Consider the following 54,783-nt stretch of genomic DNA (forward strand, 5'->3'; position numbering starts at 1 on the left):
CCGCCGATTCGGCCGCAGCCGGCGCGGTCACCTGGGTGCTCGACCCCATCGACGGCACGGTGAACTTCGTCTACGGCATCCCGGCCTATGCGGTGTCGGTGGCGGCGCAGATCGACGGCGTGTCGGTGGCGGGCGCCGTCGCCGACGTCATGGCCGAGCGGGTGTATTCGGCGGCGACGGGCCTCGGCGCGCAGCTGGCCGACGAGAGCGGAACCCGCCGGCTGCGGTGCAGTGCGGTCGACGATTTGTCGATGGCGCTTCTGGGTACCGGATTCGCATACTCGCGGCGGCGACGCACCGCGCAGGCGGCGCTGGTGGCCAAGATGCTGCCGGTGGTCCGCGACGTGCGCCGCATCGGTTCTGCCGCACTGGATTTGTGCATGGTCGCGGCCGGTCGGCTCGATGCCTACTACGAGCACGGCCTGCACGTGTGGGATTCCGCGGCCGGGGCGCTGATCGCCGCCGAGGCCGGGGCGCGGGTGGTGTTGCCCCCGGATTCAGATGGCAGCGCCGGGCTGGTGGTGGCCGCGGCGCCCGGGATCGCCGACGAATTGCTCGGCGCCCTCGAACGATTCGACGGACTGGGCCCGATTCCGGACTGACCTCAGCAGCTGCTGGAGTGGACCTTGGACAGCAGCGCCGGATCGGCCGGCTCGGCGCCCGGGCGCAACCCGGCGAGCACGGCGTCGATGTCGTCGCTGTGCGCCAGCGCGGTGAAGTCGGTGCCCAGGGCGAGATCGACGGAGTCGTCGGCGCGGTCGTCGCGGAACAGCTCGGTGCACGGCGCCACCAGCCACACCGCCGCGGCGGCGGCCTGACCGGCCTCGCCGAACCGGATCTGGCCCTGACAGGTCAACCGGGTGCCCTCGTAGAGAGGATCGTTGGCGGCCGTCGGCTGGGCGAAGCCGAGGTCGTGCAGCGCGTTGGCGACATCGCCGGCCTGACCGCCGCGGCCGCTGGCGTTGAGGACACGGATCTTGGTGTCGGCCAGCCTGGCCGGGGCGACGTTCGTCATCGTGCTGCGGGACACCGGCTCACCCAACTGTGGCTTCGCCGGATCCCCCTGGCCGGGCGGCGGATTGCACACGGCGGCCTCGTGGACTTCGGGCGGGCGGGTCAGCGCGATCGTCCACACCACGGCGGTTGCCACAAGCAGAACGATCAGCAGGCCGATCGCGGGCCGGGCGTTGCGGCGCCGAAAGGGGCGACCGTGTTTGTCGAAGGCGGTGCCCTCGGTGATTAGCGCGACCACACGAGCACTCTAAACGTGATGTTTAGCGCCGGACACCGCGGTTAAATTATCTGTGTGACGCAAATCACACTTGAAGACGGCGGGATACGGGCACGAATCGTTTGGCGGATGCGTTCGACGCTGGTACAAAGCGTTGCTTGCACAGTTTTCAAGGGGGAGCGAGGGAGAGGCCGATGGCTACCGACTATGACGCCCCACGGCGAACCGAGACCGATGACGTTTCGGAGGATTCGCTGGAGGAGCTCAAAGCGCGGCGTAACGAGGCGGCATCGGCCGTGGTCGACGTCGACGAGTCCGAGTCCGCCGAGTCGTTCGAACTGCCTGGCGCCGACTTGTCCGGCGAGGAGTTGTCCGTCCGCGTTGTTCCGAAGCAGGCTGACGAGTTCACTTGCTCGAGTTGCTTTCTGGTGCAACACCGCAGCCGGCTCGCCAGCGAGAAGAACGGCGTGATGATCTGTACCGACTGCGCGGCCTGACGGGATCAGCTGCGCAATGCCGATAGCACCCGCTCCGGGTGGCGGCAGCTCACCAGCCAGTACGGTGTCGGGTCGTCGGGGTCGTCGAGCACGACGAGCACCATGGGACCGACCCACGCCCGGTGCATCACGTAGGCCGCGGGATCGAGCTGACGCCCCAGCGCCGCCGACTTGGCCGAGCGGGGGATTTCCGCGGAGCGGGCGATCACAGTGACCGGCAGATGCGCGTCGGCGGCCCACAGTTCGACGCCCTCGTCCCCAGTGGTGACCCGTATCTCCATTCGCCCCAACCACAGCAGCGCACCGCTCGCCACCGCGAACAGCACCGCGAACGGCACCCAGTTCGGCAGCGCGGGCACACCCTGGTTCACCTCTAAGGCCACGATCGCCGCGAGCGCGAAACCCGGCGGCCACCACCACCATGGCACCCACAAACGCTCGCGATACCGCACGCTTTGCGGCGCGACACGCGTACCCGACACGCGGTCAAGGGTAGTCTGTGCCCCCGTGTCGACCAGTCTGGCAGTTGTCCGTCTCGACCCCGGGCTTCCGCTGCCCAGCCGCGCCCACGACGGTGATGCCGGCGTCGACCTCTACAGCGCCGAAGACGTCGAAATCGCGCCGGGGCACCGCGCCCTGGTGCGCACGGGCGTCGCGGTGGCCATCCCGTACGGGATGGTTGGGTTGGTCCATCCGCGCTCGGGATTGGCTGCGCGAGTTGGGCTTTCGATTGTCAACAGTCCCGGCACCATCGACGCCGGCTACCGCGGCGAGATCAAGGTGGCGCTGATCAACCTCGATCCGGCCACGCCGATCGCCGTGCACCGGGGTGATCGCATCGCCCAGCTGCTCGTGCAACGGGTCGAGTTGGTCGACCTGGTCGAAGTGGCGTCATTCGACGAGGCCGGGCTCGCCGAAACCTCGCGGGGCGACGGCGGTCACGGCTCCTCCGGCGGACATGCGAGCTTGTAATGGCATTCGGTAGAGGCAAACCCAAAAACGACGACGCACGCGGCGCGGAAGTGGCGGCGGCGCAGCCGGAGCCGCCGGCTGAGCCCGAACCCGAGATCGAGCTCGACGGGCCGTTCGACATCGAGGATTTCGACGATCCCGCGGATGCCGAGGTGGCCCGGCTGGACCTGGGTTCGGTGCTGATCCCGATGCCGGCGGAGGGCCAGCTGCAAGTCGAGCTCACCGAGACGGGCATTCCCAGCGCGGTCTGGATCGTGACACCGAACGGCCGTTACACCATCGCCGCGTATGCGGCGCCGAAAAGCGCCGGCCTGTGGCGCGAGGTGGCCGGCGAGCTTGCCGACTCGCTGCGCAAGGACGGGGCCCAGGTGAGCATCCAGGACGGCCCGTGGGGTCGTGAAGTGGTGGGCACGGGGGCCGGCGTGGTGCGGTTCATCGGGGTCGACGGCTACCGCTGGATGATCCGCTGCGTGGTCAACGGCGCAGCGGAGGCCATCGACGCGCTGACCAGCGAAGCACGAGAAGCCTTGGCGGACACCGTGGTTCGTCGCGGCGATACGCCGCTGCCGGTGCGCACACCGTTGGCGGTGCAGTTGCCCGAGCCGATGGCGGCCCAGCTTCGGGAGGCCGCCGCGCAGCAGGCGGCCGCGCAGCAGGAGCAGCAGGATGCGTCCGCGCCCGCCGAGCGCCGCAGCGCCGCAGGGTCGGCGATGCAGCAGCTGCGCAGCAGCACAACCGGAGGCTAAGCGGCGTCGCGCAGTGCGGCCAGGCACGCGGCGCCCAGCGCGGCCGGGTCGGCGCCGATCTCGTCGAGCGTCACGGTCCGCAACGCCGCCCGCGGCGCGGCGGCCGCCCATTCGACACCGACCTCTAAGGGATGGATCGGGTCGTCGGTCGCGGCGGCGACGCCCAGCGGCGCGGCCAACCGGGCCAGCTCCGCGCGGCTCGGCGCCACGTACGCCGCCGCTGCGTCCATCGCGTCGGGCAGATCCGGCCACAGGCGCCGCCATGACCGGGCCAGCTCGTCGCCCAGCCATTGCGGGCTGGACGCCCGCATCTGCGCCGTCGTCGCGGCCAGCCCCTCGCGGCGCAGCTGCTGCGCCGAATGGTGGGCCGCCAGGGCGGCCGGGGCACCGTCGGGTGCGCCGGTCCAGGCGGGCAGCGCGGCCAGCACCGCCACCGCGCGGTCGGGATGCCGCAGCGCCCACCCGGCGGCCACCGCGGCACCGATCGAGACACCGCCGACGGCGATCGCGCCGCGCTGTGCGGCGGCGTCCAGCGCCGCCAGGTAACCCTCGACCAGGCGGCCCGGCTGCGGCGGGGGTGCCACGACCAGCGCACCCGCGTCGCGCAGCGGACTCCCGAACGCGCGGTCGATGTAGTCGTCGTCGGAGCCCGTTCCGGGCAGCATGACCGTCGTCACACCGTGCAAGTCGAGGGGCACAGACTTGATACTGCCCGGTCTTTACGGGTACTCCATCGGGACCCCGAGGGGGCCGCATGGCGCCCGGGAACTAACCGGTCTACGGTGTCCGTTGGCATAACAGGATTCGGCTCGGCCGAATTGTTGAAAAAGAAGGTGATGGCGACGGCCGAAGGGTATCTGCGCCGGCTCACCCGTCGACTGACGGAGGACCCCGAACAGCGCGACGTCGAAGAGCTGTCCGACGAGGTGCTCAACACCGGCGCGCAGCGGGCGATCGACTGCCAGCGCGGGCAAGAGGTCACGATGGTCGGCACGCTGCGCAGCGTGGAAGCCAACGCCAAGGGTTGCGCCGGCGGTGTTCGCGCCGAGTTGTTCGACGGCACCGACACCGTCGCGCTGGTCTGGTTGGGCCAGCGGCGGATTCCCGGAATCGACTCCGGTCGCACGCTGCGGGTGCGGGGCCGGCTGGGCAAGCTGGACAACGGCACCAAAGCGATTTACAACCCGCACTACGAAATTCAGCGGTGACCGACCGTCCTGACCGATCGACGATTCTGACCCAGCTGGGCGGTGTCAGCGGGCTCGTCTACTCCTCGCTGCCGGTGGTTGTCTTTGTGGCCGTCTCCGCCGCCGTCGGCCTGATAGCCGCGATCAGCGCGGCGGTCGGGGTGGCCGCAATTGTCCTGCTGTGGCGGCTGATTCGGCGCGACTCCATCCAGCCCGCGGTGTCCGGGTTCGTCGGCGTCGCCATCTGCGCGGTGATCGCGTATGCGGTCGGCCAGTCCAAAGGCTATTTCCTGCTGGGCATCTGGATGTCGTTGCTGTGGGCGGTGGTCTTCGCGGTGTCGGTGCTGATCCGCCGGCCCATCGTCGGCTACATGTGGAGCTGGTTCGGCGGACACGATCGCGGCTGGCGCGACGTGCGAGCTGCGGTCTACGCCTTCGATATCGCCACGCTGACGTGGGTGCTCGTGTTCGCGGCGCGGTTCGTGGTGCAGCGGTTGCTCTACAACGCCGACCACACCGGCTGGCTGGCAGTGGCGAGGATCACGATGGGCTGGCCGTTGACCGCCGCCGCAGCCGTCGTGACGTACATGGCGATCAAAGTCGTGCAACGATCGCTTGGCGCTAGCCCTGAGCCCCCTGGTGCGTCGGCAGAAGCAGCTGGCGCAGCTCCGCCTCCACCTCAGTAACGGCGACGAACAGCAACTCGTCGCCGCCTTCCAGCGGTTCGTCGGCCTGCGGAACGATCACCCGGGGCCCGCGCAGGATCGTCACCAGCGCCGCGTCGCGGGGCAGCTGTAGTTTGCGCACCGGCTTGCCGCCCCAGGGGGTGTCGTCGGGCAGCGTGATCTCGACCAGGTTGGCCTGCCCCTTGCGAAACTCCATCAGCCGCACCAGATCTCCGACTGCGACGGCCTCTTCGACCAGCGACGCCAGCATCCGCGGCGTGGACACCGCCACGTCGACGCCCCACGCGTCGGTGAAGAGCCATTCGTTGCGCGGATCGTTGACCCGCGCCACCACCCGCGGCACCGCGAACTCGGTCTTGGCCAGAAGGCTCAGCACCACGTTGGCTTTGTCGTCGCCGGTGGCGGCGATCACCACGTCGAACTCCTCGAGGTGTACCGATTCCAGCAAGCTGAGCTCGCAGGCGTCGCCCAGCCGCCAGTGCGCGGCCGGGATGGCGTCGACGTCGAGATGTTCGGGGTTGCGCTCGATCAGGCTGACCTCGTGGCCGCTTTCGAGGAGTTCGCGGGCTATCGAGCGGCCGACCGCGCCGGCGCCGGCGATTGCGACCTTCATTGGCGCCGCTCCTCATCCCCGGCTACGCGGGCGATTGCGTCCTTCACGATTCCAAGTCCTCGCTCGGCGGCAGTGCTGCAATGGCCATCGCCTCGGCGGCACGGCCCGATATCGCGGCGATGTAGACCTGGTCGCCGGCCTGGATGACGGTCTTCGGTTCGGGCAGTAGCCCGCTGCCGAACCGGATCAGGAACGCGACGCGCGCGTCGGTGGCCGCCTCCAGGTCGGTGAGCCGATGCCCCACCCAGTCCTCGTGCAACACCACCTCGACGACGGCGACGGTGCCGGTGGGGTCGCGCCATTTGGTTGTTTCGCTCTCCCGGAGCAGGGCGTTGAGCAGCCGGTCGGTGGTCCACGGCACGGTGGCGATGGTGGGGATGCCGAGGCGCTCGTAGACCGCCGCGCGTTTGGCGTCGTAGATGCGCGCCACCACGCGCTGCACGCCGAAGGTCTCCCGGGCCAGTCGCGCCGAAATGATGTTGGAGTTGTCGCCGGACGACACCGCGGCAAAAGCCTCGGCCTCCTCGATCCCGGCCCGCAGCAACACGTCGCGGTCGAAGCCCAGGCCCAGCACCCGCTCACCGGCGAAATCCGGGCTCAGCCGGTTGAAGGCAGTGCCGTCACGGTCGATGACCGCGACGTCGTGGCCGATCCGGGACAGGCCGTCGGCCACCGAGGACCCCACCCGGCCGCACCCCATCACTACTACCCGCACCTGAGGTCCTCTCGGCTTCCCCTGCTCGTCGGGCTCCGGCGGCAACCGCGTTGGCCAGCCGATTTGCGCCCGGGACATTCTCGTCTAGGGAACGCTACCGCCAGCGCCCGGTGGGCTTACTCTTGGCTCTCGTGTCCAAACTTTCGACGGCGGCGCGCCGCTTGGTGCTGGGTCGGCCGTTTCGCAGCGATCGGCTGAGTCATACCCTGCTGCCCAAGCGGATCGCGCTGCCCGTGTTCGCCTCGGATGCACTGTCGTCGGTGGCCTACGCGCCCGAGGAAGTTTTCCTGATGCTGTCGGTGGCCGGGCTGGCCGCCTACTCGCTGACACCGTGGATCGGGCTGGCGGTGGCCGCGGTCATGCTGGTGGTGGTGGCCAGCTACCGCCAGAACGTGCACGCCTACCCGTCGGGCGGCGGCGACTACGAGGTGGTCACCACCAACCTCGGCGCCAACGCCGGCTTGACCGTGGCCAGCGCGCTGATGGTGGATTACGTTCTGACCGTGGCCGTTTCGACGGCGTCGGCCATGTCTAACATCGGCTCGGCCATCCCGTTCGTGGCCGACCACAAGGTGCTGTTCTCCGTCAGCGCCATCCTGCTGGTGATGGCGATGAACCTGCGCGGAGTCCGCGAATCCGGTGTGGCATTTGCCATCCCGACCTACGCGTTCATCGTCGGAGTCGGCATCATGCTGGTCTGGGGGCTGTTTCGAATCTACGTGCTCGGCGACCCGCTGCGCGCCGAATCCGCCGGATTCCAGATGCATGCCGAGCAGGGCAAGATCGTCGGTGTCGCATTGGCGTTCCTGGTGGCCCGCTCGTTTTCGTCCGGATGCGCGGCGCTGACCGGTGTCGAGGCGATCAGCAACGGGGTGCCGGCATTTCGTAAACCCAAGTCCCGCAACGCCGCCACCACGCTGCTGATGTTGGGCGTCATCGCGGTGAGCCTGCTGATGGGCATCATCGTGCTGGCCGAGAAAACCGGGGTGCAGATCGTCGACGATCCGGCCAAGCAGTTGGCCGGCGCGCCGCCGGACTACAACCAGAAGACTCTGGTCGCGCAGTTGGCGCAGGCGGTGTTCGGCAGCTTTCACATCGGTTTCCTGTTGATCGCCGCGGTCACCGCTTTGATCCTGGTGCTGGCCGCCAACACCGCGTTCAACGGCTTCCCGGTACTGGGCTCGGTACTCGCCCAGCACAGCTACCTGCCTCGCCAGCTGCACACCCGCGGCGACCGACTGGCATTCTCCAACGGCATCGTATTCCTTTCCGTGGCAGCACTTTCGGCGATCATCGCCTTCCGCGCCCAAGTCACCGCGCTGATCCAGCTCTACATCGTCGGGGTGTTCATCTCGTTCACGCTGAGCCAGATCGGGATGGTCAAGCACTGGACCCGGTTGCTGCGCAGCGAAACCGACCCGAGCGCCCGCCGCAAGATGAAGCGCTCGCGGGTGGTCAACACCGTCGGCTTCGTGTCCACCGGCACGGTGCTGCTCGTCGTGCTGGTCACCAAATTCCTTGCCGGAGCGTGGATTGCGGTGGTGGCCATGACGGCGTTGTTCATCATGATGAAGGCGATCCGCAGGCACTACGACTCGGTCAGCCGCGAACTGCAGCAGCAGGCCGCCCAAGACGAGGGCGTGGTGCTGCCCAGCCGCAACCACGCCCTGGTGCTGGTGTCGAAGTTGCACCTGCCGACATTGCGGGCGCTGGCCTATGCCCGCGCGACCCGTCCCGACGTGCTGGAGGCCGTCACGGTCAGCGTCGACGACGCGGAAACCCGCGAGCTGGTGCGCCAGTGGGAAGACAGCGATATCTCCGTGCCGCTCAAGGTGATTGCCTCGCCGTATCGAGAGGTGACCCGACCGGTGCTCGACTACGTCAAACGGGTCAGCAAGGAGTCGCCGCGAACCGTGGTGACGGTGTTCATCCCGGAGTACGTGGTGGGGCACTGGTGGGAACAGGTGCTGCACAACCAGAGCGCGTTGCGGCTCAAGGGCCGGCTGCTGTTCATGCCGGGCGTGATGGTGACGTCGGTCCCGTGGCAGCTGACGTCGTCGGAGCGGCTCAAGACGCTGCAGCCGCACATTGCTCCGGGCGACGCCCGGCGGGGAATCTTCGATTGACCGAACTCACCCTGGCCGCCGGCCCACCGGCGAACGGAGGAAGCTGCGTGGCCCGCCACGACGGCCGGGTGGTCTTCGTCCGCTATGCGCTGCCCGGCGAACGGGTGCGGGCGCGGGTCACGGCGGATCGGGGTTCCTACTGGCACGCCGAGACCGTAGAGGTGATCGAGCCGTCGGACGACCGGGTGGAATCGTTGTGTCCGATCGCCGGTGTGGACGGTGCGGGCTGTTGCGACCTGGCTTTCGCCGAGCCGGCGGCGGCGCGAGCGCTCAAGGCCGAGGTGGTGGCCAATCAGCTTGCGCGCCTTGGTGATCACCGCTGGGAGGGTGCCGCCGAAGCCCTGGCTCCGACCGGTCCGACCGGCTGGCGCACCCGGGTGCGGCTGGACGTGGGGCCCGACGGTCGTGCCGGCTTCCACCGCTATCACAGCGACGAACTGGTCACCGATTTGAACTGCGCTCAGCTGCACACCGGGATGACCGAGGGTCTGGATGCGCACGCCTGGACGCCCGGTGTGCACTTGCATGTTGCCGTCGACGACGACGCTGCGCGCCATGTGGTGTGCAGCACGCGACAGGGCCGGCGCACCTCGACCGAGGTGGTCGAGGGCAGCTACCAGGCTGTGCAGCGGGTGGGCCGGCGCAGCTGGCGGGTGCCGGTGACGGCCTTTTGGCAGGCGCATCGCGACGCGGCGCGGTTTTACAGCAGCTTGGTCACCGACTGGGCGCAGCCCGGCCCCGGCATGACGGCCTGGGACCTTTACGGCGGGGCCGGGGTGTTCGCCGCGGTGCTGGGCGATGCGGTGGGGGAGCCCGGGCGGGTGGTGAGCGTCGACACGTCGCGGGCGGCGGGGCGGGCCGCTCGTGCCGCACTGTCGGACCTCCCTCAGGTGGCGGTGGTCAACGATTCGGTACGCCGGGCCCTGGCCGCAGAGGATGCCCGCGCCGACGTGGCCGTCCTGGATCCGCCGCGCTCAGGCGCGGGCCGCGAGGTCATCGATCTGCTGGCCGCCGCCGAGGTGCCCCGGATTGTGCATATCGGTTGCGAGGCAGCGTCTTTCGCGCGTGACATCGGCTTGTACCGTAGCCGCGGCTACGTCGTCGAGAAGATCCGGGTGTTCGACTCGTTCCCATTGACCCACCACGTCGAGTGCGTGGCCCTGCTCTGCCGTTAACGCGACGACTGCTCGCGCCAGCGTTCCAATAACGCCGGGATCTCGGCGAGCAGGAAGGCATAGAAGTCGTGCATCTGCGTAAGTCGTTGCCCGGCAATAGTGTTCGGACCGGTCGCCGCAATGCCGGCCTGGGCCGCCGCCTGCATGGCTGCGATCACTACATTTTGGTTCGTAAACAACACTGCCCAGGCGTCGTCGCGGAGTCGGTAGTGGTCGCGTCGGCTGCCCGGGGCGGGCACCCGCTCGGCCAGGCCGACCGACGTGAGCATCTTGATGGCGCCCGAGATCGCACCCGAGCTGGCTTGCAACCGTTCCGCCAACTCACCCGAGGTCATACTGGTCTGTTCGGTGAACAGCAGAGCGGCCAGCACCCGGGCCGTCATCCGCTGCAACCCGTGATTGGTGAGCACCAGCGCGAGCTGCTCCGCGGCGTGCTGTGGTCCAAGGCTGTCGGCCATACACGATGCCTTCGCTCATAGAAGCTTCAGTAATTTCTGAAACTTCAGTATAGTAGGCCGCGGCGCTCCGGGAAGTCTGGTCGGAACTAGGTATTGGAATGCAGCCGCTGACCCGGAAGGACAACACACGTCCATGCAGGAAGTCCAGACTTCAACGACATCATCGAGTGCCATGACCGACGTGATCCGCGTCCGCGGGCTCACCTTCACCTACCCGAAGGCTTCCGATCCCGCGATTCGGGGGATGGACTTCACAGTCGGCCGCGGCGAGATCTTCGGATTTCTCGGTCCCAGCGGCGCAGGGAAGTCGACGACGCAGAAGCTGCTCATCGGCTTGCTCCGCGGCCACGGCGGTGAGGCCGCGGTGTGGGGCAGGGATCCGCTGGCTTGGGGTCCCGGCTACTACGAGCGCATCGGCGTCTCGTTCGAGTTGCCCAACCACTACCAAAAGCTCACCGGCCTGGAGAACCTGCGGTTCTTTGCATCGCTCTATGCCGGCGCGACCGTCGACCCGATGCAGTTGCTGGATGCTGTCGGGTTGGCGGACGACGCCCACACGCGGGTCGGCAAGTATTCCAAGGGAATGCAGATGCGACTGACCTTCGCCAGGTCGCTGCTCAATGAGCCGGAGCTACTCTTCCTCGACGAGCCCACCTCCGGCCTGGATCCGGTGAACGCCCGCAAGATAAAAAACATGATCCTGGACCTGAAAGCCCGCGGCCGCACCATCTTTCTCACCACTCATGACATGGCGACTGCCGACGAGCTTTGCAATCGCGTTGCCTTCGTGGTCGATGGCACGATCGTGGCCCTGGACAAGCCCACCGAGCTGAAGATCGCCCGCGGCCGGCGATCGGTACGTGTGGAGTACCGCGCCGACAACGGCCGTCTGGAGACCGCTGAGTTCAGCATGGACAGCTTGGCCGACGATCCGGAGTTCAACGCGGTCTTGCGCAACCACCATGTGGAGACCATTCACAGCAGGGAGGCCAGCCTCGATGACGTGTTCGTCGAGACCACCGGCAGGCGGCTGGAATGACCAGGCTGACAAGCGCGCTGCGGCTCGAGCTGACGCTTCAGCTCAGGCAGAAGTTCCTGCACGCGGCGGTCTTCTCCGGACTGATCTGGCTCGCGGTGCTGTTGCCGATGCCGGCCAGGCTGCGCCCGGTCGCCGAGCCGTATGTCCTAGTGGGTGACATCGCGATCATCTGCTTCTTCTTCATAGGGGGCAGCGTCTTCTTCGAGAAGCAAGAACGCACGATCGGCGCGATCGTTTCTACGCCGCTGCGGTTCTGGGAGTACCTGGCCGCCAAACTATCTGTGCTGCTGATGATCTCGCTGTTCGTTGCGGTGATCGTAGCCACAGTCGTTCACGGGTTCGATTACTACCTGATGCCGCTGGTGCTCGGCGTCGTGCTCGGCACGCTGCTGATGCTGCTGATCGGCTTCATCTCTTCGCTGCCATTCGCTTCGGTGACCGACTGGTTCCTGACAGCGACCATCCCACTCGCGGTCATGCTCGTGCCGCCAATCCTGCATTACTCCGACGTGTGGCCGAACCCGGTGCTTTACCTATTCCCCACGCAGGGAACGCTATTGCTGTTCGGTGCGGCGTTCGACCAAGTGAGCCCGGCGCCGTGGCAAGGGATGTATGCACTGGTCTACCCGGCCGTGTGCCTGGTGGCGTTGTGCCGGGCGGCCAAGGTAATGTTCGACCGCTACGTCATCGAAAGGTCTGGTCTACTCTGATGACGGCGTCAGGCCTCGCTGGCGCGCGGCCATTACTTGCATTCGGGCGCAACGACATTCGCGGCACCTACCGTGATCCACTGCTTTGGATGATTGTGGTCGCCCCGGTCATCTGGACCACCGGCGTTGCACTCCTCACGCCGTTGTTCACCAAGATGCTCGCCGATCGCTACCAGTTCGACCTGGTTCCGTACTACCCACTAGTCCTTACCGCATTCCTCTTGCTCACCAGCATCATCATTACTGGCGCGATCGCCGCGTTCTTAGTTCTGGATGAGGTCGACGCCGGCACATTGACCGCGCTGCGGGTCACCCCTGTGCCGCTGTGGGTCTTCTTCGGGTACCGGGCGTGCACAGTCATGACCGTCACGACGGTCTATGTGGTCGTAACGACGTCGCTCAGCGGAATACTGGAGCCTGGCCTGGTGGGCGTGCTGGTCCCGATCGGATTGCTCGCAGGGCTGTCGGCCGTGGTGACCCTCTTGCTGATAGTCGCCATGGCGAACAACAAGATTCAGGGTCTGGGTATGGTCCGCGCCTTGGGAATGCTTATCGCCGGGTTGCCGTGCCTGCCGTGGTTCATTCACTCAAGCTGGAACCTGGCCTTCGGGGTATTGCCGCCGTATTGGGCCGCCAAGGCGTTCTGGGTCGCCAGCGACCACGGCATCTGGTGGCCATACCTGCTCGCTGGCGTCGGGTATAACTTGGCGATTGCCTGGCCGCTATTCCGTCGCTTCCAAGCCAAGAACATGTAATCCTCGAAAGGGAGGCTGCCGACGGCGCCCGACTGCTCGTCGCACCGGCCTTCAACGAGTACGTGGCATTGAGGCATGGTTTTTCGCTGCATAGCATCGCTCGCGTGGATTTTGTCGATGTCTTGGTGGTGGGCGCGGGACCGACCGGCCTGACGCTTGCGTGCGGCTTGTTATTGCAAGGCGTCTCGGTGCGTGTGATTGACCGCGCGTCGGGTCCAGCAGTGACGTCGCGCGCAAACTTCCTGCATGCGCGCGGCTCAGAGGTGCTCGACCGGCTGGGCGCGTTGGGAACACTGCCTGACGAGTCGTTACGGGCGATGCGAATTACGACGTATCTGGGCGACAAGCCGATCATGAATCTGCAGTTCGGTGATCCTGGGCTACGCACGGCCGCCCCGCCGATGCTGGTGTCGCAAGCCAAGGTTGAAAGAGCACTGCGTGATCGGATGGCTGAGCTGGGCGGCGTGCCGGAATGGAATCGGATGCTTACCGCTGTCACGCCGGACGGCGACGGGGTGACCGCAGTGCTAAGCGGCAATCTGATCGTGCGGGCGCAATGGGTAGTGGGCTGCGACGGCACTGGCAGCACCGCACGCGCGTTGGCGGGCATTGGTTTTCCGGGTGTGAAGCTAAGCGAACGTTTCTTGCTGGCGGACGTCCACCTTGATTGGGATGTAGACCGTGCTGGGACAACGGGTTGGATTCACCCGAAAGGGTTGATCGGCGTAATGCCGATGCCCGATCCGCACGGGCGCGATGATTTGTGGCGGGTAATCGCGTATGACCCGGGAGGCGACGAAAAGCTCAGCGAACACGCGGTTCTCGACCGTCTCCGCCAGATCCTGCCCGAACGGACCCAGCGCAGCGTGCGCATCGGCGATGCGGTGTGGCTTTCGCAGTTTTCGGTACACCGGCGGCTTGCCGACGCATACCGCCACGGCCGAATTCTGCTCGCCGGTGATGCGGCCCATGCTCATGCTCCGTTCGGCGGGCAGGGAATGCTCACCGGCGTCGGGGATGCAGAAAACCTGGCGTGGAAGCTTGCACTGGTCGTCGGTGGTCACGCGACTGATCGACTGCTCAATAGCTACGAGGCCGAGCGGCGTCCGTTGGCCACCGAGGTGCTCCGCGGCACCAGCGCGATGACGCGGGTGAACGTGTTGAGTAACCCGCTTGGCCGGTTTGTGCGAGATCGAATCGTAGTCCGGCTGATCGGTTTGGCGGCGGTGCAGCGCTGGGCGACTTACTCCGCGTCGCAGCTGTGGGTCAGTTACCGCAAGGGACCGCTTGGTGGGCGGGGCCGTAATCCTCGTCCGGGTGATCGGATCGGTGATTTGCCTTGTACCCGAGAGGACGGCTCAGTGTCACGGTTGCATGCCGAGCTGGGCGGTAGTTGGGGATTGCTTGCGCCGCGCGATGCCGATCTGGTGGGCGCCAAGGCTGTTGGGAAGCGGCTCGGCGGGCATCTCAGTGTGCTGCGCTACCACGGTAAGGACATGATGCTTGTCCGACCCGACGGGCACCTGGGTTGGCGAGGTGATCCCGAGGACGTGCTCGGCCTTGACCGATGGCTGGCCAACGCGTTACACGCCGGGCGAGCCCGATAACCCGTGGCGTCGGTTTCGCGCAGCGTGAAATCCGCCTCGCATTACTTCGGTCGTGTCGTTGCCGGACTCGTCGTCGGTCCGGAACCTGGCGTTGGTTTGGGTGTCGATGTGGGAGTTGCAACGACCAGCAGTCCGCCGGATACCCATTGAATGGTGATGGTGGCTTGCGGAAGTGCGGTCTGAAGGTCGGCTTGCAGGCTAGCGACGTCCGGCTGGGTCTGCCCGATCAAGGTGACGGTGACTGCGGTGGCGGAGCCGTCGACACTCAAGACTGCGGTGCCCGGTTTGGATGATGCCCATTTGTCGGCGGTGTCGCGTGCGGTGGCGAGTGCTGTCTGGGCGCCGTTGGATCCGACGGTCCCGGGAGTTCGGGTCCAGGCCAGGCTGACCGGAATGCGGTGGTGGTAGCGCGCGTTGAGCAACGCTGCCAGGTTCTCGGAACTCTTGGGTGGGTGCGGCCCGGCGGTGGAGACAACCAACGTCCCGGCCTCATAGCTGAGGCCTTTCAAGCTCAATGATTGTGCGGCTAGCCACTTTTCGACCAGGGGACTCAGGTCGTTCAGCGGCAGCTGCGGCGTGTCCGGCTGGTCGTGTTCCGGGTCGCGCATCGGTATCCATCCCAACTGCACCGTAATTGGATGGCCCAGTGCGCGGCTGAGCGTTGCCGCCACCTCCTGTATCGGTGGGGGAGCCGTGGGGCCCGTGATGTCGGCTCGAATCGTGTTGTCGGAGGTGGTGATACGGCTGAGTCTGCTGCCGGAGTCGAGGAGATCCGTGATTGCTTGCGTGGCGACCTTGAGTTCGTGGGCCTGCCGGGTGACGGCGATAAAGCGCGGCGTGAGGATCAACGCGACAGCCAATGCGCAGACGGCGGCGATAGCCAGAGAGGTAAGAATCTGGCCGCGCCGGGTGCGGAACATCTCGCTGGGGACCAAGCCGGTCAGCAGGAACACCACCGCTGCCATCAGCACAATGCCGACCAGGTTTGTCAGAAACAGCAGTGCCGCACCACGAGCCAACTCGGGTTGGCCGCGCCCCAGCAGGACGCCAATTGCCGCCAGTGGTGGGACTATTGCAACGGCGACTGCGACGCCGGGCAACGCGACGGAGATCTGTTTGTGCACGGTGGCGATTGCTCCAGCGGCGCCGGCGCCCAGCGCAACAAGCAGGTCTCGAATGTCGGGGCTGGATCGCGCGACAACTTGGGCGGGCAGCCCGGTTCCCGCGGGTGGCAACAAAATCGCGATCAACCATCCGACCGCGATGGCGCCAGCCACGGAAACTGATACCAGCGCCAAGCCGCGCAGCAGCCGGGGGCCCCAGCCCATGATCAGACACGTTGCGATGCCCATGATCGGTGACATCAGCGGCGCGATCATCATCGCGCCGATCACAACCGCCGCAGAATTCTGCAACAGCCCGATGGCCGCAACAAGGCTGGACAGAAACATCAGGACTGCGAATCGCCATATCGCTGCGCTTGACGGCGCGACCATGAGCGCGTCCATGACCGAATTGCGGTCTTCGTCCGTTAGCCGATATACCGGCCACGACACTTTCGACACCATCCGGCCCGCCAACCCGGTCACTGCGCGCGTTCCCACAGCCCCCTCGATTTCGGTCAACGTTGGCATCGGCTGCCCGCTGATACCACCCATCAAACCGCTGTCAGGAGATGAAGGCCGTGCATCGACACACCTCCGGAGGGGCGCGGTTAGTGACCGAGAAGGCGCCGCTTCTGCTCGGTGAATTCTTCCTCGGTCAGAATCCCTGAATCCCGTAGTTCAGCGAGTTCGCGGAGCTCGGCGGCGATTCCGGTCACGGGTCCGTTTGGCGATGGGTTGGCGCTTGCACGAGTCGGCGCGGAGCGCTCTCTGCGGCCGAGTCCGGCGGTGCCGCCGAGGGCGCGGCCGGCCATGCTCGCCAGGGCCATCTCGCTGAAAAGCTGCCCCGAGCCTGCTGACGCAATCTCCGGGGCCGCAGCGGCGGTGGTCATCGGCAGTGCTGCGGCGACTTGACGGAATGCCGGGGCCGCTGCTGCCCATGACTGCGGGACCGACAACGCGCCGACCGAGCCGGCCTGACCCATGCCTGCCGACACCGGTGGCCAGCCCCAGCCAGGAAACGGGGTAAAACCTGGGAAGACGCCTCCGGTGTCTATCTGCGCGGCCTGCAGAGCAACAGCAACGCCGGCCGAATCCACACCAAACGAGCCGGCCGAATCTATCCCGAATGAGCCGGCCGAATCGATAACAAGCGCACCGAAGAGGTCGGCACCGAGGCCGGCCGCGGCCAGAGTCAACGCGGGGCTGGCATCAAGGGCGGGTGCCGCCAGCGGCGCGAGCGCATCGCCCGGAGTCGATGCCGCGGGCGACGCCAGGCTCTGCAGTGCTTGGGGCGCTGCAGAGATTGACGAGACAGCGGCCGGCACTCGGGTACCAGTGGCGGTGGCGCTGGCTTGGGCCACCGCGGCGGCCTGACCGGCCGTGCCGCCCCGGTTGGTGGCTTGATCCGGCGGGGTGAACGGCGTCAGCTGCGAGGCGGCGGCCGCGCTGCCGGCATAGCCATACATGGCCGCGGCATCTTGGGCCCACATTTCGGCGTAGTGCGCCTCGGTGGCCGCGATCGCCGGAGTGTTTTGGCCAAGGAAGTTCGTCGCCACGAGCGCGGCCAACTGCGCCCGGTTGGCGGCGACGGCCGGTGGCGGCACGGTCATCGCGAACGCGGTCTCGTAAGCGGCGGCGGCGGCCTTGGCCTGGGTGGCGGTCTGCTCGGCCTGGGTTGCGGCGGTGTGCATCCACGCCGCGTACGGGGCGGCCGCGCCGGCCATAGCCGTAGATGCAGGCCCGAACCATCCCCCGGCCAGCTGGGAGATCACCGCTTCATATGAGGCGGCTGCCGAGCCCAGCTCCGCAGCGAGCGCGTCCCAGGCCGCGGCGGCGGCCAGCATCGGTCCCGACCCGGGACCGGCATAGATCCTGGCGGAGTTGACCTCAGGCGGCAACATCGCGAATTCCATTGCTGTCCAAGCCCTTAACTGGCAGCAATGGCGTTGGCGGCTTCGGTGGCCGCATACGAGCCGGCGCTGGTGCTCATGGTGGCCACGAACTGTTCGTGGATCGCCGCCGCCTGGGCGCCGATCGCCTGATACAGCTGAGCCTGGGCGGCGAATCGCGCCGCGGTCAGCGCCGACACCTCATCAGCGGCAGCAGGGAGCACTCCCGTTGTCGGCGCAGCCGCGGTCGCGTTTGCGGCGCTCACTGCCGAGCCGATGCCCTGTAAGTCGCCGGCCGCCGCCGCCAGCATCTCCGGCTGCGTGGTCACGAACGACATTTGTTCCTCCTAACGTGACGAAATAGCGTTCCCCCAACGCAAATGGCGCCGAAACGGCTCGCCGAGCGGGCGGTCGAGGGCATCCATCACACCGATGTGCCCACAGCGGGCTCCCGCGGATAGGCCGGTCGTGCGCTGCGAGGCCAACAGACATGACCAGCTGCGGTCCCGGGTACCGATGTGATGCAAGATGCAACTGCCGGACCTCTGTTCGATCCAGCCGTGTCCGCACCCTTTGCACCTGACCTCCAGTTTCCGTCGCGCACCGACCCATCGGCCATCGGGTCTGACACCCATTCGGTGGGGGACCAGACCCGTATGGACAAACCTCTACCGCCCGGATCACCCTGGTGGCATGACGCGTCGAGCAGCGGTCATCAACGCGATGCGACGACGAGCGAGGATCCCGGCAGGTGGCCTGTTCCGCTGGGTCGTGTTGATCAACGGCCTGATCTTTACGCTCGGCACGCTGGTGCTCGTCATGTCGCCGGCAACCGTGTCGTGGCCCGTCAAGCTCACGGAGATCCCGGTTCTTGGTGTGGGGTTGGCGATCATGCTGACCGCCAACGCGCTGTTGCTGCGGTCTAGGCTTGCGCCCCTGGATCGGCTCGCCGCATCCATGTGGCGGGTTGATCCGCCCCAGCGCAGCGCCCGCCTGCACGACCGCGGTGACCTACAGCACCTGATCACATCGTTTAATGCCATGCTGGATCGGCTCGAATCAGAGCGCACGTCCGCGAGCGCAGCGGCGCTCGCCGCACAGGAGACCGAACGTCAGCGGATTGCGCGGGAGTTGCACGACGAGATCGGCCAGACCCTCACCGTGGCGCTGCTCACCCTCAAGCGGGCGGTTGACGGTGCACCCGCGGGGATACGCCGCGAACTGGCGGACACTCAGGAAATTTTGCGAGCCAGCCTCGATGAGATGCGTCGCATCGCTCGGCGGCTGCGCCCGGATGCGCTCGAAGATCTCGGTTTGCCGAGCGCGTTGCACGCGCTGTGCAACGAGTTCACTCAGGCGAGCGGCGTCGGTGTGGTCAAACACATCGCGCCGCAAGCTGATCGGCTCAGGGCCGACGTCGAATTGGTCTGCTATCGGGTCGCTCAGGAAAGCTTGACCAACATCGCCCGCCATGCCGGCGCCGACAAGGTCTGGTTGGACTTGCACACCACCGCAGACGATCTCATGCTGCGCATCGCCGACAACGGAAAGGGCGGGGTGGTCTCGGAGGGTGCAGGGATCCGCGGAATGCGCGAGCGCGCCCTGCTCGCCGATGCGACCTTGGCAATCACCTCACCGAGCAACGAAGGGACGGAAGTCAGACTCGTGGTGCCGCTAACGACCGGTCATGGCCAGTGATGGTGTCCGCTCCGGTGCGCATCCTGCTCGCCGACGATCACGCGCTGGTGCGGAGCGGCTTGCGGATGATCCTGGATGCCGAACCTGACCTGCGTGTCGTCGCCGAGGCCGCCGACGGGTGCGAGGCCCTTGCGGCCCTCGACGGCACCCCCGTCGACCTAGCCATCCTTGACATCGCGATGCCGCGGATGACCGGACTGCAGGCCGCGCGGGAGATCAATCGCAAGTACCCCCTCGTGCGGATGCTGATTCTGTCCATGCACGACAACGAGCAGTATTTCTTCGAAGCGCTCAAGGCGGGCGCCTCCGGCTATGTTCTCAAATCGGTGGCCGACCGCGACTTGCTCGAGGCCTGCCGGGCGACCATGCGCGGTGAACCGTTCCTATATGCCGGGGCGGTGACAGCGCTGATCCGCGAGTATCTCCGGCTGGCACAGCACGGAGACACGCTGCCCAACACCATTCTCACGTCACGCGAAGAGGAAGTGCTCAAACTGATCGCCGAGGGCTACTCGGCCCGCGAAATCGCGAATACCCTTGGCATTAGCGCCAAAACGGTGGACCGGCACCGAACCAATACCCTGCAAAAGCTTGGCCTGCGCGACCGCTTGGCACTCACCCGATACGCGATCAGGACCGGCCTGATCGAACCCTGATGGGCGTTGATTGCAACTACCGGCAACTGCGTTCGGAGGCGACAGCCTTCGCAATGCTCCCGGCTCCGGCGCAGACTCCTCCAATGTAGGCCTTGACCACGTCACGTGCGGACACCTCAGTGCCTTTCGGTAGCGCAGCCAGCCATGCGAGAGCATCATCCCGTTCGTTGTTGGCATACACCCGGACTGGAAACGGCAGCCAGGCGCCAATGCCGTGGGTTGAAGTCCGAATCCAGCCGATGTCGCTCGCAACCGCGCAGCCGTCGAGCAGCTGCACGTAAGCGAATCCCAGCCGGGCGTCCGCCCACAGTGCACCTGGCGTGATGCGCTGGAAGCTCGGGCCGAACTGGTAGAGCAGGCGCAACCGGCTGCCCGTTCGTCGTGCCCGATCGACTATCGGCGCAAAGGTCCGCCGGTAATCCTCGGCGGTCACCGTCCCGACGGCCTGCAGGGCCTGGATGCCAGCGGGCATGTCCGTAAGTTCCTTCAGCACAACGGCTCTTCTTTCAATGTGGATTAATGCGGAGACACAGCTTACTAGTGCAACTATTGCATAGTGCTACTATAGCGGATGACTCCATCCTTGGAGAGGTTCGCTTATGAGGGTCGCCATTGTCGGCGCTGGCATCGCCGGGCCGACGCTCGCGTACTGGCTATGGCGTTATGGCCACGAGCCGACGCTGATCGAGAAGGCGCCGCGGCTCCGCACGGGCGGGTATGCCGTCGACTTCTGGGGTGGCGGATACGCCGTCGCCGAACGTATGGGGCTCACCGCCGAATTGCATAGCACCGGATATGCGGTTCAGGACGTGCGGCTGGTGGACCGGAACTCGCGGGAGGTGGGGGGCTTCTCGGTGGATGCATTTCGGCGCAACGTCGATGGCCGGTTTGTCACTGTGCCGCGTGGTGATCTTGCGGCCATGATCTACCGCTGCATCGACGGTCATGTCGAAACCCTCTTCGGTGAATCGGTCTCGGCCGTCACTCAAGGTGACTCGGGCGTACGGCTCACATTCGAACGAGGCCGGCCACGGATATTTGACTTGGTCGTTGGCGCCGGTGGCATCCATTCGCCGGTGCGCGATTTGGTGTTCGGGGCCGAAGCAGCATTCGAGGTCGATCTCGGTTATCGAGTCGCCGCGTTCGAAGCCGAGGGTTACCGGCCGCGTGACGAACTTGTCTACCTCGCCTACAACGCACCGGGGCGGATGCTGGGGCGGTTCGCGATGCGCGAAGACCGGACGCTGTTTCTGTTCGTTTTCACCGCCGACCACATGAGCGGGCGTGATCCGCAAAACTTGGCTGAGGTCAACAACACGCTGCGTGACGTCTTCGGTGACGCCGGCTGGGAGTGCCCCGAGATCTTGCGCGAGCTGGACGGTGCCGCCGAGGTGTATTTCGACCGGGTTAGCCAGATCGTCATGGACCGCTGGTCGCAGGGGCGGGTGGCCCTCATCGGCGATGCGGCGGCCGCGGTCTCGTTGCTTGCGGGTGAGGGCGCGGGGCTTGCGATGGTGCAGGCCTACGTATTGGCGGGCGAGCTCAATCTCGCAGGCACAGATCACCAGGATGCATTTCGCCGCTATGAACGCCGGCTCCGGCCGATAGTTGAGGCCCGGCAGCGGTCGGCTCGGGGCTTCGCTTCGATGTTCGCGCCGAAGACGTCGATGGGCTTATGGGTCCGCAATCAGGTGTCCAAACTGCTGAACGTTCCGCAGGTGGCCGACTGGGCCGTCCGACGCGAGTTTCGCGACGACATCGAGTTGCCCGAATATGCCGTCTAGATGCCCACGACGGCATTGGCGCGTCCAGGATGGGCGGTTTATCCGGATAACTCGGTGGGTACGTCATCGCCCTAGCACTGTGCGGGTACCGGTAAGGCATGGAGGCGGGCAGTGTGCGGAGTAGCAGCCGAAGTACGGCGCGCAAGCACGTCGGGATATCGCTGCCTGCGCCTGCCGGAAAACATGACGATCATGGCGCGCACGCGCTGCCCTGGCATTGAGGCGTATCTGCAACGCCGACGACACCGGCAATGGCGCAGCCGAGGCTCCTGACGCAAAACAATCTAGCGCCCGTGCATACCGGCTGCGGTCACTGAAGCAGTCGGATATCCGTTAGCCGCTGCTGACCAGTCATGCGCTGGCATGTAAGTGAAATCCCCTGTGGTAGATCAGTCTCTCGCGGAGGCGGGCCGCCCTTGACCGTTCAGGCTGTCCCAAGAGGCGGAGGTGACAAACAGCAAGCTGACCCTGAAAAGCCCGGAGCGCCAAAGCCGTAACTGATACTCGCTCGACAGCACACGGTTTTCGTCCGCAGGCCGAACCCAAAGCCGCATTAGATACCAAAGACTTGGAAAGGCGACTTCAGTTGCCGCCCAACGAGTTAGGGTTCCGTCGCACCGCTGGTGACGACGTCGATCAAATGCGCTTGCCAGCGCTTGTGTATGACCAAAGCGGCACCCAAACATCTTGAAACCCAACAATATTCATGTTTCGATAACAGCGGGGACGGGTAGGTCGCGAAGGCCGAAGTTGACAAGATCACATGCTGTCCTGACGAGGGGGTGTGGTGTTGGATTACGGGGCGTTACCGCCGGAGATCAACTCTGGTCGGATGTATGTCGGTGCCGGGCCGGGGCCGTTGTTGGCTGCGGCGGCAGCCTGGGATGGGTTGGCGGTCGAGTTGCATTCCACCGCAGCGTCTTACACCTCGGTGATCTCGGGGTTGACTGCTGGCTGGCAGGGTCCGTCGTCGGCGGCCATGGCGGCGGCGGGCGCACCGTATGTGGGATGGATGAGCGCTACTGCGGCGCAGGCTGAGCAGACTGCTAACCAGGCCAGGGCAGCGGTGGCCGCCTATGAGGCGGCGTTCGCCGCCACAGTGCCGCCGCCGGTGATTGCGGCCAATCGCAGCCTGCTGATGTCGCTGATCGCGACCAACATATTCGGGCAGAACACGCCGGCGATCGCGGCCACCGAGTTCCATTACGCGGAAATGTGGGCCCAGGATGCGGCCGCGATGTATGGCTATGCCGCCGGTTCGGCAACTGCGTCGCAGGTGACGCCTTTCACGCCGCCGCCGCAGACCACCAACCCAGGCGGAGTGGGTGCTCAATCAGCAGCGGTCGCTCAGGCCAGTGCGACGGCGGCCGGCACGCATGCACACAGCTTGCCGCAAATGATCTCTGCGATGCCTCACGCGCTGCAAAGCATGGCAACACCGGTGTCTGCGGCGGCGCCCGCGGCGGCGGCGGAACCGCCAGCGCCAACTCAGGTTTTGGATGTGCTGAAGAACCTCACCATCGGGTCGCTATCGCCGCTCTCCCTTTATGGCACTCCGGGTACCAGCTTCCTTCTGGGCATACAGAGCTATCTGCTACCCCAGGCCGCGGCGAATTTGACGTCGGCGAACGAACGGCTTCATCGAGATCAGACCAAATTAGGGCTCATTGCGTCCGAGCCGGGTTCGGGGGTGCGGGTGATTAACGCACCTGGAAGCGCGGTTTCGGCGGGCGTGGGGCGCGCCGGTGCGGTCGGCGGCTTGTCGGTGCCCCAGGGTTGGGCGGCGGCTGCTCCAGCGATCAAGGAGGTTGCCGCAGCCCTGCCGCAGTCGAGTCTGTCCGCTGTACCTGCCGCGTTGGCCGCAGAGGGTCAGGGGACGGTGTTCAGCAATATGGCCCTGTCGAGTTTGGCCGGGGGTGCGCTGGTTGGTACCGGCGGCGGTGCTGCGCGTCCGGTCAGCGTAGCCGGCGCAGCGGGTGGGGCGGCTGCAACAGCGACGACGGCCAACATCTTCGTGATACAGGAGGCAGCCGAATGATGGCGCACCGACGGGGCTGGTATCCGGAAAAGCCCTGTGGTCGCGGGCTTTTAGCTCAGTTGCGACTCCGTCTCGATCCACCGCGGATTGGCCCCGAACCGTACTGTGGTCGACCCACTATCCATCAGCCAAGGCACGGCAACGTTTGAGATCCACACCAAGGAAACGGAGGAGAAATGTCTTTTGTCACCACACAGCCCGAGCTATTAGTGGCGGCCGCCGGCGATTTGACCGGTGCCGGCTCGGCGATGAGTGCACAAAACGCCGCTGCGGCGGCTCCTACCACAGGGATTCTTCCCGCTGCGGCAGATGAGGTTTCGGCGCTGACCGCGGCTCAATTTTCCGCGCACGCCCAGATGTATCAGGCCGTCAGCGCTCAGGCCGCGGCGGTTCATGAGATGTTTGTGAACGCGTTGGGCACCAGTGCCGGATCCTATGCGGCCACCGAGGTCGCCAATGCGGTGGCGACCGGTTAAGGGGCGCTGCAATGGATTTCGGGTTGCAGCCGCCGGAGATCAACTCCGGTCGCATGTACGCCGGTCCCGGATCGGGCTCGATGATGGCTGCTGCGGCCGGCTGGGACGGGTTGGCCGCCCAATTGCGGTCGACCGCAGCGGCCTACTCCTCGGTGATCTCGGGTCTGACCGCAGCATGGCAGGGCCCCTCCGCGGCGGCGATGGCGGCCGCGGTTGCACCATACGCGGCGTGGATGAATACCACCGCAACGCAGGCCGAGCGGGCGGCGACGCAGGCCAGGGCGGCGGTGGCCGCCTATGAGACCGCATTTGCCGCGACGGTGCCCCCTCCAGTGGTCGCCGCGAACCGCAGCCAGTTGATGTCGCTGGTCTCGACCAACGTCTTTGGGCAAAACACCGCGGCGATCGCGACCACCGAAGCCCAATACGCCGACATGTGGGCCCAAGATGCCGCCGCGATGTATGCCTACGCCGGTCAGTCCGCGGCCGCCAGTCGGGTGACACCGTTCACCCCGCCGCCGAAAACCACCGACCCGAGCGGGTTCGCCCGTCAGGCCGCAGCGGTGGGACAAGCCACCGCCACCGCGACCGGCACGAACACCCAATCGACATTGTCGCAGGCGATAACGGCCACCCCGCAGGCCTTGACGAGCCTCGCGGCGCCGGCCGCCGCTCCCGCCGCAGTTGACCCACCGTCGCCCATTTCAACGCTACTGAGCCTGTTGAGCTCGTCGTCGCCATTGTCAACGGGCGCATTGCTTTTCGAGGCGGTAGGCAAAGGTATGTTGCCGGCTACCAACACCATCATCAGCATCATCATGGGCCTGACAATCGGCGCCCGAACGCTCAACGACACCGCGGTCGCATTAGAGCCGGCGCTGCTGTCGGGGGCCGGCTGTGGGGAGTCCCTGACAGGACTCAGCGCCGCCGCCAATGGCCTGGGCGCAGCCTCCCCAGTATCAGCAGGTGTGGGCCGTGCCGGCTTGGTGGGGGCCTTGGCGGTACCGCCAAGCTGGGCTGCGGCCACGCCGACGGTCAGGTTGGCCGCCGCCGCGTTGCAGGGCACCAGTGCTGCCGCCGCACCGGCTGTCAGTGCACAGGCCGCCGGAGCCCTCGGTAGCCAGCTGGCCCTGGCGAGTTTGGCTGGCGGTGCCCTGGGCGGTGCCGCTCCTCGTTTCATCAGCAAAACGACCACGCGGATAGGCCGCACCGTCTCAGACAAGGACTGCGATAGCCAGACGCCGGACAAATTCAAACGTGCTCTTGCCGAAGCCGCGCAAAAGCCAGAGTCGGTGCAGCACTGGCACACCGACAAAGAACACCTCGACGACCTCTTGGATCAACTGTCGAAGAAGCCCGGCCTTCATGCCGTACACGTAGCAGGCAAACCCAAGACCACAGCGCTCAAAGCAAAGTGGGGCTAAACATGGTTGGTTGGGCCGCCGAGGTTGGCTCGGACCGGATAACTCAAGGATAAGGAGAGTCAAGAATGCCTACCCGGTTTATGACCGATCCGCACGCGATGCGGGACATGGCGGGCCGTTTTGACGTGCACGCCCAGACCGTCGAAGACGAAGCCCGCAAGATGTGGGCCTCAAGCCAAAACATCGCCGGAGCCGGCTGGAGCGGAACCGCCCAGGCCACCTCCTACGACACCATGGGCCAGATGAACACCGCGTTTCGCAACATCGTCAACATGCTCCACGGTGTGCGCGACGGGCTGATCCGCGACGCGGGCAACTACGAGGCCCAAGAACAAGCCTCCCAGCAGATCCTGTCCAGCTAGGAGAACCAGAAATGACGATCAACTACCAGTTCGGCGATGTCGACGCGCACGGTGCACTGATCCGCGCCCAAGCCGCCTCCCTGGAGGCCGAGCACCAGGCCATCATCCGCGATGTGCTTGCCGCCGGCGACTTTTGGGGCGGCGCGGGCTCGACGGCCTGCCAGGAGTTCATCACCGCGTTGGGCCGCAACTTTCAGGTCATCTACGAACAAGCCAACGCGCATGGCCAAAAGGTGCAAACCGCCGGCTCCAACATGGCGTCCACCGACTCCGCCGTCGGCTCCAGCTGGGCCTAACCGCAGGGGTTTTACACCATATCGTTTGGGCTTCGCTGTTCTGCGTGGTCCACGAGGGGTCGATATGGGCGATCCAGTGTTGCGCCTTGTGACTTACGAGTGTGTCGGCTCAGCGAGTTCTTGCAGCACAACACAATCCGCACCGGAACCACCGCGGCAGGTACGGCGGCAGGAGGCCCAAATCCTCGTAGTAGTGAATAGTGGACGCGGTCGGTGGCACGCGCCAGTTCGCCAATCTTCAGGTCCATGAATGCTGCTCTCACTTACGCTCTTGAACTTCAAGCGACTTGAAGGGGCACTCTGGAAGCGTGAGGCCTGGCCTGCAGGGATGTCAATTGGCTGGAAGCGATTAAGGAGCCAAGATCGCGATGGACATCGACTCGACTGCGGTTGCCTGCACGCTGGCAGCAACCGAACGCAAAAGTAGGTTGGCATGGATCAACGAGCTCAACGCGGCCGTGCTACGTGACCACCGTCGCGATGGCTCACGGATCGAACTCGCCTACGACCCTTCGGCGGCATCCCGAGTACGCGAGCTCGTTGATCGCGAGAAGGAATGCTGCCCGTTCCTGAACTTCACCATCCGGGAGGAAGACGAGGCATGCATCCTCGTAATCGAGGCGCCTGGCGACACGGGTACTGCCGCCGATGAACTACTCGCGGCCTACGTCGATAGAGGGCCCACCGGTGGACCCTAGCCCGCAGGACCTTTGGAGTGGCTGGTTGGCGTGATCGAGGTCATGAACGAAAGTTCCGGCAATGTTCTCGGCATACGGGGAAGTGGAAAGCTGAGCCGGGCAGACTACCGCGACGTGCTCGCGCCGCGTGTCCGATTGTTGCTCCGCCAATTTCGGAAGCTGCGGGTGTTGCTTCTGATGGACGAGGCTTTTGAAGGTTGGAGCTTGGGGGCCGCCTGGGCCAACACCGTCTTCGACGTGAAGCACCGGCGAAATTTTGAGAAGATCGCGATCGTCGGCGCCCCGAAATGGGAGGAATGGTGCGCGAAAACGGCCGCGACAGTGTTGATCCGCGGCGATTTGCAGACCTTTGATAAAGATCAATTGATCCCGGCTTGGGAGTGGCTGCGGGTGTAAATGCACAATCCGACGGGCCTCGGACTAGCCTACTTCATTGGCGGGTAAGGCATTTGCGCCTCGGCGATCACGAATAGTGTTGGTTATGCGAGCCGCCTCGGTCTGATCGCCACAGTGTGCGACGAATAGGCTTGCCGCTGTCGTCGGTCAGCGTGTGGACCCTTACTTGGGGTTGCTCCTCGTTGGCGGATGACAGGTGTCGCGGTTCTCGCGTGCTGAGGGTGCGGAGGGCGCCCGGGATTCTCAGCAGTCCGGCGACGGCCACGCTAACCCACGCCAGTAACGCATTCCAAAAGACCACCAGCGCAACCGTTTGCAGTGCCCGCTGGTGGATATTGGTGGCCATCATGTAGGTGGCGGCCGAGTACATACCGAGTGGGAATACGAGCGTCCACCACGCTCCAGTGAACTGCAAGAGCTTGGGCCGCTGTTCGATGCGGTGGAGCCCGAAGTAAATCAGCGGCGGTATCCATAACGTCGCCACGATCCAGCACACCATGGTCGCGGTATGCATGCCCTCAGCCAACCGGCCGCCTGCTTGCTGGTGAACGTAGTGACCGGCGACGACCGCAATCGCCATGGATCCCATCAGGATCCAGGCATCTGGCTCGAAGCCGTCGCGGTCGAGTCGCTCTGCGACCGCACGCCACGCCATCAGTGCAACCATCATGATGTAGAGGGCCAACGCCAATGCCCAGACCGCAACGGCAGCGATCAGCCACTGGGTATTCCCGGTGGTACTCGCCAGCTTGGCGGCCACGATCGCCAACCCGGATGTCGCGACACTTGACAACAGCCACGCGCCGTGGGCCTGGTCGCGCAATGCCACCAGTCGGCTACCAGTGAGATTGCGGATGCTGAGCACTCCGAGCAGCAGCCAAACCAACCCCGAAATCGCACCCAGTACCGGCAGTATTGCCGGGTAGGAGGTGGACAACCGGTTGGCCACAATCGTGCAGGCAGCGACGAACGTGAATAGTGGCAAGGTGATTTCAGCATCTGCCAAGCTCCATGGCAGGATCTGACGCTTGGCGGCCGCCGCGATGGCGGTCAGAACTACGAGCCCAACCAATGCCACGACGGCAAGGACACTGAGTGCATTGCTGAATGCGGTGTAGTGGTGATTCTGCGCGGCAACCGACAGGATGCCGGTGGCCATCACCACAGAAAAGACATCAGGCGACAGCGTGATAGCGCTCATTCGGATCACGACGGAGCACCACAGAATTCGGGGACGGGGTTCTCGATTGACATGCTGGCTCACCGCCGGTGCTGCTCGATTTCACCTTTGGTCGCAGTGCTTTTGCCGTGTCCGCACGACCAGAGCGCCCGCGCCAACTGCTCGCATACCCGATCAACACGGCATTGAACCATCCGCGGCCGGACGGCGCCCATGCATGTCACGCCTCGTTACAGCGATTTCCCCGAGTCCTGGGATTTAGGCACGATCGAAACGGCCCCTTTGGATTCGAACAAAGCCAAGCGGACGTTCTCGGGCGTTTGATGTCCGTGCTCGCGCAGGATCGCGTCGAGGTCAACGCGGGTAATCCCACATCGTTTCATGTTGGGCTCCTGCAACTGCCCGTCGCGGATCAGCACCCGCACCGGTTTGTCGACCACGCGGCGCATCCACGGAATGAAGCGAAGACGAGCCACAACGTCGTGCGCGGCGACCAATGTCAGCAGCGCCGCAGCCCCGGTGAACCACGACGTATCCGCCGCGGTAGCGGTGCGGCCAATGACGGCGCCGATCGCGACGGCGGTTACCCAATCGAACGGCGTGAGCGCAGCGATGGTGCGGCGCAGAGTAAACCGGAAAGCTCCTGCCGCGGTGACAAATAGTGCAAGCGCCTTGAGTGCTGCGTAGCCGGCAGGGCGCCATCCATCGAATAACTGCAGCAGCACCTCTCGCATCACAACCACCCATCCCGCCGGGCCGGGTCGCCCTGGGCACGTGTAGGTGCTTCCGCGAAACGCGCCTTGCCTTGAACCATTGTCATCTCCTCGCTTGTTGTGACCGCGCCACCGCTAACGCGGTGGTGTAGCGGATCGCCCGGGTTCGTGTTGGGTAAACGGGGTATTCGCTGCGCCCGGCGCTACCTGGCGGTTGGTCACGAACCTGGTGTCTGCGCTGATAGCATCCGAGCGGTGCCGGCGGCCAAAGAGACTGATCCCGACGAGACCGGCGGGCGGTTGAGCGCATTCATCCGCAGTTCTGACTACGTGCGCAAGTGGCTCGTTCTCGGCATCGCGATCGGTGTCATTGCTGGCGCCGGGGCGGTGGTCTTCTTCCTGCTACTGAAATACGCCGGCGAGTTCCTCCTCGGTTATCTGGCGGGCTACCACATTCCGACCCCAGTCGGGGAGGACGGCAACCATGCCTCCTCAGGCATGGACCGACCGTGGGCCATTCCGTTGGTCACGACAGCCGGTGCGTTATTGTCGGCGATCATCGTCGCTTGGCTTGCCCCGGAAGCCGAAGGCCACGGCACAGACGAGGCGATCGAGGCGGTCCACACCTACCCCGGCAGCATCCGCGGCCGGGTCGTGCTGGTGAAGATGGTGGCCAGCGCGCTAACTATCGGCTCGGGCGGTTCAGGTGGTCGTGAGGGACCTACGGCCCAGATATCGGCAGGTTTCGGATCGCTGCTGACCCGGAAGCTGAATTTGTCTGACAAGGACGCCAGGATCGCGGTTGCCGTGGGAATCGGCTCGGGCATCGGCGCTATTTTCGGCGCACCGCTGGGCGGAGCCGTGCTGGCCACGGCGATCATCTATCGCGAAGACCTTGAGTACCGTTCGCTAGTACCCGGTTTCATCGCGTCTGCGACGGCATATGCGGTGCTGGGTTCGATCATGGGTTTCGAGCCTTTGTTCGGCTTTGTCGACGCCGAATACCGCTTCGAAGCCGCCTGGCCGCTGCTGTGGTTCGCGGTAATCGGTGTAGTCGCCGCCGCGACCGGCTACCTGTACGCCCGCGTCTTCTATTGGACGATGGCGTTGACCGATCGACTCCCCGGCGGAGTGCTCAAGCCCGCCATCGGCGGACTGCTGGTCGGGCTGCTCGGACTCGTGATACCTCAGGTCCTCAGCAGCGGCTACGGGTGGATTCAAGAAGCCCTCACACGGCAAACCCTGATGACGATTCCGTTGTGGATCGTCATCGTCCTGCCGATCGCCAAAATCGTTGCCACGTCGCTATCGATCGGCACCGGCGGATCGGGCGGGATCTTCGGCCCCGGCATCGTGATCGGCGCCTTCGTCGGGGCAGCGATCTGGCGGCTGGCCGACGTCTTCGACCTTCCCGGCGTGCCAGACGACCCCGGCATCTTCGTCGTGGTGGGCATGATGGCATGCTTCGGCAGCGTCGCCCATGCACCGCTCGCCATCATGATCATGGTGGCCGAAATGACGGGATCCTTCGCGGCGATACCCGGAGCGATAATCGCGGTGGGCATCGCGTCGTTGCTGATGTCCCGCAGTGGCGTAAGCATTTACCGGTCTCAGCGTCTTGATCGCGAGACGGCTGCGGCCGAACGCGCAGCCGCGCGCGAACGGCCAAGCTAGCCGACTTCTTACTATCGAGACATAGCTTTCTCGATGGCCGCTCGCTGTTGCTCGGACCGTGTCGAGCCCGGTTGGCGCACGTATCGAGACCAGGTCAAAACGGCCGCAAAAGCATAGAACGCCAAGAAAATCCAATACGCAGGCGTCTCTGTGCCGGTACTGAGATACGACTGCCGCAGCGCCAGGTTGATTGCCACGCCGCCGAGCGCGCCGAACGCCGCGACAAAGCCGATGACGGCGCCCGATGTCGCTTCGGACCAATGCCGGCGTTCGGCTTCACTGACGGCCAGCAAATGGCTGCGCGCATCGAAAACAGACGGGATCATTTTGTACACTGCGCCGTTGCCGAACCCAGACAGCATGAAAAGGACCATGAAGCCGCCGATATAGCCGATTATCGTCAGTGCTGTAGTGCAACCGGGATTATGAGCGTCGAGCGTGCTGACGCCGACCAGCAGTACGGTGGTAAACCCCATGGCGGCGAAGACCACCAGCGCGACGCGGCTGCCGCCGAGACGGTCGGCGATTCTGCCGCCATAGATTCGTGCCAGCGAACCCAAAGCCGGCCCGATAAAGGCAAACTCAGCGGAATGCAGCGCTGCCTGCGCATGAGTTTGACCGGCCGCAGCAAAGTTAACTTGCAGTACCAGGCCGAAGGCGAACGAGAACCCGATCCATGATCCGAAGGTACCGAGGTAGAGCAGCGCGAGCAGCCAGGTGTCACGCTCAGAAAGAATTTCGCGCAGATGGCTTACCTCCGTGGGATGCTCGAGGTTGTCCATGAAACGCGCCGCCCCGACTGCAGCAACAGTCAGCAACACGAGATAAAGTCCACAGACCCAGTACGGTTGGCGATGGCCGACAAGGGCGACCACGAGCAGCCCGATCAACTGGATCACGGGGACGCCAAGATTGCCGGCTCCAGCGTTGAATCCCAACGCCGAACCCTTGAGCCGATGTGGGTAAAAGGAATTGGTATTAGTCATCGACGCGGCGTAGTTGGCGCCGCCGCAGCCGGTCAGCGCCGCGCACACGAGGTACGGCCACAGCGGTAGGCCGGGATGCGCTAACAACGCGATCGTGGCACTGGTCGGTACCAGCAATATCAGGATTGAGAACACTGTCCAGTCACGACCACCGAACTGCGCGATACCCAACGAATATGGGATCCGCAGGCATGCCGCGACCAAAGTGGCGGTGGCGCCGAGCAGGAACTTGTCGGCTGCGGAAAATCCATACACGCTTTGCGGCATGAACAGCACCATCACCGGCCAGAGTGTCCAGATGCCGAAGGCGAGGTGATCGCAGGCGACCATCCAGAGCAGATTGCGACGAGCGATCGTACTATTGCCCGCTTCCCACGCGACCGTGTCTTCGGGGTTCCATTCCGAAATACGATGTGAGCGGGTCATTTACACCTTCCCTGTAGAATGCTAAGCGGACAATGACGCGCATTACCTTGTAAAACAAGGGCTTATCGGCATCCCATGAGTCATGGCCATGCTGCAGCAGAGCCTGGGTCATCGCTTTCGAGCGGTGAGAATCAGGTATTCCCAGTCCATCACGCCGTCAGTCATGTGCCGCTGCGCGAGTTCGGTAAGTTGCTTGTCGAGCGTCGCTGCCAGCACGGTGTTTGTGCCGATCTGGCGGTAAGCGTTGATTGTCGGGCCGTACTGGTGCTTGAAATATTCATGCACCGCCTCGGCGCTGTCGAAGCGGTCCACCCTCAACATGGCGCGCCTGGCGCAGATATCAACGACGCGGTCACCCAACAGCCCGGTGATATAGTCCTCACGCCCCCACAGCGCCGCCGGCGGCACACCTGGCGGCAGCGTCGGCCGGTACGGCCTAATGGCTGCCAGCATCTGGCCGAAGAATCCTTCTGGTGTCCAGCTGGTCAGGCCAATCGTGCCGCCGGATCGGCAGACTCTCACCAGCTCGTTGGCTGCCTGCTGATGATGCGGGGCAAACATCACGCCGATCGCTGAGAGGACCGCGTCGAATTCACCGTCTGCGAACGGCAGCCATTCGGCATTGGCTTCACACCATTCAAACGCCACACCCTGTTCCGCCGCCCGTAGCCGGGAGCGCTGAAGCAGCTCCGGTGTCAGGTCGCTGGAAACGACGGTGGCGCCCGTCTTGGCGGCGGGTATCGAAATGTTGCCGGAACCGGCGGCGACATCCAGCACGCGGTCACCCGGACCGATGTCGGTGGCGCCGACCAGCACCGGTCCGAGTGGGGACATCACCTGCTCGGCCATGAGCGCGTAGTCGCCGATCGCCCACACTGCCTGGTTTGTGGTTGCCACAGGCGCTTCGCCGCTAAGGGTGTCGATGCGCATCAAAATCTCCTGCCTAACAAGGGGTGGCTGCTCCAACACCCCCGTCGGTGGCACGGCAGCGAAACATCGCAACCCGAGCCAATCGTTACCTACAGCTATAGTAATACTAGGAAATAGTTTGTCTTTACCATAGTAGTTGCCTGCTAAACTGCTGGACGTGCCTGTGAACATCCCGGAGTCAGATCCCACAACGAAGCAAACCGGGCCCACCAAGGGGACTGGATAAGCGGACCAATGGCCACCAAAAGCGCGACGGCATCCGAGGAGTCAGTGGATGCGATCACCGACGCATTGCTGACCGCGTCGCGGTTGCTGGTGGCGATCTCGGCTCACTCGATCGCCTTGGTCGACGAGTCCATCACCATCCCGCAGTTCCGGACCCTGGTGATCTTGTCCAACCGCGGGCCGATCAACCTGGCCACGCTGGCTGGTCTGCTCGGCGTGAAACCGTCGGCCGCTGGGCGGATGGTCGACCGACTCGTCAGCGCCGGTCTGATCGACCGCAAACCGCATCCGACCTCACGGCGTGAATTGCTGGCGGCCCTGACGGCACGCGGACGAAAAGTCGTCGGGCAGGTCACGTCGCACCGGCGCGCCGAAATCGCCCGCATCGTCGAGAAAATGCCACAGTCCGAACGACACGGGCTGGTCCGTGCCTTGACCGCGTTTACCGCCGCCGGGGGAGAGCCGGCCGCATACCTCGATGTCGAGGCGTAGGCCAATCCACTTGATTATCGCTTCTCGGCTTGCGCGCATTGGTGATGCAGTGGATGGCTCGACCGCTTGTCTGTAACGGCGCCACTTGTCGTCGCCGATATCAGCCCGAGTCCCTCCGCGCCGCCGCCGCTACGTCACGAGCCGCCCAATGAGAACGTAGAGAGCCCAAGCGAAGATAGCCGTCATAACGACGATCTCTCGCCAGGCCAGCTCAGGGTTGGCTTGGATGGCAAAGGACATGAGTTTCCTTGGCGCAACGTCGGATTCGGGGGCAACGCTCTGGGCCAATGGCTTGCTGAAGCGGTGAAAGAAGATTTGGATTAGCAACATCCCGACAATCAGCCCGGTGATGAAGCTGAGTTCCCGCATTTCAGTCAGGAATAAAAGGACCACCAGCGTCACGATGATGATCAGTGTGACGCTGTCATAGATGCTGATAATGCGACCACCGCGCCGGTAATATGCCGCGATCCGTTTGATTCGGGTGGGGTAGGGCACCAGGAATCCGATCGCGAACTTCACAAGCCCCTGAACACAGAATGCGATCAAGATGATCGTGAGCGCGGTCGACATTTCAAGTACCTCCGAGCATGAAGTATCGCAGCCACAGATAGCCGGCCGCGAGTGCGATGGATACCGCGGTGACCAGTGCGCCCTTGCGGGTGAATTCCCAAAAGGAGATGGGATAGCCTGCGCGCCGGGCGATTCCGAGCATGACGACATTGGCGCTAGCCCCGACGGCAGTCAGGTTGCCGCCGAAGTCCGCACCGAGTGCCAGCGCCCACCACAGTGTGTCCGGATCGACCCCGCCGGGCATGGCCGCGACCAGTTCAGTGACGATCGGTGTCATCGTGGCGACGTAGGGGATGTTGTCGATGATGCCCGATACAGGTGCTGAGATGCCGAGGACCAGCATGGTGGTCAATGATTCGTCGCCCCCGGTCAGCTCGGTCGCTGCATGCGCCAGCTCGTCGATGACACCGGTTTTCACCAACGCGCCGACCATGACGAACAGGCCGGCGAAGAACAGCAGCGTGTCCCATTCGACGTTGGACAGGTAATCCGATCGCTGCAGCCCGGAGATCACGATCAGGATGCCGGCGCCCAGCAGCGCGACGACGGATGGTTCGATGTGAAGCACTGGATGAGCGATGAAAGCGGCGAACACGAGCGCCAGGACAACGCCGCACTTGACCAGCAACCCGCGGTCGCGAATGGCCTCGCGTTCGTCTAGTGACATGACGTCGGCCACCCGCTCGGCATCAACAGTGAAAGAGCCTCGGAACAACAGCGGTAGCAGTGCGACAAAGACGATCAACACGATGACGACGATCGGGGCCATGTGCACAAGGAAGTCGTTGAACGTCAACCCTGCGCGGCTGGCGATGATGATGTTGGGCGGGTCACCGACTAGCGTTGCGGCACCACCGATGTTGGAGGCGAACACCTCGGCCATCAGAAATGGCGCGGCGTTGATTGCGAGGCGGTCGCACACCAGCAGCGTGACCGGGGCGATCAACAACACTGTGGTCACGTTGTCCAGCAATGCTGATCCGACCGCCATCACCACGACGAGCAGGATCATGATCCGTAACGGAGAACCGTTGGCGCGTTTGGCCGCCCAGATCGCGACGTATTCGAAGACACCGGTGTGCCGGAGCACGCTGACGACGATCATCATGCCCAGCAGCAAAAAGATGACGTCCCAGTCGATTCCGGTGGCATGCGAGTAGAAGACGTCGTCGGAGCGGATCACCGGCAGTACCGAAACGACTGCCGCGCCCGCCAGGGCCACCAGTGTCTTGTTGAGGCGATCGCTGGCGATCAATGCGTAGGCGACGACGAAAACTGCTACCGCGACGATGCTCATGGGCGGCAGTGTGGTTCGCCGCCGCGCCTTACCGGGACAGCGTCGGAGATGACCGGCGATTGCCCCAGCACCGGGCCGAGCGCGGTTCTGCCAACGGTGTAGCCCATAACCCTTCCCCGGTCGTACGACAATGTCGCCGACCAGGCTTCCCGGCACACCGAATTGTCACGCTATCAGCCCCGGGTACCGGATGCGTCAAGGTTTCAACGCCGCCGCCAGCAGGCGCGATGCGGTGATCACTCCGTGTAGCGCGCCGTCCTTGACCACAGCGATAAGCGGACTTCGCGAGCGCGCCATCATCGCGGCCACTTCGATGATGGTGTCGTCCGCGTCGGCGGAGGGCACGTTGAGCAAGTGGTCGGGAAGCACGTCGCGCACCGCCTTGCCACCCAGCTTGTCGGCTGCGCGGTCCGCCATTGATTCGTCGATCACACCGGCCAGCGAGGGATCGTCTTGGACGTAGCGGGGCACGATGAACCGGACGACCTGCGAAGCCGGCAGCACCGCGTATGGCTTACCCGACGAGTCTGTGACCACGATCCCGGGCAACCGATGTTCGGCAAGCATTCGGGCCGCGTCCAGTGCACTGGAATCGATGGCTATGACCGGGAATTCCTCGGCGATGTCCTCTGCGCGCATACTGCGACGATACGTCGATTCCGGCCGGGGTAAGGGCGTGCGCTGGTTTTCAGCTCAACAGGAAGTAACGCACCCAGAGGTAGATCGCCGAGAGCGCCAAGGACATGGTCGTTACCACGACGCCTTTGCGGGTGAATTCCCAAAAGGAGATGGGATTGTCTGCGCGCCGGGCGATTCCGAGGATCACGACGTTGGCGCTAGCGCCCACGGCGGTCAGATTGCCACCGAAGTCGGTGCCGAGGGCAAGTGCCCACCACAGCACATTCGGATAGGCATGATCACTTACCGACGGGAGCAGCTCGGCGACGATCGGTGTCATCGTCGCGGCGTACGGAACGTTGTTGACGATTCCGCTGAACACCAAGGACACGGCCAGGATCAGCATCGTCGTCAACAATGCGTTGCCGCCCGTTGCCGTGGTGGCCAACCGTGCCAACTGGTTGATGACACCGGTTTTGACCAGCGCACCGACCATGATGAACAGGCCGGCAAAGAACAGCAACGTGTCCCATTCGACGCTGGACAGATAATCGGACCGCTCGACACCCGATATCACGATCAGGATCCCGGCGCCGAGCAGTGCGACCACCGACGGGTCCATGTGCAGCAGCGAGTGTGCGACAAACGCAGCGAACACCGCCACCAAGACAACACCACACTTGATCAGCAGGCCCGGGTCCCGGATGGCTTCGCGTTCCTCCAGAGCCATCACGTCCGCGACCCGCGCAGGGTCGACCGCGAAGGCGCCGGGAAACAGGCGCGGCAGCATTAGGGCCAGGACTCCGATGATGATGATCACCACCGGTGTCAGGTGAACCAGGAAGTCGTTGAACGTCAGGCCGCCGCGGCTGGCGATGATGATGTTCGGCGGGTCACCGACCAACGTCGCCGCGCCGCCGATGTTGGACGCAAAGGCCTCGGCCATCAAAAACGGCGCCGCGTTGATCTCGAGGCGATCGCACACGAGCAGAGTGACCGGCGCGATCAACAACACCGTCGTGACGTTGTCCAGGAGCGCCGAACCGAACGCGGTAACCAAAACTAGGAGGATCATGATGCGCAGCGGCGAGCCCTTCGCGCGCTTGGCAGCCCAGATGGCGACGTATTCGAAGACGCCGGTCTGTCGCAGCACGCTGACGATGATCATCATGCCCAGCAGCAGAAAGATGACATCCCAGTCGATTCCGGTTTCGGGAGAGTAGAAGATGTCGTCGGACCGGATAACCGGCAGGATGCACACAATCGCCGCACCCGCGAGCGCTATCAGCGTTTTGTCGATGCGGTCGTAAGTGATCAGCGCATAGGCGATCACGAACACCGTGATGGCGATAACGCTCATCTGCCGGCCCGTCGCTCGTCGCTCAAGCGGCTCCCGATCAACGTTTCGGGCCGCGCCCAGTGAGCGTTGCTGCGGCACTGGATGTCGAGACCATGGTGTACTCCCGGGTCGCTGGACAACGATGCCGACCAGGCTTCCCGGCTCACCGCAGCTCAACCTATATCAGCCGCGGGAGCGATGCTCAGCATGCCGGGCCATTCGTGCCCAGCCTGCGTACACTGGCGGGATGCTTGAACAGATCCGCGGGCCCGCCGATCTGCAGCACCTTTCGCAAGCGGAACTGCGCGGTCTAGCTCGCGAAATCCGCGAGTTTCTGATCCACAAGGTCGCCGCCACCGGGGGGCATCTGGGGCCCAACTTGGGCGTCGTGGAGCTGACGCTGGCGCTGCACCGAGTGTTCGACTCCCCGCACGACCCGATCATCTTCGACACGGGGCATCAGGCCTACGTGCACAAGATGCTGACCGGCCGCTGCGCCGATTTCGAGACGCTGCGCAAGAAGGGCGGGCTGTCGGGCTATCCGTCGCGCGCCGAGAGCGAGCACGACTGGGTTGAGTCCAGCCACGCCAGCGCGGCGCTGTCCTACGCCGACGGGCTGGCCAAGGCATTCGAGCTGACCGGGCACCGCAACCGGCACGTGGTCGCGGTGGTCGGCGACGGCGCGCTCACCGGCGGCATGTGCTGGGAAGCATTGAACAACATCGCCGCGGCGCGGCGCCCGGTGATCATCGTCGTCAACGACAACGGCCGCAGCTACGCCCCGACGTTCGGCGGCTTCGCGAACCACCTGGCCATGCTGCGGCTGCAGCCCAGCTACGAGCACCTGCTGGAGCGCGGCCGCACCGCGGTGCGCGGCATGCCGGTGATCGGCGAGCTGGTCTACCACTTCATGCACAGCGTCAAAGCCGGCGTCAAGGATGCGTTGAGCCCGCAGCTGCTGTTCACCGACCTCGGGCTGAAGTACGTCGGGCCGGTCGATGGCCACGACGAGCACGCCGTCGAGACCGCGCTGCGCAGTGCCCGCGGGTTCGGCGGACCGGTGCTGGTGCACGTCGCCACCCGCAAGGGCAACGGCTACGGCCCGGCCGAGAACGACGAGGCCGAGCAGATGCACTCCTGCGGGGTGATCGACCCGGCGACCGGCCTGGCCACCTCAGTGCCCGGCCCCGGTTGGACGGCGACGTTCTCCGAGGCGCTGATCGAGTACGGTGCCAAGCGCCGCGACGTCGTCGCGATCACCGCGGCCATGTCAGGCCCCACCGGGCTCACGGCGTTCGGGCAGCGGTTCCCGGACCGGTTGTTCGACGTCGGCATCGCCGAGCAGCACGCGATGACGTCGGCGGCCGGGCTGGCCATGGGCGGGCTGCACCCAGTCGTGGCGATCTACTCGACGTTCCTCAACCGCGCATTCGACCAGATCATGATGGATGTGGCGCTGCACAAGCTGCCGGTCACCATGGTGCTCGACCGGGCGGGGGTCACCGGGCCCGACGGCGCCAGCCACAACGGCATGTGGGACCTGTCGATGCTGGGCATCGTGCCCGGCATTCGGGTGGCGGCCCCCCGCGATGCCACCCGGCTGCGCGAGGAACTCGGCGAGGCGCTCGACGTCAACGACGGCCCGACGGCCATCCGCTTCCCGAAAGGTGATGTGGGCCAAGACATTCCGGCGCTCCAGCGCCGCTCCGGCGTGGACGTGCTTGCGCTGCCCGCCGACAGGCTGAACCACGACGTGCTGCTGGTGACGGTCGGCGCGTTCGCGTCGATGGCGCTGGCAGTGGCCGAGCGGCTGCGCAACCAGGGCATCGGCGTGACGGTGATCGACCCGCGCTGGGTGCTGCCGGTCTCGGATACGGTGTTCGACTTGGCGACGACGCACAAGCTCGTCGTCACGCTGGAGGACAACGGCGTAGCCGGAGGTGTGGGCTCCGCGGTATCGGCGGCGTTGCGTCGCAACGAGATCGACGTGCCATGCCGCGATGTCGGTCTGCCGCAACAGTTCTTCGACCACGCGTCGCGCGGCGAGGTGCTCGCCGAGGTCGGGCTGACCGAGCAGGACGTGGCTCGTCAGATCACCGGATGGGTTGCGGCCCTAGGCAGTTCGGTGGCCGAAGCCGAGATCCGCGAGCACCTCGACTAGGCTGCTCGCGCCACTAAGCCAGCGCCGCGACCAGGACCGGAACCACCAGCTCCCGCTGCCACGCGCGGGCCTGGCTGGCGCGCAGAAACTCGTCGACCGCTTGCCCGCCACCGCCTTCCCAGTCCCAGCACAGCCGTCGCACCAGGTCGGGGGAGATCAAGTTCTCCATCGGCACCGACACCCGCTGCGCCAACTCCCCGAGCGCCGTGCGAGCCGCCTCCAGCCGCGCCGCGGCTTCGGGTTTGCGCTTCGTCCAGCGCGCTGGCGGCGGCGGACCGTTGGGCTGGTCGTCGTCGTCGAGCGAACCAGTGTTCTCCCGGGCGGCCTGCAGCGCCGCCAACCAGGTCGCCGCGCCGCGGCGCTGCTTGCGCCCGCCGAATATCGGCAGGGCCATCAGGTCGTCTACGGTCTTCGGGTCGGCCAAAGCGGCGTCGATGATCGCCGAATCGGGCAGGATGCGGCCGGGCGCAATATCGCGGCGCTGGGCGATACGGTCACGCGCCGTCCACAATTCGCGGACCGCGGCCAATCCCCGCCGGTCACGCACCTTGTGGATGCCCGACGTGCGACGCCACCGGTCACGCCGGGTGGGTTGGGCGACGTAATTCCGCAAGTGCTCGAATTCCTCTGCGGCCCAAGCTGTTTTGCCTTGCTCAGCCAGCACGGCGGCGATCGCGTCGCGCAGGTCGATCAGGACTTCGACGTCCAGCGCCGCGTAGTTGAGCCAGGCCGCCGGCAGCGGACGCTTGGACCAGTCGGCCGCGCCGTGCCCCTTGACCAACCCCAGGCCCAGCAGCCGCTGCACCATCGCCGCCAGGTTGACTCGGTCGAATCCGGCCAGCCGGCCGGCCAATTCGGTGTCGTACAGCGTGGGTGGCCGCATGCCGACTTCGGCCAAGCACGGCAGATCCTGGTCGGCGGCGTGCAGGATCCATTCGTCGTCGGCGAGCACCTCGGCGACGGGCCGCAGCACGGCCAGCGAGTCGCCGCCGTGGCTGACCGGATCGATCAGCACGGTGCCGGCGCCGGCCCGCCGGATCTGAATCAGGTAGGCGCGGTTGGAGTAACGGAAGCCCGACGCGCGCTCGGCGTCCACCGCGAACGGTCCGCGGCCGCCGGCCAGCCGTTCGGCGGCCGCCTTGATCTCGGTGGCGGTCACCGACAGGTCGGGCACTCCGTCGGCGGGATGAAGCAGCGGCGTGGCTTCGGGTTCCGTGCTCTCGGTTTGATCGGGCGCCGCGTCGGGCATGTCAGGCGCGGGATCGCGAGCCGAGGTCGGTCACCCCCACCGGCGGCAACCCCGCGGCATGCTCGAGCACCTCGCAAAACGCCTCGACGTGAGTGCCGATGTCGAGCGTGGTCGCGGTCCACGACGCCCGCAGTTCCAGCTGATGGGCACGCGGCGGCCCGGAGATGTCGCCGTAGCGCACCGAGGTGGTGGCGGTGACGGTACCGCCGAGCGCGGTGACATGTTCGGCGCGCGCATCCAGCGCGTCAACCAACCAGCTCCATGCCACCTCGGGCAGCAGCGGGTCGACGGCTTCGCTGGAGTCCAGGTCGGCCTGGATGTAGGCGACCAGCCGCATGGTGCCGTCCCAGGCGTCGGCGCCGTCGGGGTCATACAGCAGGATCAGCCGACCGAACGCATCCCCGTCTGAGCGCTCCGGAACGATCGCGGCGTCGGGGTGCTTCACCTCCGCACCCAGCGCATAGCTGTACGGCGCGAGGCGCTGCGGGGGCCGGATGGGGCCCAGCTCGATTTCGGACCGCACGGTCGCGGCGTTCATCGCCGCCACTGCCTCGCGGAAGGGGACCGGTTCGGCTGAGGTCACGACATTTGACGGTAGACCTAACCCCCGACGAGGGGGAACAGGCGCGCCGCTCCCAGTCTGGGCTACTGGCGGGTATCCCCCGAGAACCGTGCGGGACGCTTCTCCCGGTGCGCCGCCAGCCCCTCTTGCACATCGGGCCCGCTGAACGCCAGAAACTCCAGGCCAAGCGAGGTTTCGAACGCGGGCGCGAACATCCGGTACCAGTGATTGAGGGCGTGCTTGGTGAACCGGATCGCGGTTTGCGCGCCCTGGGCCAGGTCGTTCGCAATGCGGGTCGCGGTGGCCAGCACGTCGTCGTCGTCGACGCAGGTCGAGACCAGGCCGATCCGCTCGGCTTCCTCGCCGGACAGCGACTCGCAAGTGAGGAGGTAGTACTTGGCCTTGGCCATCCCGACGAGCAGCGGCCAGCAGATCGCGGCGTGGTCGCCGGCGGCCACCCCGAGCTTGGTGTGCCCGTCGATGATCTTCGCGGTGCGACTGGCCACCGACACGTCGGCGAGCAGCGCCACTACCAGCCCGGCGCCGACGGCGGCGCCGCGAATCGCCGAGACCACCGGCTTGTCGAAGTTGACCATGTTGAGCACCAGGTCGCGGGCCTCGCGCATGATGCGCATCCGGTCGGGGAACTCGCCCATCGTTTCGGCGATCAGGTCGAAGCTGCCGCCGGAGGAGAACGCCTTGCCCTCGCCGCGGACCAGCACCACCCGCACGTCGGGGTCGCGGTCGATGGCCGGCCAGATGTCGGCGAGGTCCCGGTGCATCTGGGGCCCAACGGAATTCAGCCCGGGCGCGTCGAGAACCACCTCGAGCACGCCGTTGGAGCCCGATTCGATTCGCAGACTTGGGAACTCGTCGTAGTTGACCGGCGGTTGCTGTACTGGCATATCGACGAGGTTACGCAGGCGCCGTCTGCCGGCGTGCATCGGCCTTGATGTCCCCGCAGACGATCCGTTCGGCCAGCCGCGATGCCAGCGCCATGATGGTCAGCGCCGGGTTGGCGCTGCCCTGGGTGGGGCACACCGAACCGTCGGCCAGGAACAGGTTGGGCACCGCCCACGTCCGCTGGTCGGAGTTGACGACGCTGGTCTCGGGGTCGCTGCCCATGCGTGCGCCGCCGATCAGGTGCGCGAACCGCTGGATCGTCAACACATCCTGGGCGTCGGCCGCGTGCAGGATGTTGGTGATCACCTTGGTCGAGTACTCCATGTTCGCCTTGTCGTTGTCCGACAGCGAGTACGCGAAGTGCGCGACGGGAAGTCCGTACGGGTCGGTCTCCTCGGCCAGCGTCACCCGGTTCTCCGGATGCGGCAGCAGCTCGTTGAGCACCCCGATGGTGGCCCAGTGGTTGTAGTCGCGCATGTATTCGCGCAGCGCCGCGCCCCAATGCCCGTCGGCCAGCACATGTTCGGCCCACCCGATCGGCAGCGGGGAGACGGTCTGGATGGAAAAGCCGCGGGCGAAGCCGCGATCCGGGTCGGTCTCGTAGAACTGCTCCGACGACACCTCCGGCGGCGGCGCCTTGTACATCCGCAACTCTTCTGGCCAGCGGCCAGCTGTCTGCGACGCGCCCTGGACCATCACGTAGCGGCCGACCTGGTCGCTGTTGTTGCACAACCCGTTTGGGAATCTAGGGCTGGTTGAGTTCAGCAGCAGCCGCGGTGTTTCGATCGAATAGCCCGCCACCACAACCACTTTGGCCCGCTGGAATCGCTCTTGGGCCTCAGTGAAATACGTGACGCCGCTGGCATTTCCGGCCTCGTCGAGCTCGACCCGCGCGGCCATGCAGTTGGCCCGAACCTCGACGCCGTGGGCCAGTGCGTCGGGCAGATGCGTGACGAATGGGCTGGCCTTGGCGTTGACCTTGCAGCCCTGCAGGCAGTAGCCGCGGTAGATGCAGTGCGGCCGGTTGCCGAACGTGCCGTTGACGATCCCGACGGGGCCCACCCGCATCTCGATGCCGAGCTTGAGCGCGCCTTCCCACAGCTTCAGCGCCGCGGCCGCGACGGGGTGCGGCGAGTGCGGGTAGCGGTGCGGGTCGCCCCACGGCCAATCCTGGCCGGCGACCGGCAATTCCAGCTCCAGACGCTCGTAGTGTGGCTTGAGGTCGGCGTAACTGATCGGCCAGTCGGCGCCGACCCGGTCGCGGGTGAACGTTTCGAAATCGCTGGGGTGGAACCGCGGCGTGTAGCCGGCGTAGTGCACCATCGACCCGCCCACGCCGCGGCCGGAGTTGTTCTTGCCCAACTCGATTGGGTCCGAGCCGCCGATGATCCGCTTCTGCGTCCAGTACAGCTGATGCGACCCGGCCTCGTCGGACACCCAGTCCTCGTCGGGATGCCAGAACGGGCCGGCCTCCAGGATCACGATCCGCCAGCCGGCTCGGGCCAGCCGCTGTGCCAGCACCGAACCGCCCGCGCCGGCGCCGACGATCACCATGTCGACTTCTTCGTCGTCGGCATACCGGCGCATGGTGCGCTCACCGGGCAGGTCGCGCGAATGCACGTCGAGCAGGAATCGCGAATCGTTGTCGCGCGGCCCGACGGCGCCCTTGAGCAAGCCGCGCCAGAAGTCACCCATCGATGTCTTCCTTTTCGACGGTCTCGACCGGGTCCTCATGCGTGGCCCCCGGCGTTTCGAACGGCTCGCGGATGCCGACCCCGCCCAGCCGCATGAATCCCCGGGGATAAGCCGGTCCGCCGAAGCCGATCTCGTTCCACGACCACGGATGGCTGTAGAAGGCGGACAGGGCGCCGCGCATCACCACCGACCAGGCGCGGGAGACGTTGAGTTTCTCCCAGCTGCCGCCGTAGAGCTGGGCATCGGCGAACCGTTGCACGATCGATTCACGTGTCTTGGCGTCGGCAACCGCGAACGAGTCCGCGCCGGCATCCCGGGCCGCTTCATCGAGACCGGACAACACCAGCCGCCAGGTGTCGCGGTCGTCGGGCATGTCGTCGTACTGAAAGCCGTCCAGCTTGCCGTCGGCGAGCTTGGCGTCGACGAATTCGGCCACCGGGATCCGCGGCTCGCCGTCCTGAGCCAGCACGGTGTCGCAGAACGCCCGCAACGTCGGCTCCTGCTCGGCGTCGAAGAACCGCAGCGGCCCGGGCTCCTCCAACCGGGCCAGCACCACCTTCTTGGTGGCATCGTCCCAGCTCTCGACGGCGGACAGCACGTCGTAGTCGGGGTAGCGGCCGATCATCTGCGGGGTCTTGCCGCGGCGCTGGCGCGGCAGCCACGACGGGTGCAGCGGCTTGCCGTCCGGCCGCAGGTTCGGCAGGTGTTTACCGCTGGCGATATCGGGTCTGTCCGCCATGCTTACTTCTCGCGGCGCAGGATCGCGGCCAGCAGGCCCATGGCTCCGACGATGCTCATCAGCCCCGGCGCAGCGATCGGCGGTCCCATCGGCACGTTGTAGTTGGCCAGCCGCCAGCCGCCCGGCCTGCGGGCTACGCCACGAGCATGGAAGTACTGGCCCATCAGGCCGTTCACCGCGTAGACGCCCGCGGTGACCGGCAGCCACCGCTTGGCCCATCGCTTCGAGAACACCCCGGCCACGCCGGCCACCACCACCGGCGGGGTCACCACGATGGGGCTCCACATCCACTTGTTGCCGAAGCTGGCCTTGTAATGCTCGAAGTAGATCTCCGCCGTCGTGACCACCGCCGCGAACGCGGTCAATCCCGACAGCGACCGCTCGAAACGGCCGTGGGCGATATTGCGCAGCGCCCGGTCGACGAAGTACTCGGCCTCCTCGACCACACCTCCACCAGACTTGTCCATGAGCAACATCGGGCCTCTCCTTTTCTGTGGGCGATCCGCTGCGCCCGGCTTTCGCCGCGCTTGCGATCGCCACGTCCCTTTCTGTGGCGTCGCACTGCACATTCCCCGAAACGGCCCTGCGCACACGTGCCGTGGCACCATTGAGGCCGATGAGTAACCGTCGCGACCTTCCCGAGTCGCCGTACCTGGCGGCGGCCACGGGGCGCAAACCAGACCGCGTGCCGGTGTGGTTCATGCGCCAGGCCGGTCGCTCACTGCCCGAATACCGCGCGCTGCGCGCCCAACACAGCATGATGGCGGCCTGCTTCGATGCCGAACTGATCTCCGAGATCACTCTGCAGCCGGTGCGACGCCACGACGTCGACGCGGCGATCCTGTTCTCCGACATCGTGGTGCCGCTACGCGGCGCGGACATTGACTTGGACATCGTTGCTGACGTCGGACCCGTCATCGCGTCGCCGGTGCGCACCGCCTCCGATGTCGCTGGGCTGAAACCGCTTGACCCGCAACGGATTCAGCCGGTATCGGATGCTGTGGCGCTGCTGGTGTCCGCACTCGGCGATGTCCCGCTGATCGGATTCGCCGGTGCGCCGTTCACGCTGGCGTCCTATCTGATCGAAGGCGGTCCGAGCCGTCACCACGCCCGCACCAAGGCGATGATGCTGGCCGATCCGGACAGCTGGCATGCGCTGATGGAAAAGCTGACCGACCTCACCATCGGTTTTTTGCGGGTACAGCTCGACGCCGGAGTGGACGCCATCCAGGTGTTCGACTCGTGGGCGGGGGCGTTGTCACTGTCGGACTACCGCCGCTACGTGCAGTCACACAGCGCGCGGATCTTCGGCACGCTGGCCGAGCATGCGGTCCCGATGACGCACTTCGGAGTGGGCACCGCCGAACTGCTGGGCGCGATGTCGGCGGCTGGTGCGACGGTAGTAGGAGTCGACTGGCGGACCTCACTGATCGACGCCGCCTGGCGGGTCGAGGATGGCACGGCCCTGCAGGGCAACCTCGATCCCGCGGTGCTGCTGGCGGGCTGGCCGACGGTGGAGCGGGCAGCGCGTGCTGTGGTCGACGACGGCCGTCGCGCCGTGCAGGCCGGGGCATCGGGTCACATCTTCAACCTCGGCCACGGGGTGCTGCCGGACACCGATCCCGACGTGCTGACAGAGTTGGTGTCGCTCGTCCACTCGCTATGACCGCATCGTATTGCGTTGTCGGCGGGGGTATTTCGGGCTTGACTGCGGCCTACCGGCTGCGGCATGCGCTCGGCGACGACGCGACGATCACGCTGTTCGATCCGGCCGACCGGCTCGGCGGGGTACTGCGCACCGAGACAATCGGCGGACAGCCCATGGACGTCGGTGCCGAGGCGTTCGTCGTGCGTCGGCCCGAAGTGCCAGCGCTGCTCGCCGAGCTGGGTCTGGCCGACCGCCAACTGGCCACCACCGGCGCGCGGCCGCTGATCTACAGCGGCCGGCGGCTGCACCCGTTGCCGGAACGGACCGTCGCCGGCATCCCGTCGTCGCCGGCGTCGGTGGCCGGGCTGGTCGACGACTCGACGATCACACAGATCGAAACCGAGCCTCGGCGCCCTTTGGACTGGCAACCCGGCAGCGACCCGTCGGTGGCCGAGCTGGTGGGCGAGCGGTTCGGCGAGCAAGTGGTGACCCGGTCGGTGGATCCGCTGCTGGCCGGCGTCTACGCGGGCTCGGCGGCCACGATCGGGCTGCGTTCGGCCGTCCCCGCGGTGGCGGCAGCTCTCGACCGCGGCGCGGCCAGCCTGACCGATGCCATAGAGCGGGCGCTGCCGCCGGCGACCGCTGGGCCGGTGTTCGGTGCGGTGGACGGCGGGTATCGGGTGCTGGTCGACGAGCTCGCGCGACGCGCCCGGCCGAACTGGGTGCAGGCCGCGGTGACGCGGATCGAGCCGGGCTGGGTATTGCACGACGACACGGGCGCCCAATGGGGCGCCGACGCCGTGATTCTGGCCGTCCCGGCGCCGCGGCTGGCCGGCCTGGTCGAGGGCATCGCGCCGCGCACCGCGGCGGCCGCCCGCCGGATCGTCAGCGCGTCGTCGGCGCTGGTGGCACTCGCTGCGCGGGCCCAGTTCCCGGAACACTCCGGAGTTTTGGCCGCCACCGGAGAACCGTTGCACGCCAAGGCGATTACGTTGTCGTCGCGCAAATGGGGGAGCCGTGGCGACGTGGAATTGCTGCGGCTGTCTTTCGGCCGGTTCGGCGACAACCTGGCTGCATGCGCCTCCGACGACGAGCTGCTGGCCTGGGCAATGGCAGACCTGCAGACCGTGTTCGGGGTGGCCGTCGACCCGGTGGACGTGTGCGTGCGGCGCTGGATCGAGGCGATGCCGCAGTACGGTCCCGGCCACGCCGGCGTGGTCGCCGAGATCCGGGCCGGATTGCCGTCTGGCCTGGCGGTGGCCGGCAGCTACCTCGACGGCATCGGGGTGCCGGCCTGCATCGGGGCGGCCGGCCAGGCGGTCGAGCGGATCATGGCACGATAGGTTTCATGGCCAAACTCGACTACGACGCCCTGAACTCGCAGCTTCGCTACTTGATGTTCTCGGTGTTCTCCGTGCGACCGGGGGCGCTCGGTGAGCAGCGCGAGTCCGTCGTCGACGAGACTGCGACATTCCTCAAGCAGCAGGAAGAACGTGGCGTGGTGGTGCGCGGCCTCTACGACGTCGCGGGCATGCGGGCCGACGCCGATTTCATGATCTGGACCCACGCCGAGCGCGTCGAGGCGCTGCAGGGCACCTACGAGGATTTCCGTCGCACGACGGCGTTGGGCCGGGCATCTAACCCCGTGTGGAGCAGTGTCGCGCTGCACCGGCCGGCCGAGTTCAACAAGAGCCACATCCCGGCGTTCCTCGCCGGCGAAGAGCCCGGCAACTACGTCTGCGTCTACCCGTTCGTGCGGTCCTACGAGTGGTACCTGCTGCCCGATGAAGAACGCCGCCGGATGCTCGCCGAGCACGGCATGGCCGCTCGCGAGTACAAGGACGTCCGCGCCAACACCGTGCCGGCGTTCGCGCTCGGCGACTACGAATGGATTCTGGCGTTCGAGGCTCCCGAGCTGCACCGCATCGTCGATTTGATGCGCGAGTTGCGCGCGACCGACGCCCGACGCCATACCCGCGAGGAGACACCGTTTTTCACCGGCCCGCGGGTGCCTGTCGAGCAGCTGGTGGCCTCGCTGCCATGACTACTCACTACGACCCCACTGATCCGAGCCGCTTCGAGGAGATGTACCGCGACGAGCGGCTCGCGCACGGCTTGCCGGCGGCCACGCCCTGGGACATCGGCGGCCCGCAGCCCGTGGTACGGCAGCTTGTCGCGCTGGGCGCCATCAAAGGGGAGGTTCTCGACCCGGGTACCGGCCCGGGCCATCACGCGATCTACTACGCGTCACAGGGTTACTCGGCCACCGGCATCGACGCCTCGCCGGCCGGGCTGGAGCGGGCCAAGGAGAATGCCCGCAAAGCCGGGGTGTCGGTGAACTTCCAGCTTGCCGACGCCACCAAGCTCGACGGGTTCGACGGCCGCTTCGACACGGTGGTCGACTGCGCCTTCTACCACACCTTTTCGACGGATCCGCAGTTGCAGCGCTCCTACGCGCAGGCTCTGCACCGCTCGACCAAGCCCGGAGCGCGCCTGTACATGTTCGAATTCGGCCCCGGCAACGTCAACGGCTTCCAGATGCCACGATCGTTGTCCGAGGACGACTTTCGTCAGGTCTTCCCCGACGCCGGTTGGGAGATAACGTATCTCGGCCCGACCACCTACCTGGTCAACATGAGCGTGGAGACGCTCGAGATGATGCGTGCACGTAATCCCGATATGGCCGAGCAGATGGAGCCGCTCATCGAGCGCCTCCGGATCATCGAGCCCTGGCTCACCAAGGGCCGGGCGCATGCCCCGTTTTGGGCCATGCACGCCACGCGACTGGACTAGCCACCGATGGGCGAGCCGGTACACGTCGATCCCACCCGCTACGAGAACATGTACGCCGATCAGCAGGTCTCGCACGGCTTGCCCGCGGCCACACCATGGGACATCGGCGGTCCGCAGCCCGTGATAACGCAACTGGTTGCTCTCGGGGCCATCAAGGGCGAAGTCCTCGATCCGGGGACCGGCCCGGGCCACCACGCCATCTACTATGCGTCCCAAGGCTATTCGGCGACCGGCATCGATTCCTCGTCGACCGCAATCGAGCGGGCGCGGGAGAACGCGCGCAAGGCCGGGGTGTCGGTGAACTTCCAGGTGGCCGACGCGCTGGCGCTGGAGGGTTTCCAGAACCGTTTCGACACCGTCGTCGACTGCGCTTTCTATCACCTGTTCTCCGATGTGACGAAGCTCAAGACCGCGTACGCGCGGAATCTGTGGCGAGCGACCAAGCCCGGAGCGCGGCTCTACATGTTCGAGTACGGCCCGGGCACCGTCAACGGCTACGGTGCGCCGCGCTGGCTATCCGTCGACGACTTCGTACAGGTCTTCCCCGCCGCGGGTTGGCAGATCACGTATTTGTGGCCGACCACTTATCAGGTCAACCTCAGCGTCGAGGCGTTCGAGATGATGATCGCGCGCAATCCCGACAAGGCGGACCAGCTCAAGCCGATGGTGGAACGGTTCCGGCTGATCCAATCGTGGCTTCCTGATGGTCGCGCGTATGCCCCGTTCTGGGAGATGCACGCTACCCGCCTGGATTAATCTCAACGCTCAGGCAGGCACCAGCCGCAGGCAGATCGAGTTGATGCAGTAGCGCTGGTCGGTGGGCGTCGGATAGCCCTCGCCTTCGAAGACGTGACCCAGGTGGCTGTGGCAGTTGGCGCACAGCACCTCGACGCGCCGCATGCCCAGCGAGTCGTCGGGCCGCAGGATCACCGCATCGGAATTCGCTGGGTCGAAGAATGACGGCCAGCCGCAATGGGATTCGAACTTCTCGCTGCTGCGGAACAACTCCGCGCCGCAGGCCCGGCACTGATAGACGCCCTCGGTCTTGGTGTCGGTGTACTCGCCGGTGAACGGGCGCTCGGTGCCGGCCTGGCGCAGCACCGCGAACTCTTCGGGCGTGAGTTTCTGTCGCCATTCGTCGTCGGTCAGTTGCACGCGTGGAGAACTCATGCATCCACGCTAGCGCTAATGGCGGTGACCCGCCGCGCCCGGCTTCGCCGCGCTTGCGATCACCGCGCTGCGCGACTCCTCGGCCGTCAGCCACGCCGGATCGATGCCGTTGTCGAGCCGGTTTTCGGCCTTGGCGTCCAGGTAGCGGAAGTACAGCACGCAGAAGACCACGATCAAAAGCAGCGACCAGCCGTAGGTGATCTTCAGGTATTCCAGCGGCCGGCCGACGTACATCCAGTTGAACAGCAGCCAGCGGTCCATCGTCAAAAAGCCGTAGATGCCCAGCCACGCCGGCCAGTTGCGGATCACCGAGTTGGGCAGTACCACGGTCATCAGGAACGGGAACAGCATCATCGAGTAGTAGCCCTGGGCCAGCGACAGCACCAGCCACGACCACAGCAGCAGCACGCCGGACGACGTCAGCAGCCAAAAGCGCGGATCGCGGGTCCGGTAATAGCGGTACAGCAGCCACAGGCTGCCAATTGCCAGCAGTGTGAACAGGATTCGCATGAACAGGATCAGCCAGGTTGGCAGCCCGAAGTACACGCCGTTGCCTTCGATCGAGCTGTTGAAGTAGTCGCGAACGCCCAGCATGTAGGGCACTGTGCGGGTGACGAAGTCCAGCGGGTGCACGACCAGCGGCAGCGCGGCCAGGTTGAACACCGCCGGCACCACGAGGGCCGCCACCACCGACCGCCACTGCCGATTCAAAAGCGGCAACAGCAGCAGCGGTAACAGCACGGGTTTGACCACCAACGCCAGCCCGATCGCGATCCCGGCCCACCACTCACGGCCGTTCAGCAGCCACCGGAAGAACAGCACCTCCAGGAGCAGGATGCAGCCGTTGATGTTGGTGAAAACCAGTGTGTTGGTCACTGATTCGGTGCAGAACATCGCCAGCAGCAGCGCCGGAGCCGCCACCGAGGTGACAGTGAAGTTGAACATCCGCAGCAACAGATACGCCGCCAGAACGATCGCCACCGTGTTGCAGGCGATGAACAGGTATCGCGACTCGGTGAACGGCAGGTACCCGAACGGCGCCATGATCAGCGTGCCGCCGGGCGGGTAGAGGTAGTGCGGGTCGACGTAGTCGAAGTGCTCGTTGTAGATGTCCCAGCCGTGCCGGAAGTTCAGCACCGCCCGGTATACCGGCTTGAAGTCGTCGGTGATGTTGCCGTTGGTGGTCACCACGACGCTGCGGTGGATGATCGCCAGGATCGCGGCCGGCCACAACACCGACCGCAGCACGGTCGCGACGCTGGGCGCGCTGGTGCGGGGACGAAACAGGGAATCGAGCGCCGTCACCCGCGCAAAATATCAGGCGGGACAGTAGGTGTCGGTGTCGGGCAGCTTGCCGCTGTCCAGGTAGCTGATCAGTGGCGGCACTGCGCAGGAGGAGTAGATGGCCGCGCCGTGGCCGATGCCCTGCCACATCACCCGCTTGCTGGCCGCCCCGGCGTTGATGATCGTGGCGGCCGCCGCGGCGACGCCCTCCGAGCCGACGATCGGGTCGTTTTGCACACCCAGCAGCAGTGCGTTGACCTTGAGGCTTTTGGGCGGCTGCGGCGGGGAGGTGCTCGGCCAGTGCACGCATTTGACCAAGTTGAGCGCGGCGACGGTGCCGAACTGCGGGTAGAGCTTCGCCCAAGCGACCACCAGCTGGCGCACCCGGTCCGGCGTCGGGCGGTTGAGCGCGTCGCTGCAGACGTTGACGAACTGCCCGTCGGTGGCGCGGGTGGATTCCGCCCGGTTGATCAGGCTGGTCAGCAGGTTGGTGTCGCCGGAGCGGGCGTTGGCCAGCGCGGTGGCCAAGTCGTTGGTGGTACTGACGCGGTCGCCGCTCGGGAAGCCCAGTGCGGTCGAGATGGCGTTGGCGACGGAGGCGACGGACGCTCCCGCGGGGCCGTGGCCCGCGCGGGCGTCGGCCAGCAGCCCGCTGACCGCGCCCTTGGGATCGGGACCCAGCGGGCAGTTCACCGCCGCGCATTGTGCGGCGAACGCGTCCAGGGCATCCTGCTCGCCCTTGACCCGCTGCTCGGCAGCAGCTTCGGCGCCGACGCCCAGCGGGATCGGGGAGTCCAAGACCAGTCGGGACACCTTGTCGGGGTGCGACCCGGCATAGGTCAGCGCCACCTGGGCACCGTTGCCGATGCCGAGCAGCGCCAGCGACGGCACGTCCCAAATGCTGCGCAGCCGCTCGATGTCGGTGGCCGAGTGCGTGTTGTCGTACGCCGAGTCGCCCGGGGCGATGGTGTCGGTGCAGCTGGTGGTGGCGTTCTGGGTGACATCGGCCAGGTTGGCGACGGGGTCGTCGCCGGCCTCGAACTGCGCCTGGTCGCGCATCTCCTGGCGGTCGAACTGGTCGCGGCAGTCCACCGGGCTCGACATGCCCATGCCGCGGCGGTCGACCGCGACGATCGGGTGGCCGCGCAGCACGTCGGCGCCTGCGCGGGACAGCCACACCGGCAGTTGCACCGACGACGGCAGATCCGAGCCGGTGGTGAACACCAGGGGGCCGGCGTCCGACGGCGTCTGCACCGAGCGGGCGCGAACCACGCCGATGGTCAGCGTTCCCGCCGAGCCGTTGACCGGGTCGAGGTCGGCGTCGTAGTTCGCGCAGTCGAGTTTGACGCCGGGCGCAGCGGGGACCGCGGCGTCGCCGAACACCCGCGAGGTGCAGTCATGCCACGACAGGTCGTTCTTCGGCGCGGCGATCGGCGGGGGGCCGCCGGACGGACGTGCCGACGTCGCCTTGCCTTGAGGGTGGGCGCCGGAGTTGGTGGCGAAACGCGGGTTGGCGGCCAACCCCGGCACGCAGCCGGTCACCAACGTGCTCACCGCGATCAGGGCCGCGGCGAAGGTGGCTGGCCGGCTCATGCGACCACAGTAGCTATGCGTCTCGGACATAGCGGGTGTACAGGTAGCCGTCCTCGTCGGACAGGACGTGCGCGCAGCGCATCGGCGTCTGCACCTGCCCGGGACCGGTCGCGATGCGGCGGGCCTGACCGCCGACCACACACGGCGCGATCGTCAGGCACAGCTCGTCGAGCAGGCCGCGCTCGACGAACGAGCTGAACAGCATCGGGCCGCCCTCGGTCAACACCCGATGCAGGCCGCGGTCGGTCAACGCGGCCAGCATGGCGCCTTCGTCGACGCGACCAGGGTCGTCGCGCGAGCAGTCGATAACCTCGGCGAGCCCGGCGAGCCGACTCTGCGTCTCTTCGGCGGCCGCCGTACAGGTCAGCACCAGCGGCCGCACCTCAGTGCGGGTGAACACCTGCAGCTCGCGGTCCAGGCGACCCGACTTGGTGACGATCGCAAGCGGCGGGACTTCGCTTTGGCCGCGAGCCTGCCGATGTTGCCGCTGCGTGACGCTCGGGCGCGCGCCGGAATAGCTCTCGATGCGGACCGTGCCCGCGCCGACCAGGATGACGTCGGCGAGGTCGCGCAGCAGGTTGAACAACGCCCGATCTAGGGCACCGCCCAGCTGGCCGGTGGTGCCGGCGACCGTGGCGCCGCCGTCGAGGCTGGCGATGAAGTTGGCCCGCACCCACGTCCGCCCGGCCGGGTAGGCATACAGCTCGGCCAGTTCGCCGTCGTCGACTCGGCGTGCTGAACCGAGCAGGGTGAGGCCCATGAGGTTGATTGCAGCACGTCGCTACAGTGCGTGCATGCGTCGGGTGGGACATTTGGTGGATCGGCACCCGAGCGTCTCACCCGAGCGACTGATCGCCCAGCTGACGCCGCCGCCGACATTCGCCGACGTCAGCTTCGCGTCGTATCACCCCGATCCGGCGGAGCCCAGCCAGGCCGCCGCCGTCGAGGCCTGCCAACGGTTTTGCGAGCAGGCCGTCGAGCGGCGGGCCGGCCGCCGCAAGCTGTTCGGCAAGCGCGAGGTGCTGCCCGGTGTGGGGCTCTATCTCGACGGCGGTTTCGGTGTCGGCAAGACGCATCTGCTGGCGTCCGCGTACCGCGCGGTTCCCGACGGCAGCAAGGCTTTTGCGACGTTCATGGAGCTAACGCAGCTGGCCGGGGTGTTCGGCTTCGCCGAATGCATTGACCTGCTTGCC

At 65.9% G+C, this 54,783-nt stretch carries 60 protein-coding genes (2 of these 60 cut by a window edge); 31 read left to right on the forward strand and 29 right to left on the reverse strand.

What is annotated here, in order from left to right; translation table 11 throughout:
* Positions 1 to 602: the 3' portion of an inositol monophosphatase family protein gene (locus tag MFM001_RS17680; protein ID WP_116376568.1), read on the forward strand. It extends 262 nt beyond the left edge of the window; 602 of the gene's 864 nt are visible here — the last part of the coding sequence; the start codon falls outside the window, past its left edge; the stop codon is at positions 600 to 602.
* Between the two features lie 2 nt (positions 603 to 604).
* Here MFM001_RS17680 and cei read toward each other — a convergent pair whose 3' ends face one another.
* Positions 605 to 1,252, reverse strand: coding sequence for an envelope integrity protein Cei (cei, locus tag MFM001_RS17685; protein ID WP_116376569.1), 648 nt, complete (start codon positions 1,250 to 1,252; stop codon positions 605 to 607).
* Between the two features lie 173 nt (positions 1,253 to 1,425).
* Between cei and MFM001_RS17690 the strand changes: the two genes are divergently transcribed.
* The gene (locus MFM001_RS17690) at positions 1,426 to 1,728 is read left to right on the forward strand and encodes a DUF4193 domain-containing protein (RefSeq protein ID WP_045382353.1); all 303 of its coding nucleotides are present in this window, start codon (positions 1,426 to 1,428) and stop codon (positions 1,726 to 1,728) included.
* 5 nt (positions 1,729 to 1,733) lie between these two features.
* Here the strand turns inward: MFM001_RS17690 and MFM001_RS17695 are convergent, their stop codons facing one another.
* The gene (locus MFM001_RS17695) at positions 1,734 to 2,210 is read right to left on the reverse strand and encodes a DUF3093 domain-containing protein (RefSeq protein ID WP_116376570.1); all 477 of its coding nucleotides are present in this window, start codon (positions 2,208 to 2,210) and stop codon (positions 1,734 to 1,736) included.
* Between the two features lie 25 nt (positions 2,211 to 2,235).
* Here MFM001_RS17695 and dut point away from each other — a divergent pair, with 25 nt between their 5' ends.
* Together dut and MFM001_RS17705 are read left to right on the forward strand one after the other, a co-directional pair.
* Entirely contained in the window at positions 2,236 to 2,700 is a 465-nt protein-coding gene (gene dut, locus MFM001_RS17700) for a dUTP diphosphatase (RefSeq protein ID WP_116376571.1), read from the forward strand.
* Positions 2,700 to 3,446, forward strand: a complete 747-nt coding sequence (locus MFM001_RS17705; protein WP_116376572.1) for a DUF3710 domain-containing protein — start codon at positions 2,700 to 2,702, stop codon at positions 3,444 to 3,446. The genes dut and MFM001_RS17705 overlap by 1 nt, the downstream gene beginning before the upstream one ends.
* On the opposite strand, the gene MFM001_RS17710 is transcribed toward MFM001_RS17705, so the two are convergent.
* Positions 3,443 to 4,144, reverse strand: a complete 702-nt coding sequence (locus tag MFM001_RS17710) for an alpha/beta hydrolase (protein WP_116376573.1) — start codon at positions 4,142 to 4,144, stop codon at positions 3,443 to 3,445. The two genes, MFM001_RS17705 and MFM001_RS17710, sit on opposite strands and share 4 nt — an antisense overlap.
* A 138-nt stretch (positions 4,145 to 4,282) precedes the next feature.
* Here MFM001_RS17710 and MFM001_RS17715 point away from each other — a divergent pair, with 138 nt between their 5' ends.
* Entirely contained in the window at positions 4,283 to 4,654 is a 372-nt protein-coding gene (locus tag MFM001_RS17715) for an OB-fold nucleic acid binding domain-containing protein (protein WP_116376574.1), read from the forward strand.
* Positions 4,651 to 5,319, forward strand: coding sequence for a DUF3159 domain-containing protein (locus MFM001_RS17720; RefSeq protein WP_116376575.1), 669 nt, complete (start codon positions 4,651 to 4,653; stop codon positions 5,317 to 5,319). Before MFM001_RS17715 ends, MFM001_RS17720 begins: the two co-directional genes overlap by 4 nt.
* Here MFM001_RS17720 and MFM001_RS17725 read toward each other — a convergent pair.
* The 3 genes from MFM001_RS17725 to MFM001_RS25240 all read right to left on the reverse strand — a co-directional run bounded on the left by MFM001_RS17725 (position 5,255) and on the right by MFM001_RS25240 (position 6,834).
* Positions 5,255 to 5,932, reverse strand: coding sequence for a TrkA family potassium uptake protein (locus MFM001_RS17725; protein ID WP_116376576.1), 678 nt, complete (start codon positions 5,930 to 5,932; stop codon positions 5,255 to 5,257). The two genes, MFM001_RS17720 and MFM001_RS17725, sit on opposite strands and share 65 nt — an antisense overlap.
* Before the next feature lie 43 nt (positions 5,933 to 5,975).
* Complete coding sequence (locus MFM001_RS17730) at positions 5,976 to 6,647, reverse strand: TrkA family potassium uptake protein (RefSeq protein ID WP_192886977.1); 672 nt, start codon at positions 6,645 to 6,647, stop codon at positions 5,976 to 5,978.
* Between the two features lie 94 nt (positions 6,648 to 6,741).
* Positions 6,742 to 6,834, reverse strand: coding sequence for a hypothetical protein (locus MFM001_RS25240; RefSeq protein ID WP_371685561.1), 93 nt, complete (start codon positions 6,832 to 6,834; stop codon positions 6,742 to 6,744).
* Between MFM001_RS25240 and MFM001_RS17735 the strand changes: the two genes are divergently transcribed.
* Both MFM001_RS17735 and MFM001_RS17740 read left to right on the forward strand, forming a co-directional pair.
* Positions 6,809 to 8,773 carry an APC family permease gene (locus MFM001_RS17735; RefSeq protein ID WP_371685562.1) on the forward strand — a complete coding sequence of 655 codons (1,965 nt, stop codon included), beginning with the start codon at positions 6,809 to 6,811 and terminating at the stop codon, positions 8,771 to 8,773. The two genes, MFM001_RS25240 and MFM001_RS17735, sit on opposite strands and share 26 nt — an antisense overlap.
* The gene (locus MFM001_RS17740) at positions 8,770 to 9,948 is read left to right on the forward strand and encodes a class I SAM-dependent RNA methyltransferase (RefSeq protein ID WP_116376579.1); all 1,179 of its coding nucleotides are present in this window, start codon (positions 8,770 to 8,772) and stop codon (positions 9,946 to 9,948) included. The genes MFM001_RS17735 and MFM001_RS17740 overlap by 4 nt, the downstream gene beginning before the upstream one ends.
* Here the strand turns inward: MFM001_RS17740 and MFM001_RS17745 are convergent.
* The gene (locus MFM001_RS17745) at positions 9,945 to 10,406 is read right to left on the reverse strand and encodes a GbsR/MarR family transcriptional regulator (RefSeq protein ID WP_116376580.1); all 462 of its coding nucleotides are present in this window, start codon (positions 10,404 to 10,406) and stop codon (positions 9,945 to 9,947) included. The genes MFM001_RS17740 and MFM001_RS17745 overlap by 4 nt on opposite strands.
* Before the next feature lie 133 nt (positions 10,407 to 10,539).
* On the opposite strand from MFM001_RS17745, the gene MFM001_RS17750 reads away from it, so the two are divergent.
* The 4 genes from MFM001_RS17750 (at position 10,540) to MFM001_RS17765 (ending at position 14,517) form a co-directional block, all read left to right on the forward strand.
* The gene (locus MFM001_RS17750) at positions 10,540 to 11,445 is read left to right on the forward strand and encodes an ABC transporter ATP-binding protein (RefSeq protein WP_116376581.1); all 906 of its coding nucleotides are present in this window, start codon (positions 10,540 to 10,542) and stop codon (positions 11,443 to 11,445) included.
* Entirely contained in the window at positions 11,442 to 12,155 is a 714-nt protein-coding gene (locus tag MFM001_RS17755) for a fluoroquinolone transporter permease (RefSeq protein ID WP_116376582.1), read from the forward strand. Before MFM001_RS17750 ends, MFM001_RS17755 begins: the two co-directional genes overlap by 4 nt.
* Positions 12,155 to 12,910 (forward strand): ABC transporter permease, encoded by a 756-nt coding sequence (locus MFM001_RS17760; protein ID WP_116376583.1) that lies wholly within the window; start codon positions 12,155 to 12,157, stop codon positions 12,908 to 12,910. Before MFM001_RS17755 ends, MFM001_RS17760 begins: the two co-directional genes overlap by 1 nt.
* A 104-nt stretch (positions 12,911 to 13,014) precedes the next feature.
* Positions 13,015 to 14,517 (forward strand): FAD-dependent monooxygenase, encoded by a 1,503-nt coding sequence (locus tag MFM001_RS17765; RefSeq protein WP_116376584.1) that lies wholly within the window; start codon positions 13,015 to 13,017, stop codon positions 14,515 to 14,517.
* Positions 14,518 to 14,558: 41 nt separating this feature from the next.
* On the opposite strand, the gene MFM001_RS17770 is transcribed toward MFM001_RS17765, so the two are convergent.
* From MFM001_RS17770 to MFM001_RS17780, 3 genes are all read right to left on the reverse strand, one after another.
* Positions 14,559 to 16,121 carry a DUF389 domain-containing protein gene (locus MFM001_RS17770; RefSeq protein ID WP_238159255.1) on the reverse strand — a complete coding sequence of 521 codons (1,563 nt, stop codon included), beginning with the start codon at positions 16,119 to 16,121 and terminating at the stop codon, positions 14,559 to 14,561.
* A gap of 110 nt (positions 16,122 to 16,231) precedes the next feature.
* Positions 16,232 to 17,536 carry a PPE domain-containing protein gene (locus tag MFM001_RS17775; RefSeq protein WP_116376586.1) on the reverse strand — a complete coding sequence of 435 codons (1,305 nt, stop codon included), beginning with the start codon at positions 17,534 to 17,536 and terminating at the stop codon, positions 16,232 to 16,234.
* A gap of 14 nt (positions 17,537 to 17,550) precedes the next feature.
* The gene (locus MFM001_RS17780) at positions 17,551 to 17,850 is read right to left on the reverse strand and encodes a PE family protein (protein WP_116376587.1); all 300 of its coding nucleotides are present in this window, start codon (positions 17,848 to 17,850) and stop codon (positions 17,551 to 17,553) included.
* A gap of 355 nt (positions 17,851 to 18,205) precedes the next feature.
* On the opposite strand from MFM001_RS17780, the gene MFM001_RS17785 reads away from it, so the two are divergent.
* Both MFM001_RS17785 and MFM001_RS17790 read left to right on the forward strand, forming a co-directional pair.
* Complete coding sequence (locus MFM001_RS17785; protein ID WP_116376588.1) at positions 18,206 to 19,210, forward strand: histidine kinase; 1,005 nt, start codon at positions 18,206 to 18,208, stop codon at positions 19,208 to 19,210.
* Entirely contained in the window at positions 19,210 to 19,866 is a 657-nt protein-coding gene (locus tag MFM001_RS17790; RefSeq protein ID WP_116376589.1) for a response regulator transcription factor, read from the forward strand. Before MFM001_RS17785 ends, MFM001_RS17790 begins: the two co-directional genes overlap by 1 nt.
* Before the next feature lie 16 nt (positions 19,867 to 19,882).
* Here MFM001_RS17790 and MFM001_RS17795 read toward each other — a convergent pair whose 3' ends face one another.
* Positions 19,883 to 20,338 (reverse strand): STAS/SEC14 domain-containing protein, encoded by a 456-nt coding sequence (locus tag MFM001_RS17795; RefSeq protein ID WP_238159257.1) that lies wholly within the window; start codon positions 20,336 to 20,338, stop codon positions 19,883 to 19,885.
* A 127-nt stretch (positions 20,339 to 20,465) separates the two neighbouring features.
* On the opposite strand from MFM001_RS17795, the gene MFM001_RS17800 reads away from it, so the two are divergent.
* From MFM001_RS17800 to MFM001_RS17835, 8 genes are all read left to right on the forward strand, one after another.
* Positions 20,466 to 21,650, forward strand: a complete 1,185-nt coding sequence (locus MFM001_RS17800; RefSeq protein WP_116376591.1) for an FAD-binding domain — start codon at positions 20,466 to 20,468, stop codon at positions 21,648 to 21,650.
* A 790-nt stretch (positions 21,651 to 22,440) separates the two neighbouring features.
* Positions 22,441 to 23,688, forward strand: a complete 1,248-nt coding sequence (locus MFM001_RS17805) for a PPE family protein (RefSeq protein WP_116376650.1) — start codon at positions 22,441 to 22,443, stop codon at positions 23,686 to 23,688.
* Positions 23,689 to 23,864: 176 nt separating this feature from the next.
* On the forward strand, positions 23,865 to 24,164 hold the full coding sequence (locus tag MFM001_RS17810) for a PE family protein (protein ID WP_116376592.1): 300 nt from the start codon (positions 23,865 to 23,867) through the stop codon (positions 24,162 to 24,164).
* Between the two features lie 11 nt (positions 24,165 to 24,175).
* A complete protein-coding gene (locus MFM001_RS17815; RefSeq protein WP_116376593.1) occupies positions 24,176 to 25,588 on the forward strand; it encodes a PPE family protein in 1,413 nt (470 codons plus the stop codon).
* Positions 25,589 to 25,653: 65 nt separating this feature from the next.
* Complete coding sequence (locus MFM001_RS17820; protein ID WP_116376594.1) at positions 25,654 to 25,950, forward strand: WXG100 family type VII secretion target; 297 nt, start codon at positions 25,654 to 25,656, stop codon at positions 25,948 to 25,950.
* A gap of 11 nt (positions 25,951 to 25,961) precedes the next feature.
* Positions 25,962 to 26,246: a WXG100 family type VII secretion target gene (locus tag MFM001_RS17825; protein WP_116376595.1), complete on the forward strand. Its 285-nt coding sequence runs from the start codon at positions 25,962 to 25,964 to the stop codon at positions 26,244 to 26,246.
* Positions 26,247 to 26,614: 368 nt separating this feature from the next.
* The gene (locus MFM001_RS17830) at positions 26,615 to 26,944 is read left to right on the forward strand and encodes a hypothetical protein (protein ID WP_238159258.1); all 330 of its coding nucleotides are present in this window, start codon (positions 26,615 to 26,617) and stop codon (positions 26,942 to 26,944) included.
* 30 nt (positions 26,945 to 26,974) lie between these two features.
* On the forward strand, positions 26,975 to 27,340 hold the full coding sequence (locus tag MFM001_RS17835) for an STAS/SEC14 domain-containing protein (RefSeq protein WP_116376596.1): 366 nt from the start codon (positions 26,975 to 26,977) through the stop codon (positions 27,338 to 27,340).
* Positions 27,341 to 27,407: 67 nt separating this feature from the next.
* Here the strand turns inward: MFM001_RS17835 and MFM001_RS17840 are convergent, their stop codons facing one another.
* Positions 27,408 to 28,604, reverse strand: coding sequence for a tellurite resistance/C4-dicarboxylate transporter family protein (locus MFM001_RS17840; protein ID WP_238159259.1), 1,197 nt, complete (start codon positions 28,602 to 28,604; stop codon positions 27,408 to 27,410).
* A 146-nt stretch (positions 28,605 to 28,750) separates the two neighbouring features.
* Positions 28,751 to 29,254 carry a DUF421 domain-containing protein gene (locus MFM001_RS17845; protein ID WP_116376652.1) on the reverse strand — a complete coding sequence of 168 codons (504 nt, stop codon included), beginning with the start codon at positions 29,252 to 29,254 and terminating at the stop codon, positions 28,751 to 28,753.
* Between the two features lie 234 nt (positions 29,255 to 29,488).
* On the opposite strand from MFM001_RS17845, the gene MFM001_RS17850 reads away from it, so the two are divergent.
* On the forward strand, positions 29,489 to 30,907 hold the full coding sequence (locus MFM001_RS17850; RefSeq protein WP_238159260.1) for a chloride channel protein: 1,419 nt from the start codon (positions 29,489 to 29,491) through the stop codon (positions 30,905 to 30,907).
* 11 nt (positions 30,908 to 30,918) lie between these two features.
* Here MFM001_RS17850 and MFM001_RS17855 read toward each other — a convergent pair whose 3' ends face one another.
* Together MFM001_RS17855 and MFM001_RS17860 are read right to left on the reverse strand one after the other, a co-directional pair.
* Positions 30,919 to 32,319: a NarK/NasA family nitrate transporter gene (locus tag MFM001_RS17855; protein WP_116376598.1), complete on the reverse strand. Its 1,401-nt coding sequence runs from the start codon at positions 32,317 to 32,319 to the stop codon at positions 30,919 to 30,921.
* 108 nt (positions 32,320 to 32,427) lie between these two features.
* Entirely contained in the window at positions 32,428 to 33,249 is an 822-nt protein-coding gene (locus MFM001_RS17860) for a class I SAM-dependent methyltransferase (RefSeq protein WP_116376599.1), read from the reverse strand.
* Between the two features lie 234 nt (positions 33,250 to 33,483).
* Between MFM001_RS17860 and MFM001_RS17865 the strand changes: the two genes are divergently transcribed.
* Entirely contained in the window at positions 33,484 to 33,966 is a 483-nt protein-coding gene (locus tag MFM001_RS17865) for a MarR family winged helix-turn-helix transcriptional regulator (RefSeq protein ID WP_116376600.1), read from the forward strand.
* 129 nt (positions 33,967 to 34,095) lie between these two features.
* Here MFM001_RS17865 and MFM001_RS17870 read toward each other — a convergent pair whose 3' ends face one another.
* The 4 genes from MFM001_RS17870 to MFM001_RS17885 form a co-directional block, all read right to left on the reverse strand.
* Positions 34,096 to 34,539: a hypothetical protein gene (locus MFM001_RS17870; RefSeq protein WP_116376601.1), complete on the reverse strand. Its 444-nt coding sequence runs from the start codon at positions 34,537 to 34,539 to the stop codon at positions 34,096 to 34,098.
* A gap of 1 nt (position 34,540) precedes the next feature.
* Positions 34,541 to 35,836, reverse strand: a complete 1,296-nt coding sequence (locus tag MFM001_RS17875; RefSeq protein ID WP_116376602.1) for an ArsB/NhaD family transporter — start codon at positions 35,834 to 35,836, stop codon at positions 34,541 to 34,543.
* 195 nt (positions 35,837 to 36,031) lie between these two features.
* On the reverse strand, positions 36,032 to 36,475 hold the full coding sequence (locus MFM001_RS17880) for a CBS domain-containing protein (protein WP_116376603.1): 444 nt from the start codon (positions 36,473 to 36,475) through the stop codon (positions 36,032 to 36,034).
* 49 nt (positions 36,476 to 36,524) lie between these two features.
* Complete coding sequence (locus MFM001_RS17885) at positions 36,525 to 37,814, reverse strand: SLC13 family permease (protein WP_116376604.1); 1,290 nt, start codon at positions 37,812 to 37,814, stop codon at positions 36,525 to 36,527.
* A 226-nt stretch (positions 37,815 to 38,040) separates the two neighbouring features.
* Here MFM001_RS17885 and dxs point away from each other — a divergent pair, with 226 nt between their 5' ends.
* Positions 38,041 to 39,954, forward strand: coding sequence for a 1-deoxy-D-xylulose-5-phosphate synthase (gene dxs / locus MFM001_RS17890; protein WP_116376605.1), 1,914 nt, complete (start codon positions 38,041 to 38,043; stop codon positions 39,952 to 39,954).
* A 13-nt stretch (positions 39,955 to 39,967) separates the two neighbouring features.
* On the opposite strand, the gene MFM001_RS17895 is transcribed toward dxs, so the two are convergent.
* From MFM001_RS17895 to MFM001_RS17920, 6 genes are all read right to left on the reverse strand, one after another.
* Positions 39,968 to 41,203 carry a ribonuclease D gene (locus MFM001_RS17895; protein WP_116376606.1) on the reverse strand — a complete coding sequence of 412 codons (1,236 nt, stop codon included), beginning with the start codon at positions 41,201 to 41,203 and terminating at the stop codon, positions 39,968 to 39,970.
* 1 nt (position 41,204) lies between these two features.
* Complete coding sequence (locus MFM001_RS17900; protein ID WP_238159273.1) at positions 41,205 to 41,741, reverse strand: DUF3000 domain-containing protein; 537 nt, start codon at positions 41,739 to 41,741, stop codon at positions 41,205 to 41,207.
* 107 nt (positions 41,742 to 41,848) lie between these two features.
* Complete coding sequence (locus MFM001_RS17905) at positions 41,849 to 42,670, reverse strand: enoyl-CoA hydratase/isomerase family protein (protein ID WP_116376654.1); 822 nt, start codon at positions 42,668 to 42,670, stop codon at positions 41,849 to 41,851.
* A 10-nt stretch (positions 42,671 to 42,680) separates the two neighbouring features.
* Entirely contained in the window at positions 42,681 to 44,363 is a 1,683-nt protein-coding gene (locus MFM001_RS17910) for a GMC family oxidoreductase (RefSeq protein ID WP_116376608.1), read from the reverse strand.
* Positions 44,356 to 45,102 (reverse strand): gluconate 2-dehydrogenase subunit 3 family protein, encoded by a 747-nt coding sequence (locus MFM001_RS17915; protein WP_116376609.1) that lies wholly within the window; start codon positions 45,100 to 45,102, stop codon positions 44,356 to 44,358. Before MFM001_RS17915 ends, MFM001_RS17910 begins: the two co-directional genes overlap by 8 nt.
* Positions 45,103 to 45,104: 2 nt before the next feature.
* Positions 45,105 to 45,578, reverse strand: coding sequence for a hypothetical protein (locus tag MFM001_RS17920; protein WP_116376610.1), 474 nt, complete (start codon positions 45,576 to 45,578; stop codon positions 45,105 to 45,107).
* A 140-nt stretch (positions 45,579 to 45,718) separates the two neighbouring features.
* Here MFM001_RS17920 and hemE point away from each other — a divergent pair, with 140 nt between their 5' ends.
* From hemE to MFM001_RS17945, 5 genes are read left to right on the forward strand one after another with little or no spacing between them, the layout of a single operon-like run.
* A complete protein-coding gene (gene hemE, locus MFM001_RS17925) occupies positions 45,719 to 46,768 on the forward strand; it encodes a uroporphyrinogen decarboxylase (RefSeq protein WP_116376655.1) in 1,050 nt (349 codons plus the stop codon).
* Positions 46,765 to 48,093, forward strand: a complete 1,329-nt coding sequence (locus MFM001_RS17930; RefSeq protein WP_116376611.1) for a protoporphyrinogen oxidase — start codon at positions 46,765 to 46,767, stop codon at positions 48,091 to 48,093. Before hemE ends, MFM001_RS17930 begins: the two co-directional genes overlap by 4 nt.
* A gap of 5 nt (positions 48,094 to 48,098) precedes the next feature.
* Positions 48,099 to 48,794 carry a hydrogen peroxide-dependent heme synthase gene (hemQ, locus tag MFM001_RS17935; RefSeq protein ID WP_116376612.1) on the forward strand — a complete coding sequence of 232 codons (696 nt, stop codon included), beginning with the start codon at positions 48,099 to 48,101 and terminating at the stop codon, positions 48,792 to 48,794.
* The gene (locus MFM001_RS17940) at positions 48,791 to 49,543 is read left to right on the forward strand and encodes a class I SAM-dependent methyltransferase (protein WP_116376613.1); all 753 of its coding nucleotides are present in this window, start codon (positions 48,791 to 48,793) and stop codon (positions 49,541 to 49,543) included. The genes hemQ and MFM001_RS17940 overlap by 4 nt, the downstream gene beginning before the upstream one ends.
* A 6-nt stretch (positions 49,544 to 49,549) precedes the next feature.
* Positions 49,550 to 50,299 carry a class I SAM-dependent methyltransferase gene (locus MFM001_RS17945; RefSeq protein ID WP_116376614.1) on the forward strand — a complete coding sequence of 250 codons (750 nt, stop codon included), beginning with the start codon at positions 49,550 to 49,552 and terminating at the stop codon, positions 50,297 to 50,299.
* A 9-nt stretch (positions 50,300 to 50,308) separates the two neighbouring features.
* On the opposite strand, the gene msrB is transcribed toward MFM001_RS17945, so the two are convergent.
* From msrB to MFM001_RS17965, 4 genes are read right to left on the reverse strand one after another with little or no spacing between them, the layout of a single operon-like run.
* A complete protein-coding gene (gene msrB / locus MFM001_RS17950) occupies positions 50,309 to 50,713 on the reverse strand; it encodes a peptide-methionine (R)-S-oxide reductase MsrB (protein ID WP_116376615.1) in 405 nt (134 codons plus the stop codon).
* A 15-nt stretch (positions 50,714 to 50,728) separates the two neighbouring features.
* Positions 50,729 to 52,018 (reverse strand): arabinofuranan 3-O-arabinosyltransferase, encoded by a 1,290-nt coding sequence (gene aftC / locus MFM001_RS17955; protein WP_116376616.1) that lies wholly within the window; start codon positions 52,016 to 52,018, stop codon positions 50,729 to 50,731.
* Positions 52,019 to 52,030: 12 nt separating this feature from the next.
* Positions 52,031 to 53,590: an alpha/beta hydrolase gene (locus tag MFM001_RS17960; RefSeq protein ID WP_116376617.1), complete on the reverse strand. Its 1,560-nt coding sequence runs from the start codon at positions 53,588 to 53,590 to the stop codon at positions 52,031 to 52,033.
* Positions 53,591 to 53,603: 13 nt separating this feature from the next.
* Entirely contained in the window at positions 53,604 to 54,350 is a 747-nt protein-coding gene (locus MFM001_RS17965; RefSeq protein WP_116376618.1) for a pyrimidine reductase family protein, read from the reverse strand.
* Here MFM001_RS17965 and zapE point away from each other — a divergent pair.
* On the forward strand, positions 54,349 to 54,783 hold the beginning of the coding sequence (gene zapE, locus MFM001_RS17970) for a cell division protein ZapE (RefSeq protein ID WP_116376619.1). The gene runs 621 nt beyond the window's last position; only the first 435 of its 1,056 coding nucleotides appear in the window; the start codon lies at positions 54,349 to 54,351; the stop codon falls past the right edge of the window. The two genes, MFM001_RS17965 and zapE, sit on opposite strands and share 2 nt — an antisense overlap.

It is taken from the genome of Mycobacterium sp. MFM001 (assembly GCF_003402475.1).
In the GTDB taxonomy this organism is placed as follows: domain Bacteria; phylum Actinomycetota; class Actinomycetes; order Mycobacteriales; family Mycobacteriaceae; genus Mycobacterium.

What these genes read in the sequence shown, in the direction of transcription:
- MFM001_RS17690 (WP_045382353.1), top strand. Translation starts at nt 1,426, where the DNA reads ATGGCTACCGACTATGACGCCCCACGGCGAACCGAGACCGATGACGTT.
- MFM001_RS17705 (WP_116376572.1), top strand. Translation starts at nt 2,700, where the DNA reads ATGGCATTCGGTAGAGGCAAACCCAAAAACGACGACGCACGCGGCGCG.
- MFM001_RS17715 (WP_116376574.1), top strand. Translation starts at nt 4,283, where the DNA reads ATGGCGACGGCCGAAGGGTATCTGCGCCGGCTCACCCGTCGACTGACG.
- MFM001_RS17725 (WP_116376576.1), bottom strand. Translation starts at nt 5,932, where the DNA reads ATGAAGGTCGCAATCGCCGGCGCCGGCGCGGTCGGCCGCTCGATAGCC.
- MFM001_RS17745 (WP_116376580.1), bottom strand. Translation starts at nt 10,406, where the DNA reads ATGGCCGACAGCCTTGGACCACAGCACGCCGCGGAGCAGCTCGCGCTG.
- MFM001_RS17750 (WP_116376581.1), top strand. Translation starts at nt 10,540, where the DNA reads ATGCAGGAAGTCCAGACTTCAACGACATCATCGAGTGCCATGACCGAC.
- MFM001_RS17755 (WP_116376582.1), top strand. Translation starts at nt 11,442, where the DNA reads ATGACCAGGCTGACAAGCGCGCTGCGGCTCGAGCTGACGCTTCAGCTC.
- MFM001_RS17760 (WP_116376583.1), top strand. Translation starts at nt 12,155, where the DNA reads ATGACGGCGTCAGGCCTCGCTGGCGCGCGGCCATTACTTGCATTCGGG.
- MFM001_RS17775 (WP_116376586.1), bottom strand. Translation starts at nt 17,536, where the DNA reads ATGGAATTCGCGATGTTGCCGCCTGAGGTCAACTCCGCCAGGATCTAT.
- MFM001_RS17780 (WP_116376587.1), bottom strand. Translation starts at nt 17,850, where the DNA reads ATGTCGTTCGTGACCACGCAGCCGGAGATGCTGGCGGCGGCGGCCGGC.
- MFM001_RS17785 (WP_116376588.1), top strand. Translation starts at nt 18,206, where the DNA reads ATGACGCGTCGAGCAGCGGTCATCAACGCGATGCGACGACGAGCGAGG.
- MFM001_RS17790 (WP_116376589.1), top strand. Translation starts at nt 19,210, where the DNA reads ATGGTGTCCGCTCCGGTGCGCATCCTGCTCGCCGACGATCACGCGCTG.
- MFM001_RS17795 (WP_238159257.1), bottom strand. Translation starts at nt 20,338, where the DNA reads ATGCCCGCTGGCATCCAGGCCCTGCAGGCCGTCGGGACGGTGACCGCC.
- MFM001_RS17800 (WP_116376591.1), top strand. Translation starts at nt 20,466, where the DNA reads ATGAGGGTCGCCATTGTCGGCGCTGGCATCGCCGGGCCGACGCTCGCG.
- MFM001_RS17810 (WP_116376592.1), top strand. Translation starts at nt 23,865, where the DNA reads ATGTCTTTTGTCACCACACAGCCCGAGCTATTAGTGGCGGCCGCCGGC.
- MFM001_RS17815 (WP_116376593.1), top strand. Translation starts at nt 24,176, where the DNA reads ATGGATTTCGGGTTGCAGCCGCCGGAGATCAACTCCGGTCGCATGTAC.
- MFM001_RS17820 (WP_116376594.1), top strand. Translation starts at nt 25,654, where the DNA reads ATGCCTACCCGGTTTATGACCGATCCGCACGCGATGCGGGACATGGCG.
- MFM001_RS17825 (WP_116376595.1), top strand. Translation starts at nt 25,962, where the DNA reads ATGACGATCAACTACCAGTTCGGCGATGTCGACGCGCACGGTGCACTG.
- MFM001_RS17830 (WP_238159258.1), top strand. Translation starts at nt 26,615, where the DNA reads ATGGACATCGACTCGACTGCGGTTGCCTGCACGCTGGCAGCAACCGAA.
- MFM001_RS17845 (WP_116376652.1), bottom strand. Translation starts at nt 29,254, where the DNA reads ATGCGAGAGGTGCTGCTGCAGTTATTCGATGGATGGCGCCCTGCCGGC.
- MFM001_RS17855 (WP_116376598.1), bottom strand. Translation starts at nt 32,319, where the DNA reads ATGACCCGCTCACATCGTATTTCGGAATGGAACCCCGAAGACACGGTC.
- MFM001_RS17860 (WP_116376599.1), bottom strand. Translation starts at nt 33,249, where the DNA reads ATGCGCATCGACACCCTTAGCGGCGAAGCGCCTGTGGCAACCACAAAC.
- MFM001_RS17865 (WP_116376600.1), top strand. Translation starts at nt 33,484, where the DNA reads ATGGCCACCAAAAGCGCGACGGCATCCGAGGAGTCAGTGGATGCGATC.
- MFM001_RS17870 (WP_116376601.1), bottom strand. Translation starts at nt 34,539, where the DNA reads ATGTCGACCGCGCTCACGATCATCTTGATCGCATTCTGTGTTCAGGGG.
- MFM001_RS17875 (WP_116376602.1), bottom strand. Translation starts at nt 35,836, where the DNA reads ATGAGCATCGTCGCGGTAGCAGTTTTCGTCGTCGCCTACGCATTGATC.
- MFM001_RS17880 (WP_116376603.1), bottom strand. Translation starts at nt 36,475, where the DNA reads ATGCGCGCAGAGGACATCGCCGAGGAATTCCCGGTCATAGCCATCGAT.
- MFM001_RS17885 (WP_116376604.1), bottom strand. Translation starts at nt 37,814, where the DNA reads ATGAGCGTTATCGCCATCACGGTGTTCGTGATCGCCTATGCGCTGATC.
- dxs (WP_116376605.1), top strand. Translation starts at nt 38,041, where the DNA reads ATGCTTGAACAGATCCGCGGGCCCGCCGATCTGCAGCACCTTTCGCAA.
- MFM001_RS17895 (WP_116376606.1), bottom strand. Translation starts at nt 41,203, where the DNA reads ATGCCCGACGCGGCGCCCGATCAAACCGAGAGCACGGAACCCGAAGCC.
- MFM001_RS17900 (WP_238159273.1), bottom strand. Translation starts at nt 41,741, where the DNA reads ATGAACGCCGCGACCGTGCGGTCCGAAATCGAGCTGGGCCCCATCCGG.
- MFM001_RS17905 (WP_116376654.1), bottom strand. Translation starts at nt 42,670, where the DNA reads ATGCCAGTACAGCAACCGCCGGTCAACTACGACGAGTTCCCAAGTCTG.
- MFM001_RS17910 (WP_116376608.1), bottom strand. Translation starts at nt 44,363, where the DNA reads ATGGGTGACTTCTGGCGCGGCTTGCTCAAGGGCGCCGTCGGGCCGCGC.
- MFM001_RS17915 (WP_116376609.1), bottom strand. Translation starts at nt 45,102, where the DNA reads ATGGCGGACAGACCCGATATCGCCAGCGGTAAACACCTGCCGAACCTG.
- MFM001_RS17920 (WP_116376610.1), bottom strand. Translation starts at nt 45,578, where the DNA reads ATGTTGCTCATGGACAAGTCTGGTGGAGGTGTGGTCGAGGAGGCCGAG.
- hemE (WP_116376655.1), top strand. Translation starts at nt 45,719, where the DNA reads ATGAGTAACCGTCGCGACCTTCCCGAGTCGCCGTACCTGGCGGCGGCC.
- MFM001_RS17930 (WP_116376611.1), top strand. Translation starts at nt 46,765, where the DNA reads ATGACCGCATCGTATTGCGTTGTCGGCGGGGGTATTTCGGGCTTGACT.
- hemQ (WP_116376612.1), top strand. Translation starts at nt 48,099, where the DNA reads ATGGCCAAACTCGACTACGACGCCCTGAACTCGCAGCTTCGCTACTTG.
- MFM001_RS17940 (WP_116376613.1), top strand. Translation starts at nt 48,791, where the DNA reads ATGACTACTCACTACGACCCCACTGATCCGAGCCGCTTCGAGGAGATG.
- MFM001_RS17945 (WP_116376614.1), top strand. Translation starts at nt 49,550, where the DNA reads ATGGGCGAGCCGGTACACGTCGATCCCACCCGCTACGAGAACATGTAC.
- msrB (WP_116376615.1), bottom strand. Translation starts at nt 50,713, where the DNA reads ATGAGTTCTCCACGCGTGCAACTGACCGACGACGAATGGCGACAGAAA.
- MFM001_RS17960 (WP_116376617.1), bottom strand. Translation starts at nt 53,590, where the DNA reads ATGAGCCGGCCAGCCACCTTCGCCGCGGCCCTGATCGCGGTGAGCACG.
- MFM001_RS17965 (WP_116376618.1), bottom strand. Translation starts at nt 54,350, where the DNA reads ATGGGCCTCACCCTGCTCGGTTCAGCACGCCGAGTCGACGACGGCGAA.